Genomic DNA, 57,384 nt, shown 5'->3' with positions numbered 1-57,384 from the left:
GCGAACCCGATCTGAAATGAGTATCGATGTTCTTCCCCGAAGCTATTCCCGTATTGGCGGCGAACACGGAATCGTATGTCTGGGACAGGTACGCTCCATGGCGAAGCACGGCAGACGGAGGGGAGACAGTCGTCCGAGATTCAAACTATCGTTCGGAGGTTCGGCGCGTTCATGCTCTCTGTCGGGATACTCGGGTTCGTCGGTCCTGCAGTCTGGGGTAATGATGACGACGGCCTCGTGAACCTCGAACCCGGGCTGTTTCTTGGCGAGTTCGCCATCAACGGACGCCATTCAGTGTTACACATACTGGTTGGTTGGCTCGGCTTGCGAGCTAGCCGGGACCCCGAGGCTGCTCGCCAGTACATGGGGTTCGGCACGCTCTTTTTCGGCGCATTTGCTGCTATCGGCTGGGAAGAGTTTGGATTTGAGCGCGGTGTTCACATGATCGGCGGGTTCGCTCTGGATGTCTGGTCGAACGTGGCCCATACAGTGTTCTCAGTGTTCTGCGTTCTCACTGCGATCAAGGCCGACTCGGAGCAATAATCACCACACGACGCGAAACGAGGGTACCTGAACTACTCTAACACTCTCAGTACGGCGCTGTTTTTTCGTCGCCTCAGTAGGAGCGGAGGCGACACTCAGTGAGTAACTCGTCAGAGCAGCTCACGGTATCGAGCGGTCTGTCACCAGAACAGCGTCTCGAACCAGCGAATACGCAACTCATCAACGCCGGCATCGTGACGATCAACGACATGGAAACGCTGCGAGCCTGCGTCGCCTACGAGAACGCCCACCAGCAGCGAGTCCAAATCCTTCGGCGTCTCGAACACCGAGCCAGCGATATCCGCTCACAGGAGGACTAAGCCGACGCTTGTGGGCAGTTTTTCGGGGCCTCCATTGGGTGGAGGCTCAATATAGATGAGCGTTCGACCAGAGATCGAGATTCAACAGCAGACCGCGTTCGGCGAGGGTGGCCAGCTCGAAGTCACCGAGACGAATGTCGAAACCTCGCTTGAGGACTTCGGTGCGGACGTGGATCATCGCGACCGTGATTCGCGGCTCGACCGGCCGGAGGCGAGTGAGTTCGGTGTCGACGATCGTCCATAGGTAGAACAATCATCCGAGGGTGACCAGTCGACCCTCTTCGCCGATACTGACGAGGATCAGCAGACGCTTGCCGGCGACAACGCGGCCGACCGCTGTCTCTTCGAGGAGAACCAACAGTCAGTTCGTTTGACTGGCTGTGTTGGTTAATCATTGGTGAGGAGCGCAATATCGACTCGTGAAACCAGTCAATACACGAATCAAGCGACTGCGGGCCTCCCGAACGCGGAGATACTAGTATACATGCCACGAATCAAAAATTGGACGCGTGAGAGCTGTACCCCGAAGCTAGCGTATCGGGATACAGAGACCAACGCGCACGCGGTGCTTCACCGGGCGCCAAACTCATACGTTCACACATGGCGAGCCGCGATTCTCGTCGACGGCTATCCGGTGTGGTCACGTGGATTCATGACGAAGAAAGCAAAATCGCTTCGCGGCGAACTCCGAAAGCGCCCCCAGCCTGACCTACCCTGTCCAGAGTGTCCAAACGACGACGTCGTCGTCGACCAGAAGAGTGCCGACGGAGCGAAGGTACAATGGTGGTTCAAATGTCGGGATTGCGGTTACGAAAGCCGCTCAGCAATCATCTACGGCCCTGAGATCTAACCGTCCCAATAAGAGAAGCAATGGATCTAGACACTCAACACTGTTTTCTATTTTCAAGAACAAACGAGCGGTTCTTCAGATAATTTCGTATCTGTATAACATCATCCACCCAACTTTATCGCCATGTAGAGTGTAAAGTGATTATCGCGGAAGAAATGACAGTTAAGAACTTTCAGAGCACATTGATTCCAGGATTGATAAGACCTCTATGGTTGGATATATAATACAGTTGGGCATTAAGAATAATCGATGTTGATAGTATTGCTATAGATGGATCTAACAACTACATCAGCGATCCTCCTCACAGCTAGCGTCCTCGGGGTTACCCATGGAATCGAACCAGATCATGCAGCGGGGATTGCCTCGCTAACGAGTGAAGCCGAGAGCTCGAAGCTCTCAGCAATCGTCGGAATGTGCTTCGCTGTTGGCCATGTATTCCTCGTCATCCTCTGGATTATCATTGCATATTTCCTGCTCGGACAGACGACATTCCCACCCGTGATCGAATCAGTTGGATCGATCGTCCTTGGGTTGGTCTTAATCCTCTTAAGTGGGGTATTAGGCGTCGTTGGGATCCGAACGTTCATTCATAAACATGAACACAGCCATTCGGACGATGGCAACAATCACGCTCACTTTCATCTGCATCTGCCTATTTCGAGCAAGCAGCACAGATCGTCTTCACTTCCTTCACACACACATGAACATACGATTGCGGAGTATCTGGAAGTCAGTATTGTCGGCGCATTGTTTACCTTATCACCACCGCTCAGCATGATCGCGTTTATCTCCATTATCGTCACGGATACCAATCAAGAAATAGTGGCACTGGCGGTGCTCGCATACGCAGCCGCGATTACGGTTACAATGGCTCTCATCGGCGCAGGCACAGGCGCGTTTTTCGCGCTTGCTAAGGGAAAGAGTGACCGAATACACGCGATTTCACAGATCGTGTCGGCCGTGATAGTCTTTGCCTTTGGGTTCTATTTCCTCAGCCAAGCGATTTCCCTCTAGGAATGCTCCCATGAGTAGAATAACCAAAGGAGAGGCGGCTATTCATCGATGAATTTATCTTCTCAGCCGAGCCGATCTACTGGCACCGTGAACTGATAGGTTTCGCCATGATCCAAGTATGCAACTTGCTCTTCGAGGCCCGCCTCAGCAACTACCTCCTTGAAGTCGGAGAGCGGTGAGTGGAAGACCTCGTAGTCATTGTAATGGACTGGGATTGAGGTGTCTGCATCGAACAGTTCAACAGCTTCAACACCTTGTTCTGCATCCATCGTCAAGAGGACGCCAAGGATTTCGGTTCCCCCCAGATGCAGCAGTGCGAGATCGATCTCCGGATAGCGTTCTGGAATCTCCTTCAGTTTATCGTACATGAGGGTGTCTCCCGTAATATAGAACTGGAGGGCAGTATTGTCCCCTTCAGGCTTGAATTCCAGCATGCTTCCCATGACGGGTGGCATTGCCTTTTCGACAACAGGCGGGCCATGTCTACCGGGCATCGACGTAATATCAAGCTCGGAAGTACCCTTAGAAATGGTTATCGTGTCCCACGTATCCAGCGGATACGTCTCGTGAAAGTCTTTGTCCGCAATTTTCTCAACGGCATGGGGCGTTGTTATGATTGGGAGATCTTTATCGAGCTTCTCTTGGACAAGATGATCGAAATGATCGCCATGGTAGTGCGAGAGGAGGACGAAGTCTACCTCCGGAGGTATCTCTTCGATATCAATCGCTGGGTTGGTCTGGCGCTCTGCGGTGATGCCGTACCCGAGATGGACGTGATCCCCCGCGTGGAGAAAGTTTGGATCCGTCAGAATCGTGAATCCTGCGTAGCGGATGATCACCGTGGCAGTGCCAACGAAGAAAATCGAGCCGTTCTCGACATCTATAGCGTCTTCGTCGGGCGGGGTTAGTTCAAGCTGGGCTGATTGATTCATGCTAGCCTATTACGCGCGGAAGTTCAGTAAAGCTACTGCCTACCCACAAGGGCATAGTTCGGCAATATGGACCGGAACTAGTGAGCGATGGCCAAAGTCAAATACCTCGAAATTTCAGGAATTACTTTAAATTAATGGTCACGACCAAGCATTCGCTTCGTATACTTCTTGCCGAGGACGTTCCGAGACGGGAGTATGACGCGACAAGTATAGTTCCCTCTACACAATCGACAGTAAGTCGACTATCCGAGAGATCCACCTCCTGAAAGATACAACAATGCTTAGTATCGCATTTATGTTAGTTTCTCGAGCGTGGGCAGAGGAACCCACTGACGAGGTGGAGTAATCGACGATTCCCAATTTGTCTTATAAATTGAGACTTGCTCTCTGACCGGCGTTCCGACATGCATCACGAGTACATTGTGATGGTCGAAAGATTTTGACTGAAGTAACCAACAGGGGACGTTTCACTATTATCATTGGTTATGCTACTTATGACCGGTGATTTTTTCTCGCCCCGAGAGGGGTGCGGGCGCGACCGAACGTGCCCTGAGAGGTAATTAGAATGGACGATACAACCCAGACGATAGCGTACCGGCTGATGATCACCGTCGACGGCACTGAGCTCCCCAACGACAAGGATGTGCGCCATACACTCCTCGATGATCTCAGCGCAGCGGTCCGAGGTCGGCTCGTGGAGCATCACGGCGTCCAGGTAGACCAGGACAACATCACGGTCGGAACGGGCTACCGCTACGCGCAGGTCCCAGCGGAGTGTCCACTCTGTAGCGAGGAACTCGACCTCCTGAGCGTCCACCTAGACACTGAGAATGGTGCCTACGCGAGTACAATGTGTTCCAGCGTCCACTGCGAGTGGATCGGTGACGCTGTCTATCGAATCGTCGACCTTGAGGGCGGCGAGATCAATGCCGTCGAGAGCAGTGTCCTGACCGACGATATCACGCCAAATTATTCTCCCTACTGAAGTGGAATTCATGGACGACATGCCCTCGTTTACGCGTATCGAGCCGCTCTGCCCCCGCAACGACTGCGATTCCAACTTGGCATCGGCAAACCCGTCTACGCAGGTGAATACACCGATATCGCCTACGCTGATGTCTGGTGTTCTAATGAGAAGTGTTCGTTCGCTGCCTGCGCGCAATTCGCGCTCGTCGATCTTCTTCACAAGGATGCAGACTCAGAGGCAGTCTCGTCCACGCAGGACAGATCGAACCAATAGAAGCGCGATACCAAGGGTGAATCACCAGCGTATCGAACGGGCAGCGATGATTTGCAGGTGAAAGTCGACCAGTTCGAGGAGCGTGAGAACGTACTTCGGGAACGGTTGCAGAACACAATGAGCTGACGTGGGTATCCACCTCTCAACTTCCAACTTGGGACTTTTCTGAGACTCCAGCGCTCCGATAGACAGCATAGCTCAATTTTCCGTCGTTGCCCACTCGAGGAGTGGATCCAGTCTCATTCGAACCTCATCCCCCTCATCAGTCAGCGCATATTCCACACGCGGGGGAATTTCATTGTACTGCGTCCGCGAAACGAGCCCTGCCTCCTCGAACTCATCGAGCCGCTTCGAGATCGTAGACGTACTCGCACTCGAGAGATGGTCCTCGATCTCCGCGAACCGGAGCGAGTCGTGAGCGCCGATGATGCTGACCAGTTGCATCGCGTACTTCCGACTGAGTGTGCTAATGACGCCAGTCAGTGGACAGTAGCACGTTCCGTCTACGTCGCACGTTGGCGGGGATGATGTTGTGTCTGTCATAGCTTTGCGGCCTCCAACCTACTCCATAGCTTCGGACTCTGGAGTATAATTACTTCGTGTTCCTATCTTCGGATACGATGGAAGACGCCCATTCGTATGACCTCGTGATTCTCGGCGGTGGTGCAGCGTCGTTCGCCGCGATTACCGAAGCGAGCCGCCAGGAGTTGTCGACGGCGATGGTGAATACGGGCCTGCCGATCGGCGGCACTTGCGTGAACATCGGCTGTGTCCCTAGCAAGCACCTACTGGCGGTTAGCGAGAGCGCTTTCGCGTCCCGGGACAACCCGTTCGACGCCGTCCAGTGCAGTGACGACGAACCAGCTGTTGACTGGGCGACTGCACTAGACGGGACCGACACCCTCGTTGAGCGATTCCGGCAGACGAACTACGTGGATGTCGCCGACCACTTCGAGACCGACATCTACGAGGGCTATGGTCAGTTGGTCGACAGCGAGGGACGAGGTCCCTCGGGCAACCGGACACAGTCCGGTGACGACGCGACCATCGACGTCGTCGACGGCCCCGACGAAGGGGCACGCATCACCGGGGAGAAAGCGCTTGTCGCAACCGGGAGTTTACCGTGGGAACCACCCACCGACGGCCTCGACGACATCGATTACTACACGAGCGAAACCATCCTCGAGGAGCGTGACCTCCCCGAGAGCATCGTGATCATCGGCGGCGGCTACATCTCGCTTGAGTGGGGCCAGATCCTCCACCGTGTCGGCGTCGACGTGACCATCCTCCAGCGCTCCGAGCGCGTCCTCTCGGGGATGGAAAGCCAGCTCGGCCGTGAGATGCAGCGCGCCTTCGAAGAAGAGGGAATTGAGGTGATCATCAGCAACGACTTCCAGCGCGTCCGCGCGCCAGCAACTGACGGCGGCGTCGACGCGCTACAGACTGGCGTGGCCGTCGAGACAGCCGTCGACGGCCACGAGCTAACGGTCACCGCGGATGCGCTGTTCGTCGCGACTGGCGTCCAGCCGAACAGCGAGAGGATCGGTTTGGAGAGGGTCGGGGTCAAAACAAACGACGATGGGACCATCCACGTCGACGAGCACTTCCAGACGACGAACCCAGACGTGTACGCCGCCGGCGACGTGATCGGCGAACCCGAACTGGAAACCGTCGCCGCCAAAGAAGGCAACCACGCCGTCAAGAACGCCTTCGGCAGCGCGGAGCTACGCTCCTCGGGCCGTTCAAGCGGGCGGAGCCCGCGAGAAGACAACGAGAGCGTCAGCATCGACTACGATACGGTTCCAGCAGTCGTGTTCACTGACCCCGAGGTCGCCGCTGTCGGGACGACCGAACTGGAGTACATGGACAAGCACGGAACCTGTTCGTGTCGGACCATCCAGATGGAAGACGTTCCCCGAGCGAAAGCAGTCAAGAACACAGACGGGCTCGTCCAGGTCGTCAAACACCACGAGACCGACGAGATCGTCGGCGTCCACATGGTCGGTCCTCGGGCTGCCGACATGATCATGGAAGCGACGCTGGCGGTGAAATTCGGGCTGACCGTCGACGATATCATCGACACCGTCCACCCGTTCCCGACGTTCAGCGAAGCGTTCAAACACGCCTGTCAGGCGTTCCGGCGCGACACATCGACGATGAGCTGCTGCGTCGAATAGAATCACCACCTCACTAGCATTATCCAACTTATGACCGAATTCGTGAACACAATGATTTCCGCATTACGTCCCAACCAAGAACGAACGGCCGACGACTACACCACTCAGAACGGGGGCCCGACCGATGAATAACGGGTACGACTACGACCTGCTCGTCCTCGGTGGCGGGATGGCTGGCCTCCCAGTCGCGATGAAATGTGCGTATTCAGGGATGGAGACAGCACTCGTCGAGGAAGATCTCCTCGGCGGGACGTGTCTCAATCGTGGGTGTATCCCGACGAAGACGATGATCCGGAGTGCGGAAGTCGCGAACCTCGCTCGCCGGAGCGAAGAGTTCGGTATCGATATCGACGGCGCCATCGAGGCAGACATGGAAGCGATTGTCGAACGGAAGGATGACATCGTCGAGAGCATCCGCGAGGGGGCCTACGAGAACGTCGAGAGCAACGAGAATATCGACTTCATCGAAGGCCACGGCGTCTTCGCGTCGCAACACGAACTCCAGGTCGCCGACCGAACCCTCTCCGCTGAAAACATCGTCATCAACACGGGCGCCCGACCGACGAGACCGCCAATTGAGGGTCTTGAGGACGTCGATGTTCACGACAGCACTGATCTACTGGAGCTTGACGCGGTTCCCGAATCGCTGGCCGTCGTTGGTGGTGGCTACGTTGGCTGTGAGTACGCCCAGATGTACAGCCGGTTCGGTGTGGATGTCACCATCTTCCAGCGTAGCGACCGCCTCCTTCCCAAGGAGGATTCAGAGGTGAGCGACGTCATCGAGACCGCCTTCGAAGACGAAGGAATCACAGTACAGACCGATGCACCTGTTACGACACTTACGGAGACCGACGACGGCACCCGTGTCGACGCAGATGCCGACGGCGCCGTCTCCGTCACCGTCTCGGACATTGCCCTCGCCGCGGGCCGTACACCGAATACGGACGGCCTTCGGCTCGAAGATATCAGCGTGTCGCTGGACGGCCGCGGGTTCGTCGAAACCGATGACAGCTTCAGAACCACTGCTGATGGCGTCTACGCCATCGGCGACGTGAGTGGGCCACCGATGTTCACCCACTCCGCTCGCGACGACGCAGACCTGCTGTATCGCCACCTCGCGAAAGACGAAGAGATCAGTACCGAGGGCCGAACCGTCCCGTGGGCAGTGTTCACCGACCCGCAAGTCGGCCACGTCGGGCTCACCGAACAAGAAGCTCGAGACGAAGGGTACGAGGTGGGCATCGGCCACCAGGACTTCGCTGACCAGGGCAAGCCGAAGGCACTCGGCGAAACCGAAGGCTTCGTCAAACTCGTCACGGACGCCGACACCGACGAACTACTCGGCGCGCACGTCGTCGGCGAACAAGGTGCCGAAATCGCCCACGAACTCGTCCTCGCCATCGAACTCGGCGCGACCGCCGAACAAATCGCGAACACGATGCACATCCACCCCACACTCCCTGAGAGCATCAACTCCGCCGCCGGTGGCGTTCATAAACCCTCCTGAGAGACTAGATCTACCCATCTATGGGTAGTATGGTACCCGGGAAGGTCATGTGGCTGATCGGAGTAACATCGTTTTCACCCGACCGACTCCGTCAAAATCACGGAGCCGATACACGAGTTCCCGTACCCGCGCAGCATCGCCGTGACAAAAGACCGTCTCCAAACACCAGTCGCCCTGGTGGGTGTGGCTCATCGTCTCGATCACGTCCTGGAACTGATGCTGGGCAGAATGAAGGTCATGAATCACCTCGTGATGCTGGTAATCGAAGGCCAGAACGGCGACGACCTCGCCCGAGACCTCTTCGAGTTGTGAATGCCCTTCGATATATTCCTGCATCGCTTCACGAATCGCCCGCGAGCGAGAGTCTAGTCCCTCAGCTTGCCACGTCTCGTCGAACTCGTCGAGAATGTCCTCAGACACGTTCAAGCTCGTTCGCATACTCCCCAGTTGGTTCCCTGCTGTCTTGAGCCCTCGATTATTACGGAATTCCCGTTTCACTCTTAACAATCGCTATACAGCACGGCGATAGAGGAAAAGGTGAATGCTACATGGCGAGGCGTTTCCACTATTGGTCGGCGCGATTGCGCTCGGGTTCGTGCACGGCATCGAACCCGGACACGGATGGCCAGTCGCTGCGAGCTATGCGCTCGATCAATCCAACAAGTGGCTCTACGGGTTCGCCGCCAGCTCCCTCATCGGTATCGGACACCTCATCAGCAGTCTGGCGATGGTCGGCGTGTTCTTCTACGCGAAATCGTACTTCCAGTTGACCCAGGTAAACGAGCCGATCTCCATCCTCGGCGGATTCTACATTGGCGGACCGGTAAGTATCGTCGCGGGTGTCTTACTCATCGGACTCGGGATTCGAGAGTACGCACACGGACACTCCCACAACCACCACGAACACGATGACACTCACTCGGTCCACCACGACCACGCCACGTCTCCGACGCATGAGCAGTCTTCGGACGGACTCGTTACACGGGTGAAAAAACGGCTTGGCGGAATCGGTGGGCATTCGCACGAGCACGGGACTGTGGCAAGCGATGAAGCCGACCGCGGACTGTTCGGGATTGCCTGGTTTGCATTCGTTCTTGGGTTTGCCCACGAGGAGGAGTTTGAAATTATCGGTCTCTGTGCCGGTTCGATGTACTGTCTCGAACTGATGGCCGCGTATGCGCTGACGGTCATCGTCGGTATCGTGGGGTTGACGATGCTGCTCATCGCCGGCTATCAGGAATACGAGGAAGAGGTCAAGCAGTATACACCGTATCTGCCGCTGTTCTCAGCGACCGTCCTCGTCGTCATGGGACTCGGATTCATCGTCGGCTTGTTCTAAGTCAGGACGTAGCGCCTCCAGCGTTTCACCCTCTGTTAGGTCGATGAGCGCGCAGTTCAGCAATTCCCGGATGACGAACTCCTCGTAGTGCTGTGTTGCACAGTACTCGCACGGCTTCATCTCCCGTGCAACCGCTTCGATGTCGTCGCCGTGCTCTTCATAGAGCGTCTCTATGAGGTTCGTTAGCTCCGCTGTCGCTGTTTCCTGCGCCCCAGCGAGCGTCTCCTCAGCGTCCCCTGGGAGGTCATAGGAGAAAATGCGGGTGTTCGATTTGTAGTATTTTCGCGTGCCACCGCCAGCTTCCTCCAGTCGCGCTATTTCGACCATCCCCGCATCCTTCAGGACGTTTACGTGATGGCGCACCGTCGTCTCGGCCTTCTCCTCGCCGCGACGGTCCAGCTCGTCGTGAATCTCCTCGATGGTCATCTCCTTTTCAGTGAGCATATCGATGATCTTTGCTCGTACGTTGTTCTCCAGCGCTTTCGCCTTCTCCGGATCCGTAGTCACAACCTCACGGATCGGCACGTCAGATTCGAGCAGAGCCATTTTCTTGAGGATGTATAGATGCACGACGTCAGTAAGAGTAACGCCATTCATCCAGCAATAGTGTAACGTATGGGTTACCGCTATAATGTTCGTCGTAACGGTTTTCAGCGTCACGCAGTAACCTACTACCACGATGGGAACGACACAGAAACAATTCAACGTCGGGGGGATGTCCTGCTCGTTCTGCGCCGAGAGTATCAAGAAGGCATACAGCCGAACCGACGGCGTCGAAGATGTCGACGTCAGCCTCGCCCACGAAGAGGTGCTCGTCCACTACGATGACGAGACGCTGAGCGAGGTTGAACTGAAGGATACGCTCCGCGACCTCGGGTACACGATCCGCGACCCGGACAAAGAGAAGCGATTCGAGGAACAACAGGCAGAGCTCACCAACGGGAAACGTCGACTCCTGCTCGCCGGCGGCGCATCCATCGGTACCGCCGGATTGATGCTATGGATGATCTTTGTGATGGGACGGTTCGAATCGACATCGCTCGCGATGGATCTCGTGACCCTCGGCCTCGCACTCGGCACGATGCTCGGCCCTGGCCGTTACATCCTCGAGAAGGCGTACAACAGCCTTCGAAGGTGCATTTTCAACCAGCACGTCCTGCTGGAGGCCGGTGCGTTCGCTGGCCTCTTTGGGGGCTTTCTCGGCCTGTTCGTCTTCCCCAAGTTCCCGACCGTCCACTTCTTCGCCGTCTCCGTCTTCATCACCACCTATCATATCCTCTCAGAATACACCAGCCTTCTCGTCCGAACGCGGGCATCACAGGCAGTACAGAGTCTGCTTGACCTTCGACCAGACACCGCCCATCGCGTCACCGAGAGCGAGGCGCGAAGCGCCTCGGAACAGTCGAGCGGGGAGCAAGGCGATCCGCGCGACGACGGTGCTGTCAAAGAAGTCGCTATCGACGACCTCGAAGTCGGTGACCGCGTCCGCGTCAAACCCGGCGAGACAATCCCCATCGACGGCGCGGTCGTCGATGGGGAATCGACCGTCGACGAGTCGGTTGCGACTGGCGAGTCCATCCCCGAAGAGAAACAGTTGGGTGATGAGGTGATCGGCGGGAGCATCAACGAGACCGGGACGCTCCTGGTGGAAGTAACCGCCACCGGCGAGGATGCGTTCCTGAATCAGGTGGCCCGCGAAATCGAGCAAGCCCGTGCGATGAAGCCGGGTATTATCCAGCTCGCCGACCGCGTCCTCAAGTACTTCGTCCCCGGCGTGCTGACGATCGCCGTCCTCTCGTTCCTGTTCTGGGTGACCATTCCGACAGTCGTTCCCGGAACATTCCTCGGCACCGGCCTACAGGTGCAAACCGGAGCCTTCGCCGCGCTCGCGGTCCTCGTCCTTGGGTATCCGTGTGCGCTCGGCATGGCGACACCGCTGGCCCTGATTCGCGGCGGCGGCAAGGCCGCGAACCTGGGCATCCTGATGCGCAGCGGCGATGCCTTCCAGATCTTCCCTGACGTCGACCACGTCGTCCTCGATAAAACCGGGACGATCACGGTCGGAACGCCGGCGGTCTCCGAGGTTGTTGCGCTTGAGCAGACCGAGGAAAACGTGGTCGCGACGGCGGCAAGCGCGGAGGCGTTCAGCGAACATCCCCTCGCCGACGCCATCCTCGAGGACGCCGACGACCGGAGCATCGAGTACATCGATCCCGAGTCGTTCGAGTCGGTGACCGGCAAGGGCGTGACGGCGACAGTCGACGGGGATGATGTGCGGGTCGGCAAACCAGACTGGCTTACGACAGAGGGCATTGATCTCTCAGCGGCCACCGACGAGATTGAGCGCCTCCAGCATCGGGGCCTCACTGTATCGGGCATCGCTCGTAATGGTACTCTCGTCGGCCTCGTCGGAATCGGTGACGAGATCAAGGCCGACGCCGCAGCGACAATCGAGCGGATGATCGATGCGGGGATTACCCCAGTAATGATCACCGGAGACAACGAGCGCACCGCCGAGACGGTCGCGGCTGAGGTAGGCATCGGCCAGGTAATGGCCGACGTCCTGCCGGACGAGAAGCGTGACGAGATCGGCCGTCTCCAGGATGAAGGGCATCGTGTAGCGATGGTTGGTGACGGGATCAACGACGCGCCTGCCCTCACGCAAGCCGATATTGGGATCGCCATCGGTGCAGGCACCGACATCGCTATCGAGAGCGCAGATATTGTCCTGATGGGCGACCGCCTCGGCGGTGTGATGGATGCCTACGAAATCGGGACGGAAAGCTACCGGAAGACGCGTCAGAACCTGCTAGCGGCGTTCACGTTCAACGGGGTCGGCGTCGCCGCTGCGACGACCGGACTGGTCCATCCGGTGTTCGCGATGATCGCGATGGTACTGTCAGTAACGGCCGTCCTCGCCAACAGTTTCGGTGGCCAACTACTCGCCGGCGAGGGCGTCAACACCGACTTCACCGTTGATGGGGAAAACACAGCAATCGGACAGGAGGATGAGGCAACCGTCTAGGCCGTGACGTTGTAGCCAGCATCTCGAATCGCTGTAGTGAGGTCGTCGTCTGCGGTGTCCTCGTCGACAACGAACTCTACAGAATCTCCCTCGTGGTCGGCCTCGACGCGAGTGACACCCTCGACAGTTTTGAGCGCGTTCTCGACGTTCTGCTCACAGCCGTCGCAGGACATCCCGGTGACCGCAATCGTTTTTCGCTCCATATCTGGGTGCTACACGCTCCGGCGGCAAGACCATTACGGTAGCAATGATACCGGTGCAATACAGTTAGAGAAGGGGGGGCCGAGAAACAGGTTCTCATCGTGGTAGGCAGCTGGATTACAAGAAGACCAGAAGAAAGCGCCCACGTTAACCAACATAATCATTGTCTCGTCGGGTCTTGGTCTTTGTATCCTGAACAGACGCTGCTAGATTCATCGATTTGTACTGGTCCGTCGATTTTCTGTTGGAACTGGTTCCAGACGATCGGGAAGCCTCGCTGAACCGCGGCTTCGACCTCTCGAATGGCGTAGTAGACGGTCTTGTACGCTCGATCGAGCAGTGTCGCAATTTTCTAGATACTCAACAGCGTGTCGGCATAGAGGATGAACGCGAGAAGCACCTCACCACTGGAAAGGTGCTTCTCGTGAAACGGTGTTCCATAAGTGTAAACCGGCTTGAACCCGCAGCTTCGGCAGATAACACGATTCGATGACAGCCATGTTTGGATGCTTGGATCATCGCATTCTGGACACGGAGCCTGCTCCCAGAATTTCTTGAGTCGCCGCTCGATGATCAAATCGAGCGGCTTCGTCTGCAGTTCAATCACTCCAAGATCAACGAGCTGTTGCAGCATCTTCCCGAATGCTGGCTGAGACACATTCTCTTGAGATCAGCCATCACAGTGTAACTGTGGGGCGTTCCGCAACTCTACATAACACTACTTCTGCGGTTGATCACCAGTCAGTCAACCCCCTCACCATGGCAGCGCCGAGATCTCTCGCTTTCTCTCGTGTCAGTCCTTCGTGTTCTGCAATCTGTGTAGCCATCTCGTAGACAAGTTCTCGGGCAACTTCGGGAAATGAAGGGAGCCGAGCGGCCGCGCCTCGCGCGGCCCGCTCGGATGTAATGAACGCATGTGTAAGTAAGACAATCGTCACATGGTGATGCCATCCTTTCCACGTACGGCCTTCGAATTGATCCAATCCCAGTACCTGCTTGGCGTCTTCGTGGAATCGTTCGATCGCCCACCGGAGGTGGGCGTATCTCACTAACTCCTCTAAACTCCACTCATCTACACCCCAGCACAGCCACGCCCGCAATTTGTCTTCGCCATCTTCCAACAGAAGCCATCCGGTTTCGTCCGAGACACGCCGCTTTGCCACGCTCTTTACAACACGAACACGTGTTCGAAAGAACCGCCCGGAAAGCGGTTCTTTCGTTCCTTCTGCCCACGATACCTCACTCCAGTGTTCGTCATCAAGGTCAGCACTGATCTCTACTGGGGACTGAGGGATTACATTCTCAGAATATCGTGGCTCGGACGGGGGTCGGCCGCGGCCCGACCCCCGACCGGGCTCCTCGATCCGCGTTGATTCTGGAATAACGGGTAGATCTTTGGGGCTGACACCGAGGATGTAGGGTTCGTTCCATTCCCGGAGCTGAGTACGGAATGAGAGATACTTTCCATACCCCGAGTCGGCCCCCACGCAGGCGTGGGGGACCGACGCTTTCCGCGCCCGTGAGAGAAGATCAACTGCGATCTCCGGCTTTGTCCGAAAATCAACATCTTCAGGGACATCACACTGCTGTCGCCGGTCTCCAAACTCATCATCTTCAATCCACTTGCGGGGAAGATACAACTCGAATCCAAGCGGCCACGTGATTTGGTCGGCGTTCCGGGCCTCGCCCGGAACCGCCGCCACGAGGTCAACGCCGACCTGACAAGAAGCAATCTTCCCAATTGATCCGGCGTACTGACGCTTGACACCCACACTATGATGACCCTGTTTGAGGATGTCAACATCATCGGCGATCAGCATCGCCGCTGGCGATGTGATCGTCTCTGGGATCTGTTGATTGAGATACTCCTGAACAGATTCGTGTTCCCACGGACTTTCGCTAATGAACCGTCGAACACGGTGTTCATTGATCGCGAGCCGTTTGCCGATCCCTCGGAGAGTCTTGTGACTGCCCGGACGGATCAGGCCTCCAACATACGCTGGAGCGACATTCCACGTGTTTGCTGCCCGTGACCACGTTGACCCATCGGGGCGCGTCATGAACGCGCCCCGAAGGGGAGCAAGAAACCGTCGGATGGCGGTTTTTGGAGTTCGTATACCGAACGAGACACTGTTCATATAGATCTACAGGGCAGGAACAGAGATAGTACCGCCGCTGAACCGCAGAAGTAGTGATAAGAGCGACCCGAGTTAACCAACAGCACTAAGATTCTAGCACCAGTGTTGGTTAACACACCAGTGATCTATGTCCTATTCCCCACCGCAAGAAATCCCCGACGACGTAGTGGAGATGCTCGATGAGCAATCACCAGAGGTGCTCCAGCATATCGCCCAGTACGCGAGGGGCTCGCCGAACATCGCGAACGCGAAGTCCGACTGGCCGAACAGGACGAGGAAGAACAGATCGAGGAGCGACCGGAGGATCTCCCAAACAATGTCCCCTTGAAGGCTACAATCACGATAAAGGAGATCAACGACAACCGCTACTACTACTGGCAGTGGCGGGAAGACGATAGTGTCACGTCAAAATACAAAGGCCCAATCAATCCGGACAAATAGATTAGATAGCATCAAAATTCGGGATGTCGGTAGTTCAGGTAACACCCCCTCTGCGAAATGAAATCAGGAAGGCGTCAGTGCTTGGGCCGTAGCGCAGTCTCGTACCGTTTGATTTCGTTGGTCTTCTCAACCTGGTCGTAGATGTTGCGGAGTGTGTCCTGTGCTCGGAGCAGTTTGTGTTCCTTGAGGAACTGTCGACCGTCATCACTGATCCCGTAAAACTTGTACGGCAGATCGTTTTGCCGGCGATCCTTCGGCAAGAGCACTTCCTCGACGATGCCGGCGTCGACGAGCTGTTGGAGGTGCTGGCGAATCGTCGTCTGGCTCTTGCTGGGGTTGACGTAGTCGAGTTCCTTGAGCGTCGGTAATTCCGACGGATGCCCGAGGATATCCTGGAGGAGCGAGAACCGCGTCAACTGGGTGACGACGTTAAGCCGCGCCCGAATGGACTCTAGGCCGCTTGGCGTGTGGTCGGAGGTACTCATTACCTCGTTGTTCGGGTAGTGCGTGCAAAAGCGTTTCGCTTAAATACGAATTAGTTTGAAGCGATACGGTTAACAATGTGGTCGCTACATTGAAGCAGGGTGTGGGAGAACGCTCGGTCAGATGAGTGAGGATTCGGTCACTGTCGACGAATTCGCCGAGAAAGCTGACGAGTATCTTCACGAGGCCTCACTCACGCCAGAAGAGTACAAAGCCCTCAAATAGAGTATTGCGGAGCTCACGCCGATATTCTCAGCTGAGAGTTCGTACTTCGTTCTCGGCAGCTACGGGCGACCTGAAATCCGTCGTCTCCAGCTAGTAAAAGATCGCCTCAATCGGAGTCCCGGTGCATACGCGTTCCTAGTGATCGACATTCGGAGTGAGTGGACGAACACCTACCTCAAATCCCGGCTACTCGCGGACTACACGGATGTCATTGTGGGTGTCGCCGAACACTCTCAGGGCGGCTCCCTCGTCGAGCAAGGCTACTTCACGGCTCTCGAGGAGTATTTCGCGACGTCCCATGTGTTCAAACGCGAGTACGACACGTTGGATGCGGACACGTTCGACATGGGCATCGAGATCGACAACCCATATAGCGGAATGCAGACGGCAATCTTCGAGATGCTTGACGATGCTAACCGTCTCTGTCGGTGGACGACTGAGGACGATCTCGTCGAGTGTACCGAGGCTCTCGTGAGTGGTCTCAAGAATAACGATGTAGAGACGAATCGGTTACTCACACCCCACGTTTCCGTCGGTTCTTCAACAGGGCGGAGAATGTAGATCCGGATCCGAATACAGGAGCTGAAAAATTTAACTCCGATCTAGACGTCGAAGAGACGCGCCCCTATCGACTTGTTCAATGAAACCATCTGCATGCGAAGGGTCACCTCTATTGATTTGTTCAGAGAGAAGTTATCTGCAGAAGATGATTATTGAATCAATAGAGAAAATACCGAAATTGAAAAATAGAGCTAGCCCTACGCGTGACTGGCTGCATCTATTGCGACAGTATCTACAGAACTACACACCCACCCCTATCGATTTGTTCTGGCGAGAAAGGGTGGGGAGGGAAGGATCGATTACAGGAAATCCACGAGAATATGGCTTATCAGAATTGGGACCCTCGGTTACTCCAGTCTTTATTAGTTCGATTGCTACTGTATTCGACAGGGTACAGAGGTAGTGAACAAATCGATAGGGGTGAGAGTAGAGTAGTAAACCTGGGAGAGGAAGTGATAACAAACTGTACAAGACTACTCTTCGTACCTTGATTCCTCAGTCAGTGACTTTAATGTCCGTATAGAAGGAAATGGGGCGACAGAGCATAGTTAGAACAAATCGATAGAGGTGCGTTCTTCTAGCTAGCTAGTAACTAGAACTAGAAAGAAGAAAGAGAACAGTGGAAGCATCTCTTGATTCTACGTTAATTGTGAGATAGGTGCCACAACAACCCGTTCAAGGACCGAGCTCCCCTCCCCTTCCTTTGTAGTTGGAACAAATCGATAGGGGTGGGAGGGTGTGCTGTATTCCTTATGAAGCAGCCTAGACGAAGAGTTCCTAACAAATCGTCGGAGGTCAAGGAGGACAGCAGTGAAACTCTCTGATATCCTGTCTCTGAACGTCATACCGGTAGAAAAGAAATCGACAGGGGAATCTTTTAGTATCCTGATAGAGTGGGGTGGGGTATGCCCACGGATCCTGGTCCTGAGGAAACCCCCGAGTCCACGGGTTCTATTAAAGATCTCATCCTCGAGCAGGAGGAAGCTGCGAGTCTCATCAAGAACCGCTCTCTCCTCGAACCAAACGAGATAGTCGACGAGGAACGTATCGTCGGCCGTGATACCCAGCTCACCGATATCACCCAACATCTTCGTGTTGCAATTAGTAACGAGCGGCCGCCGAATCTCCTCCTCTATGGTCCGTCTGGGACCGGGAAATCTCTCATCATCAATGCCGTTTGTGAGAACATCGTCGACCTCTGCGAAAGCCGTGATATCCAGTTTGGCGTCATCCAGATGAACTGTCAGAACATCGGGACCCTCGGCGCAGCCGTCTACGAGCTTGCCCGAAAAGTGGCGAACGATATCGGAACGACTGTCGATGTCCCAGAGCACGGCGTCCCAAATAAGAAGAAATGGCGCGAACTCTACCGTCTCATCAACGAACACTATGATACAGTCGTATTCATCCTCGATGAACTCGATATGCTTGTCGGTCGCCGGGATAAGGATGAGCCAGCCTTCTCCCGTCTTCTCTATCAACTCTCTCGCGCCGGAAGCACCGACGAGATCACCGCCCAGATCTCCGTGACCGCCATCACTAACGATACGAAGATGATGGATAGCGTGGGAAGTCGTGCTCTCAGTTCGTTTACGCCTGAAGACGTTCACTTCAGCGACTACGACGCCAACCAACTCCGGGAGATTCTCCGGGCTCGAGAAGATGCCTTCCACGAGGATGCACTCAGCGAGGACGTCATCCCTCTCGCAGCAGCATTCGCCGCGCAAACCAATGGGGACGCACGGAAGGCGATCGACCTGATGCGAACAGCAGGATCGATCGCAGAAAAAACAGGTGCAGACGAAGTTCGTGAGGAGCACGTTCGAGAGGGCCAAGATAAGGTTGAGAAGAACCGCGTATTAGAGGTTACTCGTGGGATTAGCACGCAGAAAAAGCACTGTCTCTTCGCGACTGCGGCTGTTGCGTGTGAAACGGGCACTGGTGCAGCGAAAAGCCCGCACGGATACCGAGTGTATCAGTACCTGACAGGCACCCTCGATTCGGATCAGTACCACCAGGAGACATACGTGAATAAGATGAAAGAGCTCACGACGTATTCGCTGGTCGAGACAGAGCGGAAGAGCCAGGGGCCACACTCAGGTAGCTACCTCGAGTTCACGTTTGGCGAGAACCCGCAGACCATAATCGAGACGCTCCGGGAAGATTCGCGGCTGGACGACATCCACGACGACGAGCTCCGTACCGTCGTGAACGCACAGCTCAATCAGTAGCACCTCCCTCGAACAAACCGATAGGGGCAAGGGTGTTGTCGACGATTCAGTTTCGTCGCTGGAAAGAACAAGTCGATAGGGGTGGGTCCGCACAGACTAGTGGTCTCACACAACAAATCGATAGGGGTGGCCCTCTGGGAGTTCGTGTCACCAATACTATGGAGAATGCAGTGGAACCGCTAGCGACTTCTGAGGGCAAATCACTCGTTCTGGACAGCTGTGAATGCCGTCAGATATAGCTCGTGTCTCGGCGAGTTCCCGACAAATGTCCGTCCGATCCCATCCAAGCGGTGAGAGAATACTCTCGACAGCGCGAACGAGTTGCGTCTCGTAGTACGACGGATCGTACGTCTCGACCGCCTCGTGGGCGAGGTCGACGCGGTCCCGCGAAGATTTCTCGTCGTCGACGACCACGTACTCAATATCCTGACCGGGATGGACCGCGAGGTCCTGGTCGCGAACACGTTTTAGCGCCGCCACGTTCTGCGTGTTCTGTGTATATCCTTCGAGTGGTTCGGAGACGAGATTCCGTTCGACGAGTCGTTCCATCGCCACCTCACCGGCATGGTACTTCAAGATTGCACGTTCGAGACAGCCGAAGACCGCCTTTGGAGACTGGGTTGTGTCGAGGTGGTCGAGGCACTCCCGCTGGACATCTTCAATGAACTCGGGCGTGGACCGCTGCCGGGCTTCGATGCCGCGTATCTTGAACTCAGCCTCGCCCGCGACTTCCCGAAATACTTCGTCAACGCGCCGGCGTCGCTCTCGCGCTGGGGCAGGAACGCCACCCACTCGTACTCGGCTTCATATTCGAGACGGATCTCGACGGTCTCCGTAATCTCAGCGGCTAACGACTATCCGGGTCGGGCGTCACCTAGATCGAGTCGACGATCTCGTGGACGACGCGCAACCTACCTGCTGAGGGTGTCATAGAACGATCTGCATGACGTTCTTTTCACGCAATCTGGAGCGAACTATCCGTTCACTACACTTGCGAATTGATCGATATAACAAATTCTAGAGGGGTCGTGGTCCGTTATTCGATTGCCTCGAGAAACTCATTCAGTGTGTCGGTGATTTCGTCCACTGTTTCTCCTTTTTCTTCGGCCGAGAATCGGACGATGATCGTGTTCTTTTGATTCATATTGCGCGCCGAATCGACTTCGTGGACACCTTTCCAGATATCGGAGACCTCGACGAGACCGTATCGATCGTGCTGGTACGTCTCGTCCCGTTCAATTAGAAGATCGGCTTCGCCACTGGGTAGATCATCTGATCCGCTAGAATCGTTCACATAGTAAACTGGAGTTCGAGACAGATATGGCTACTGGGAGTATTTGGGAGACGTTCAGTCCGTGGTCTGTACTTACCGTTTGTCAGGTAGTCACAGTGAGGGTATGGGAACTTTTCTATGACACCCTGTACCTGCTTCCAACCGCTGTTTCGCAGTCAGCAGGATCTCCCGAGCAAACGCGTTGATTGCTTCGTGGCACTCGATTCGCCGAATTTCGCGTTACTAAATCCCTGATACCCAAAGCACGCGACGAGAATTCACTTCAGCGCGGCCGACCGCCCCTCGAGTTTGTCAAGACGGTCTTGGTCAAGATCGTCGCGCTGCTGTTCGCGATGAATGCCGGCCTTGATCTCATCGCGAGTGTCAACCAGCGGTTGGAGGACGTCGACGAGGTAACCCCGCCCGTCGCAAATCGAGTAGCTGAGGTCGGGAACGTCTGCGCGATCACTGTGACAGTCACACCGAATGACGTCGGGCGACACGTTCTGCGTGCAGATGATGTTCGGGTAGAGACTGGAGAAGTCGAGTTCGTAGACGTCCTCGTGTAGCCCTACTTCGGGCGCGAAGGTAAACCCACCACGGGTCGGCATCGTGGAGTGTTCCCATCGTCTTGTAGGACTCGTGACACCAGGAGTTCCACGGCGTCAGCACATTGCGTTCGTGTACTTCGCAAATCTGGATGGCAATGAGGACGTTCCCGATCGATGCCCACGCGAACTCCTGGGCTGACTTTTCGACCGCGAGACGAGGTCGAAAACTCCCTCAAGGTTCGTCTCACCGAAGAAGGACGTGTTCGACTCGTCGATGATAGCACGGCCCAGCACGTTGTAGCGGGCCGGAGAGTGTCCGACGCGACCGTAGCTCGAATACGTCGACTGACTCGCAAGTTGTTGGTAGTCGATGTCGGACCACCGACTCAGCATGAAGCCGTCGACGCCGGCGTCGCGAGCCATCCCGTAGAGCGTCGGCATGATCTCGCTCGTCGAGAGTATGACGATATCCGGGTCGAGGGTGTCGATCACGTCTTGGACCGCCGTGAGGAGATCCCGTGACGGTCTCGCCGTTCACGCCAAGTTCGGCGTAGGTGTCACTGTTCGTCTCGGTCACCGGGATACTGAGGCGGAGCGTCGACAGCTTGCTCGCCGGTGTTGGCTCAACATCATTCTCCATACAGTAACGGAACTCCCGCGAGAAGCCCACGTTGAAACAGGCGACACCGCCGATGGAATATCCCGAGAGCTGGCGTGTCTGGCTGGCGAGCGCCGTCACCCGGTCGACGTGTGTAACATCGATCGCAAGGACCCGCTCCAGGTCACGACGAAACCCAGAACGACGGTCGACGAACTCGGTCGCGACGACGTCCGGATGACGCTCATAGAACGCTTGGAATTCAGAGAGATCGACGTCAGTCTCTGGCGGGCGTGGTGCAACGTAGAGCCGCAGTGTGTAGTCCCGGCGCTCAGTGGCCACGGTGCCGTCGGTCGTCACCTCCCATTCGAGGACGTGGTCGTCGAGGAAGTCGATTTTGAACGGCATCGGTATCAGTCGTCAGCTGGCTGTGGCTTATCGTCCCTCTCATCGTACCGCTCACGTAGTGCGTTGAGTTCATCCTCGAGATCGTCGAGGCGCTCTTCGTGTGCATCGAGCCTGGTCTCCTGTTCGAAATCGATGCTGAGGAGGGCCGGAAGTAGCGGGTTCTGGTGGTTCAACAGCCCGCTGGCGTCGGCGTGTTCGCGAGCGTACGCGAACAGCTGGTCGAAGCGGGGTTGGTCGCGACGGTAGAGTGCTCGCCGGAAGTCCGCCCAGCGCTCCTCGATAGCCCGCAGTGCATCCCGATATGTCGAGTTCGTTCGTCCCATCGTTACCGCCCTCCGGCGCCAGTCGCTGTCCACGCATCGAGGAGGGGATTTGCAGTGAGCGACGTCGTCACGCCCTCAGCCATCACTCCTGTCCCGACGTCTGTAGTACTCGTCGTCGACGATGGCGGTGTCGGCAGGTTCGCCGTTGGTGATGGGTTCGAGAACGCTGGAGAGGTGGTTGACTTCCTAGTCGCGATGCTCGACTTCTCGGGGAATGACCCCGGCACGAAGGGCACGAGCATTGCATAACATGATGTTAGTAACGGAGGGGTTCTACGTCAGGCCATAAATACGTGACCGGGTCGTTTCCGGAAAGCAGATCCCAATAACTGGTCACCGGCTAAATATCGCATCTCTGGCGGAAATTCCGCTGAAACCCGAGTTAATTTCTTTCCGAAAACCAAGGGAGACATAAACTCTCCTAAATAGTAAAAACCCCCTTGGGTTTAAATACCCAAATTGCGATGTATCGCCTGTGACACCCAACGAAAACGATCCTGTCACCAACGTCCCGACCGTCGAGGTGCAAAGCCCTACAGGAAGCCTTGACGTGAATGCCCTTGTCAAATCAAACGGGGAAGACGATCCGTTTGCTGGTCTGTTCGAGGATACTACTGACGGCTCCAATACGACATCAGTTCCAACCGCAGACCAGCAAAATTCCGACGTCGTCGATCCCGGAAAAGATTTCCTCGCTGGGTATGCAGACTGGAAAGGTGGACAAGTTGATCATGATCCGCATGACGACTCACTTCGCTATCTCTGGCACGACGCCCCGGAACTCATTATCGCTGCCATCGTAGCAGGCTATTTCACGTACAAGGGCGCTCAGGGACTTGGCGGCCTGGTTTCATCTGGCTCCACGACAGATGAGACTGGCACATCGACACGGCCGCGTCTCCCTCTAGAAGATCGGCCGTACCGGGTGTTTGTGAGCCACTCGTGGAAATACTCCGAGCAGCGTGAACGCATCGAGAAGTTCCTTGATGATGAAAATCAACTGAACTGGCAGAACTTCAGCGTCCCAGAGGACGATCCGATGGAGTTCGAAGACACGAATGATCTTCGTCAGCAGCTCTACCAGCAGGTTGGGCAGACAAATGTGGTAGTCGTCGTCGCTGGGATGTACGTCTCGCACAGCGAGTGGATCGAGGAAGAGATTGAGATAGCTGACCATTTCGAGAAGCCCATCATCGGTGTGCGACCGAACGGGAACGAGCGGCTTCCGGCAGTGGTGACGGAGGCAGCGGATGAGATTGTCGGTTGGCGGCAGCAATCTATCGTGGATGCTATCGCGAAGCATGGGTGATACACCCTCGGACGAGCACGGCCCAACACAGGAGGATGACAGTACTCGATTCTCACCCAGACGTCCAGAGCGTGATGAGACGCTCATCGATCAGTACACGTACTACACGGAGAGCGTAATGGCGGTCTCCGAACGGCATCTACGTACAAACCGTTTCTACGTCTCACTACTCTCAGGATGGCGCAAAGCATCACTCGTCGAGGCCTTAGCGGAACATGCCTGAACCAGCTGACAAGTCTAAAGGCGAGAGTGAGTTGAATAATGCCGATTCTGGCGAGAATACTGAGGACAAAGACACGCCTGAAACGGAGCCGGAACACTCCGAAGAGATTCCTGATGGGGATCCAGCCGAACCGGCCGAGTCCGAAACCGTTGAGGATGGACCGTTAACGAACCTGAACGACGAGGAGACGGATCGATTGATGGATCAATACATCCACTATGGCGAAGTGGCAATCGAGACCGCGAATCAACGGGTTCAGATGAACCGGTTTTTCGGCTTGATTTTGACGTCGATACTGGCCGGGCTCTTCGCTCTTGCCCGCGGAAATTTGACGGCTACGAGTGCTGCTATCGTTGTGTTCGCCTCTGGATTTGGCAGTCTGATCTGCTACTTCTGGTACCAGAGTTTACAGTCCTATCGCCGGCTGAACAAGGCCCGATATGCTATTCTCAACCAAATAGAGTCTGCCCTCCCTGTCCGAATGTATCTCGATGAATGGCGATATCTCAAGCGGGAAAAACCCGACCCGGAAATCATTGATCCCCGACCTAATGAAGACCCAGACCACCGCTCGCATACGATTGTTGAACAGTGGTTCGTCCGTCTCCTTGCCGCTGGATACCTCACCGTCGGCGGGTACGCTGGCGGCTTCATTCTAACTCCTTTCATCACGGACGCAGGCTATTCTCTGCTGTCACCCACGACAGTCAGGCTAATAATCGGTGCAATCGTCATGGCTGGTTCGATAGTTATATTCTGGATCCGAAGCCGGTGACAACTACTATGTGACGATGGAGATCCGTGCAGACGCCGAAGATGACCAGTTTTTCTTCCCGGAGTCGGCTGGCTAAGTCCATACCCTTGTGCAGCGAGGACTCAGTGCAATGGAGGATGATGATAACTCGAAGTTTGAAGTTGTCACAAACGGGATATCCCTTGGGAAGAACCGACTGAGGACGAGTGAGGGAGCTAAAGTTCGTAGGAATCCGTGAATCTCACCCTCTTGATCTAAAGAGTCATCGATTAGTTCACGGAGATTCATACCCCCGTATGGTCGAAATTCCTGACTCACTTCGCTCCCTGTTTAGTGCCCCTCTTCTACAACGAAACGGGGCATACATCATCGAAGTCCCTTCGAATGAAATTGATCAGGAGGCTCTCACTGCCGACGAGACGTATCGCGTAGCAATCCTTGGAGCTCCATCCTCTGCTGAGTCAACGAATCAGCAGGATTCACAGGATACTCATTCTCGGCAAAACGCGAACCAAGCCCCGTCGGGACCACCCGTCGATGAAGGCGAGATTTGGGACGTGACGATCGAGACGGTCGGTGATCAAGGCGACGGCATTGCGAAAGTCGAACGCGGATACGTCGTGATCGTACCTGGCGCCCAGCCTGGTGACGAGCCGACTGTCGAAATCGAACAAGTCCAGGAGAACGTCGCGTTTGCCAGCATTGTCGATAGCGATCCGCGAGCGCTCTAACTCGGGTTCATCATTTTGAGAGCTATTCGAACAGGTAGTGAGGCCCAACGTCGGTGTCTGCCGGACTTAACATCCTTTGTACGAAACTTAGGTCTAGCTGGTCATATGTAGAGCGCTTTTGTGTTCCTATCTCGATAGAGATAACTAAGAGCGTATCATGTCGATGACGGAGTTCATGGATCCCACCGCTGCGAAAATCGTCTTGGCAGCACAGCGTGGGGATTCTATCAACCGAATTGCGGAGAAGGTCGATATCTCGTACTCGTAGATATACGACTGGATCGAGCGGTTGGCTGATGCAGAAATCATCTCAAATACTGATGATGGTATTCACATCGTCGATTACGAGATGCGCCGCCACTATAATGAAATGATGGGCGCACTGTACCGCTGCGACCGTATCTCGCAGGAGGACGCCTATATCATTCCTCACTTTGCAGGGATGGAGTTCGCGCACACGGAAATCGACGCGGCCTACGTCTGGACACACGGCGGCTATCAAATCGCGCGCAGCCATGACGATTATCCCGTGTTCATCGACGTTCACGATCAAGATGTCGACCGCTGGATCACGTTCTTCGAACAATACGGGATCGACACCACGATCGACGAACGCCCCGATGCCAGCAACGTCGAGGGAGATATCTATTACGTCTTGTTCCCCACCGCAGGCGGCATTGAAACAGAGTGGATCGACGGTAACCGGTCATCCCATTGGATGAGACGGTCGAGCAGATGATGGATAATCGGCCGGCCTACGAACCAGCGTTAGAGATCATTACCGAGGAGTACGACATGGATATCGACGCGAGCCACCACGACCGGATGACTGCGGACTGAAAAACGATTCACCCATGAGCCTCCCCGAACGCCAAACCGAACTGATTGATACGCATCGTGCAATACAGGATGCCGGCCTGCCATACGTGCTCGTCGTCGGATGGGCAGTATCTGCCTTCCAGGCGCGGTTCACCACCGATGTCGACATGGTTCTACCAGAGATATCACTCGATGAATACGACGCTCTTCTCACCAACGCCGGCTACATCAGGGAGTTCGATAATGACGTGGCGAACATCTACGAGGGGCGGATTGTCCGGTACGAGAAACCAGTCGGTGAGAACACCGTCGAGTTCGATGCGCTGGTCGGCGCGTTACGCTGCCGACAGACCGACGCCGAGTGGTCGTACCGCTACCTCGAAGAGCACAGTCTCGTCGAATCATTCGACGTAGCGAAACAAAAGCTACGAACCTTCTCAATATATTGTGGTTCTCTTCTTCTGGTTGTTACAAACCCGCATGTCCCTACGATCTCGGCTCATAGCATAATCTCGATATTTATACTCAAAGACAGAGGTATTGATAGACACCTGGTGGACTAATTGATTCGAGTGCTGTCCAGACTGCTGATCGTATTTCGGCACAACTGCCGAAGTAGCGGTTTGCTAAGGCGAGTTTGAGTCGTCGCCAGTATTCTTCGGTTGGGTTCAGATCCGGCGACCCAGTCGGGAAATAGACCAGCTCGATCGGTTCATCGGCGGCAAAGTCCTTCACCGCCTCAGCGGTGAAGTACGTCGCCTGGTCCAACAGTACAACCAGCTTTTCGCCGAACTCCGCTTGGAGATGCTCCAGAAAGCGGATCGTCACCTCACCGGTGAACGATCCGCCACACTCCAGCACCGACGTCTCCCCGTACTCAGTGACTGCTCCCAGCAGGTTCACTCCCTCGCGAGAGGCCGACACGCCCACGGTCGGCCTCTCGCCAACCGGATACCATGCCGCGTAGAGATCTGCTCCAACCGCTTTCCGCGTCTGGTCGATCGTGACGACCGTGGTGTCCTCGTCACGGCGGCCTACTTTTTTTCGACCGTCTCTTCGAACTCCTCACGTTCGCCTTCATCGGCAGAGGCCGGCTCCGGCCGGGGTCTCTTCGGCGAGACCCCGGCCTTGTGCATGAGTCGGCGAGTGTGACGGCGGGAGAAGGCGATGTCGAACACCTCACTGAGGTATTGCTGGGCGAGAGCTGTACTCCACGCTGGATCGTCGTATCCAACTTCTTCAGGGGGATCATGGAGTACAGCAGTGAACTCCTCGGACTGTTTGTCGCTGAGCTCGGAAGGACGTCCAGGACGAGATTTATCGTAGAGCGCGGCGTCGAAGCCGCGCTCTTCAAAGCGATTCAACCAGTTGTAGACAGTGTGACGGTCCCATCCGTATTTGTCTTCAATATCGGCCGGAGAGAGCCCTTCGAGATACTCGCGAGCAGCGGTGAGACGTTTGATCGCCTTCGGATCTGTCTCGTCCGCGAGTTGCTCGCGGACTCGACGTTTCGTGAGGTCGGGAATCTTGTTCCCTTCCTTGGCCATATCGGCGACTATTTCGCTGGCGTATCAAAACTTCCGGCCTACAGTATAGAACTTTTCACTGGCAGACCGAGTGGTTAGCCAAAACAGCTACTTGATCTGCTGCTTTTCCAGTCGGAACGCGATGGACCTCTATGCGCCAGCCAGAGTTGAGGCTGGTGTTCTCAATGCCTAGTGTACATCGTCGTATTTCCTAAAATTATTGATTGTATCATAAGTATATTTTATAGTTGTAAAAAATATGCCCGCTCCATTCCTGTTCCTTCTTTCTATTTGTTGAGTCAACGGCGGTTGGCCATCCAACTGAAAGGGGTCCAATTCGACCTATGTTACGAACAAATATATGAGTTAGCCGAGTCTAATCCAGTATTACAGATGCTGAGTGCTGTCATGGAGGATTATCTCAAATCCATCTACATTATCCAGGCCGAGAGTGATGGAAGGGTCAAAACAGCGGCTATTGCTTCACACCTAGACGTCAAGCCACCGACCGTCACGAGTATGGTGAAGAAACTGGCCGAGAAGGACCTGGCCAACCACGAGGCCTACAAGGGTGTAGAACTCACTCCAACGGGCAAATCCGTCGCCCTTGAGGTGATTCGCCATCACCGTCTGCTTGAGACCTATCTTACTGAAGAACTCGGCTACGATTGGAGCGAGGTGCACGACGAGGCTGACCAATTGGAACACCACGTGAGCGAGATGTTCATCGACAGAATCGACACACAACTTAACGAACCGCAGGTCGACCCCCACGGTGATCCAATTCCGAGCACTGATTCAGACACTGTCGAAGATCCACCGGGATCTGTTCTTACTGACTTCGATGAGAATGACGCAGTTGTTATTCAACAAGTACGCACGCAAGACACCGGAGTTCTTCGATACCTCGATGAACAGGGAATTAGACCAGGGATATCACTCACCATCGAAGAAGTCACGCCCATTGGGATGATCACCATCCATTCTGACTCTTCGGAGACGACTCTCTCTCTTCCAAACGATGTCGCCAGGTATATTCGCGCCCGTCCAAGCGGTGAAGTGTCTCCTCCATCATCTTGAACGACACCAGAATGGATTAGATTAGGCTAAATCTAATATTTCCATCGTCAGATATTTCATTAGTAATGTCTAAACCTCCGCCAGAGAAATGGCGCGGACTGAATCAGACAAAACTGAGAATTCAACCGGCCGCCCATCACTACGGGAACTCCTGTATTATCTTGGGCCGGGCTTTCTCATTAGCGTCGCGTATATGGATCCCGGGAACTGGGCCACGAACATCTCCGGCGGCGCGAAGTTCGGGACGGCCCTACTCTGGGTGATCGTCCTCGCGAGCCTGATGGCTATCGGCATCCAGATCATCGCTGCCAAACTCGGCATTGCGACGGGCAAGGGCGTCGCACAGCTCTGTCGAGAACGGTTGCCCAAACCTCTCGTCTGGCCGCTCTGGGCCGCCGCCGAACTCGCAATGATCGCCACTGATATGGCCGAGATCATCGGGGCTGCGATCGGATTCAGTCTCATCTTCCAGCTCCCGCTGGCGGCTGGGGCCATGCTCGCCGGCATCAGTTCATTCGCCTTGCTCGGCGTTCGGACTGCCTATCGGCGCGGATTTCGCTGGGTCGAGTTCATGATCATGGCACTCGTCGGGGTGATCTCGCTCGCGTTCGTCTTCGAGATGGTCCTTGCGCAACCGACCGCCGGCCAGATCGCTGCCGGGCTGACGCCGTCCATCCCGAATCAGACAGCGCTGTTCATTGCAATCGGGATTCTCGGTGCAACGGTCATGCCCCACAGCGTTTATCTCCACCCGAAACTTGTCCAGGATCGCCGCACACAGCTCGTCGAGGAGAACGGCGATTCGGTAAGTATTCATCGGCGCCACTTCCAGCTAGAAAGCATCGACACGACGCTCGCACTGTTTGGCGCGATGTTCGTGAATGTTGCCATGCTCGTCGTGGCCGCTGCATCGTTGCAGGGCACAGGTATTGAAACACTCACCGAGGCATACGTTACTCTTCAAACGGTCTTCGGGGCGAATTCGAGCCTCGCATTCGGCATCGCGCTCATTGCCGCCGGGCTGTCATCATCACTGGTCGCGACCATGGCTGGCCAAACTGTCATGGACGGCTTTCTTGATCTCAACGTGAACGTCTGGATCCGCCGCTCGGTGACCCTGGTCCCAAGTCTTGCAGTGGTACTCGCAGGGTTCGACCCGACGAGTGTCCTCGTCGCCTCACAGGTCGCGCTGAGCTTCGAACTCCCCTTCGTGCTCATCCCCCTGCTCTGGTTCACCTACCAGGAGGACATCATGGGGAGTTTCACGAACCGAACCAAGACAACCTATGCACTCGCGATCGTTATCGGCCTCATTGTCGTGTTGAACGTATGGCTTCTGTATTCGACGCTGTTCGGTGCTGGCACAGCAGCGTGATACACGCACCCGCACTAGCGATCAGGATACCTGATGACGTCGATGCACGCATCTCAACGCACTGTCTTTCGGACCATCGCACAGACGACCTACTCCGAGTGGCCCGTCTATGACTCGACACCGCTGTACGACCAGAGTTCGCTTAATGGACTCAAAGCAGATACCCAAACTGTTGCTGCCGCCTGGTTTAACCACGATGCCCACGAGTCGGTTGAGAAGTCCGTTTGTAATTACCCACTGTTGTACGTCGATTTCCGGCCTCACGACCGGTATTCCAGTGCAACGCGATATTAGATATCTCTGCTCTTCCGGGTGTTTTTGCTTAAAGAACTCTACAACTGGAACCACGAAATAGCCCTCGTCGAGTATCTCCAACAGCACACGTCACTGTGTCGGAAACTCGGGCTCGACTCTGTGCCCGATCAGTCGACTCTGTGGCGGAGCTGGCACCGCCGATTCACCGCTGATCTCAGAGATACCGTCGAAAAGGGCACGAGGACGATCCTGATCCAGGTAGATCAACAGGTGTTTCAATCCCGCGAGAACCGTTGAACACACTATCACGCTCCGAGACAGAGCAAGAGTCAACGATTGGCGAACAGACGGTACTTGATCGAGCCGAGGAGATTAGTGACCATGTCGGTCGAATTGCCTATCCTGCATTCTCGTTCGACCGTGGCGCCAGCTGTGAGATTCACGAGAACGCCTTCTGGGATTTGCAGACCTATCTTGGATTACGTGACGGTCTCGCTGCGAATGAGGGTGCACGGAGCTTCGTTCACGAGTCCCGACGCGAACGGACTCCACTCGGCCACACCCATCGGGAGCATATTCGAGATCTCTCGGTCGATGAAATCCGCGAGATGTACCAGGCGGCGATTCAGCGCTTGATCAACCGGACGTCGGAATCAGATGCATTCCACCGGGCAGGAATCGTCGAGATTGACACGACCGAAGCAGATCCGTTCACAAGTGACCGCACGGGTCACAAGGACGAGATCATCGGAACGAAGGAGAAGACCGACGAGTCCGCATACCAGTGGGCGACGATTCAGCTGGTCGGAAACGCCGTGCCGCTCATCCTTGACGCGAGGCCAGTTCGAAAAGGCGACAGCCGCTTGGAGATCGTCGAGGACTTGCTGGACTCGGCAGAGGACCTCGTTCATGTCGATAACGTGTGATGGATCGGGAGTTCGACAGTCAGCACATCCTGGAGGAGATTAGTCAGCGAGGACTCTCTTACGTCGTTCCCAAGCGGATGCACACCAGCGAGAAGGCGTAAGCGAAACGGTTGTTCGAGTAGGGGAGAGACCGTTACGAGAATGACCGTAAACTCCATCTCGGCAACGACGAGTGGCACGAGACCACGCTCATCTATCGGCGGAAAGAAGATTCTGAACACACCGACTATCGGCAGTACTCGGTGTTCATATCGAACCGGGGTGGTAGTTTCCTCGAGGAGTACGGGTACTGCTGGGAGATTGAGAGTGGCTACAAGAGCGTGAAACAGTTCATGGCCGCGACGACATCGAAGAACTTCGTGCTACGGTTCTTTTACTTCGCGTTTGCGTGCTTGCTGTATTCGGTCTGGCGAGCGGTTGATTTGCCCATGCAAGTTGACCTGACTGGTGAATACGATCAGTCACTGATGGTGACTGCAGATAACACGCTCACGCTGTTGAAGAAGCAGACTGGAATCGGTTGACGTCGGTCCCGTAACCGATCAGGAGCCGCGATGACCAGCTACAGCACTCTCTTGAAATTCGAGTGAACGTAGTTACGGTAGAATTTCGAATACGAACTCCCGATCGGGGACATCTTTGAGGCTGCCGCGACTGACTAACCCTTCGAAACCACGCATTCTGGCCTCTCTATAGCGGGTGCAGTCTCAATTCCCAGGGCCAGGGATTAATATAGTGTCACATAGTCCATTTCATGGTATTCTGCCGTCTCACGACCTATAACGTACGTATTTCACCGAACTAGGGGTATTTAGATATGCTTGTGATTATGTAAGTAATGCGGACAAAATAACCGATTATGTGTCATGTTCCCTCTCTCTAATTCAGTTGCCCCCAGAATTCGGTGAGAGTTAGACGTTGTGATGGATCCAGAGTTTTAGAGGGAACAGTTAGAAGCGTTCGTCGAAGATGTCCGCGAGTTCGCCCTGCACCAGGTCACGCATTGCATCAGTGCGGGCCTGTCGGCGGGTACGCTCGTCAAGATAGTTCCGCTCGGACACTGACGCGTCACGGCTTCCCTGCGCGGCTGCGACGGCCGCTGTTCCAGCCTCGATGTTCGGGCGCTGCTGGCGGTAGAGTCGATACCACGTGCGTCGTCCCATCTTCGGGAGCGGGTGGCCGCCGGCAATCTGGACGCCAGCACGCTCTCCGAGGTCGCGGAACCACCGCCGCGCTGTCTCCGTCGATATGGGGCTCCCGATCGACTGCCCGGGAAGAAGATAGCCCGTCCAGTCGTCATTGTCGCCGAGGACATCGATGCGGTCACGGATGGCGTCGACGCCGACTAGGAGTTCGACCGTATTCCGGGTACGGCGAGCGTTTTTTCGCTGCCCGGCCTCGAACTCAATGTAGGGGATGTCGCCGTCGTTGGGGTCGAACACCAGCTGGTTCACGTGGAGTTCACACGCCTCCACGGGCCGGAGTCCCCACCCGGCGAGCGCGAGCAGGAGGTAGCGCTCGTCGTCGTCGCCGGCGTCGAGCAGCGCCGCGAGGTCCTCACGGGCAAGGGCGGGATGGTCGTAGAGTGGATCTTCGTCCCACCCGAAGCGATTCAGGAGGTTCTCGGCGGGGTTGTAGATCCCGCGCCCCATCTCTTCGAGGAACGTATACCAGTTCTTCACTGCCGAGACGTACTTCTTTTTCGAGACAAGTGTGCCCAGCTCCTCGTCAAGGATACGGAACGTGTCCCGGACGCGCGCGATCTCGTCCGGCTTCGCAGTCTCGTCCAGCAGCGGCGTGAGGAGGTCACCCGTCTCGTTGACCTCATAGTAGGTGGTGACATAGGTTTTCAGTCTGGAGCGCCGGGGGCCGACCGTGGTCTCGGCCCGACCGCGGTCGCGCTCGAGTTCTTCGAGATAGTCTTCGAGTCCTCGAATAGTTGGTTCGTGGCAGATTCCCCATGCATCGTCCGTGTCGTCGGGATTCGGCGGGAGGCCGACGGCGTCGTAGAAGTCGCCGGGGGAGAGGCCGTGGTCGCGACGGAGGCGTTCGACGAACCCCGAGAAGTTGCGCTTGAGCCACGCGTACGTGGGAGTCTCACTATTGGGATCGGTGTTGTCGTCCGGATCGGCGCGGAGCGCGGGCGCGATTTCCTCGCGGTAGTACGTCTCGAAGTCGTCGAGGCCGTTGAAGCGGGCGTAGTTCGGCATCGTTAGTCGGACAAGGTGCAGAGGGCTTCCATATCGGAGACGAGTTGCTGGGTTCGCGAGTGGAGCGCATCGACGTTTTCGTCGATAGTTCCGTAGCCGTAGTCGGCCTGCTGGCGGAGTTCCCCAAGGTCGTTTAGGAAGCGGCCGTCCGTGCGCGATGCGTCGCCCTCAGTGACGATTTCGGACCCGAATAGGGTGAGAACGCCGCCATGAGTCGTGGGGTCGTGCCCTCGGTCGTAGAGGGCAGCTTGTGCAGCGTGGAAGCAGGCGTAGTACAGCCGGTTGATGACGACCGCGTCGGAGAGTTCCGCGTTCCGTGCTCCTTCGGCATCCGAGAGCGCCTGGCGTGCTTGTCGGAGTTGATCTTCGACCGCGGATTCACTGGGCGCCTCGTCGTTAGGCATACGAGCGTCCCTCGTTGAGGACGTTCCGAACGAACGGGTTCCCCTCTTGCCGGTGGCGCTCGAACGTCGGCTCGTCCAGAATGTGGAGTTCAACGAGCGGCCCATACTCGAGCATCACGTCGTACGCGATGTCGCGGAGGGAGTCGGCGATAGCGTCTCGGTCGGGACCGTCCGGGAGGACGATGAGGACGTCGACGTCGCTCGCGCGTCCGTGGGCTTCGCCGCGAACGGTCGAGCCGAAAACGTATAGCTCGACAATCTCGTCGCCGTGCTGGGACCGCGCGCGGTCGACGAACGCCGTCGCTGCATTGGAGTGGGCATCAGCCGGCAGCGTCTCGTGCGCGGTCTCGTTGCTCATATTCTTGGATACGTTCTTCGGCGTCATTTATATTTCCCCCGCTGGGTGGCGCTGGAGCGGCGAAGAAGGCCGTTCGCTGCGTCTGGTGGCGATTCTAAGGGCATGGGTTTCGGTGGATAGAGCAATACAGTTAGCTCTCTTAGTGTTTGTGGTGTACGGTTGTCTGGTCTGGACAACCAGACAACACAGAATCTTGGTTGAAACTCCCGAAATATGCATAAACTGTATATAGATATACGAAATTTCCTGTGCGACCGGCCAGAGGTTCGGAAGATAGTTTCCTACAAACCAATCGCTTGCTTATGACTTCCCTGGGAAAGAAGCGCGAAGCGCAGTATAGAGCAATCGTTTGTCTAGAAGCAAAAGACAGCAATTTACTCATTACAAGTGCAAACTTATCGGTTATTTCTGTTCACATTTCCATGCGTTTAAACCACCATCAAGGGCATTTGCGTCTCGGCCTTGATCTTGAGCAGCCGTGCTGTCTCTGTCGAGGCAACACCCGTGTCACAGACCGTGACGAGTTCTTCATCGTCTGGCAGGTCATCCAACTCAGCAATTGCGGTGCCGACATCTCCCGAAAGGAGAGCCTCTCGAATTGGGCGATTTGTACTCCTTCGATATAGTCCCCCTCATAGTCCTCTTCTGGCCGAATATCAACCACGCACACATCCTCTCCGTTCTCTAATTGTTCCCGAAGCGTTTCAGGGTCAATTGTCGTCATTAGTGGGTGTCATAGAACGATCCGCATGTCGTTCTTTTCACTCGATCTGAATCGAACTATTCATTCACTACACTTGCAGACGTACCTTTTTGCGCCTCGGGATTCCTCGCTTCGCTCGGAACCGCTCGGCGCAAAAATCTATGCTAAAAAGGCCGCTCGCTCCCGGTGGTCGCTCGCGGGTGCATTCCTTGCGATCCAACCGCAGCGGCAACTCCTTGCTCTGTACTGAACGGCAACTACGTATGCGAAGTGAGCGTTTAGAAAGTGGAGTCTGTGTGCGAGATTTTAACTCAATGACTATCGTACTCAAGTGAACATAAAAGTGGAAAATCATCGTAGGACTCCTCACCACAGGAAATCCCCCGAGGAACAGTTCTGATTATGTGTGCTATCCCGACCGTCAGATAGCATCCATTGCAGCGACAAACACACTGCCGAACAGCAACAGTGACCTGCTTTGTAGATTTGTCTGCACCGCGCTCGAGTGGACCGTCCTTGAACCACTCGTAATAGATATGTTTCTGTCGCTGGAACAGCGTCACCCTCCTGATTACTGCAGAAACTGCCGTGTTGAATAGCGATCTAATCGGTTGATATCGCGGGTTAGAAAGGTGAAGTCGAAGAAATCAACTCTGTCCATGGAAGTCGATCTCCTCGACTTCGTTGAGCAGTGTCGCCACCTAGCCAAACAAGCGTTGGGGAAGCACGCGGGCGAGCCCGCCAGCGGCGGGTTCGCCCGCTGGGTCCATGTCGTACTGCACTGTTTTCGGCTCGAAGAGGGCCATAGCTACCGCGAAACGCCGAATCGACTGGAGTACATGACTGAGATTCGTGATATACTCGGCCTAGATCGGGACGATCTGCCGGAGTACACGACGATCTACAAGTCGTTCGACCGGCTGAAAATGTGGGTATGGCGGGCGTTGCTGCGCGTTTCCGCGCAGCAACACCCGCAGTCTGGCCACGCAGCACTCGACAGCACGTTCTTCGACCGTCGTTCAGCCTCATCGTACTACCGCCAGCGGTCGGGAAGTACCGTTCAAACGCTGAAAGTGACGACATTAACCGACAGGGAGTCCCTTGCTATTCTTGACGTCCATATCTCGGCCCGGTGGAAACACGATACGAAGACCGGGCCGCAGGTCGTCCGCCGGAACGCGGACGACCTGCTGTCCGTCGCGGCGGACAAAGCGTTCCACAACTGGGTCACAAAATATGAGTTCTACGCGCTCGGTGTCGATCCACTCATTTTACAGCGTGGATCGAGACCGCTCACGGTAGGACATAACGCACTCATCCGGGCAAAAGGCTACTCTCAGCGCTGGATGGCTGAAACCTCATACTCAACAACGAAGCGCTCGCTCGGCGATGCCGTGCGAGCGCTTCGCTGGTATCGACAGTTCCGTGAGATCGTCTTGATGTTCGCCCTCATCAACATTGAACCGCTGTGTGAGTCGCTCTAACCATGACTCAGCATCTATTCAACACGGCAGATCATCCAGATTGGCTGTTCGACGGCGAGCGCGTCACGTGTGACGCGCATCGCCGTCTCTTCTGGCGCTTGTTTGCTCTTGGTGAATTCCGCGGCGATAGGGATCTTTTGTCCGGTCGAGACGATCGTACAGCCATAACCGTAGTAGTATTCTTCAGCGGTTGGATCGTAGCATTTCGACGCATCTTGATCGGCGGGCATCGTTCTCACGTCGGTCGAATCGATGCAGTAGGTTAGGTCGAGCAGGCCGCGGTAGGCGGCCTGCTCGACGAGATGGTCAAAGATCTCGTCAACGACGTGTCCAAGATCAGTGAGAAAGCGATCGACCGCGTCTCTCGACGGCGGTCGATCGAAGCCACAGCTGAGCCAGACGACCGTGTTTCGAAGCTCTCGTTCGACGGGACGAATTCCATAGATGTTGCGGTAGTAGCAATGAATGAAGCCACGCATCATCTCGGATGGTTTGTGGTCTCGTGTTCGCCCCGTCTTCGCCGGGGCGAACACGTCGAACTCTTCAAGAAACTCGAAGGAGAGATACTCAAACAACGCTAGCGTCTCTGTCTCCACGATATTGAAGAACGTCTCTACCGAAGGAGTATTTTGCAGGGGCGCTGAACACATCCACCTCAGCGTTCACCTTGCTCTCTGGTATGGTAACTGTTCTATGACACCCTCCGAAGTGGCTATAGTAAAGCGCCACTCGAACGACTTGAGGGGCGCAGCTCGCTGATCTATATCAAGGATAGAGTAGGGGATGGCGTGGTTGACGTGGCCCTGTGTCGCGGGCGGCCACAATGTCAGTTCTGAGCGGCTGGTCTACGAGCGTGATAAGTCGAGACATCCGCAGGGCTCGCGAATGTTCGCGACTGATCCGGCGTAACTGGCTGTCTAGCTGTACTGCGTTCATTAACTTTGGACATCAGTAGTATCGTCATTCGTCATCGGAATTGTATGGAGCTGTCCTCGAAGGTAATCGTGAGGGAGTACACGAGTACGAGGGAGGCTGTCCCCGGTGAAGGGGACTAAGATGGCGACAACTGCCCTTAGACGAGGGGCCGATCGCTGGATCATCCCGCTGGGACTTTTCACGACTACAGGGAATGGGACAAACGTATACCGAGGTGAATGCGCTTGTCCCTGGCTTGAACAGGCAATCGGATGGTTAGGTTCAGTGGTTCAATGCGAGCACTCACCGCCACTGGCGAGCGCCGAGTCGGTCACGGCATGATCTGCCCGTGAAGTCCCAGTCATCGGTTTTTCGGGCAGACCGTGTGATACTGTACCGAGGAATCGGATAACGCTTGGCCTGTCGAGTACAGGGACGGGCCGGCGACCTCGAAGGCGATTGCCCGGGAGTTCGACAGTCTGGGCGAGCTTCGAGGGAGCGAACGGACGCGACTGGAGAGCGTGTATGGAGTTGGGGACGAGACGGCTAGGGCTGTATTGGATAGGGTTCGGGACGGATAGCCGTCGTCAGAACAGCGCTGTCACTACCTGCATGATACGTTTTTCATCCTGGTTCTCGAAAGGACAAACGCAGTGAGAGTGACGGCTGCGTTTGCCCCCTGTATAGGTCGTAGACAGCCGAGGGTTCAGCCCAAGGGTCTCGGGGGATTGGTTGGCGCACGGTTCACTGCGTGATCTGCCTGGTGTGCCAGTAACGCGTCAATGGCAGATCAACATAATGTGGGACGGTAACAAGGAAAGTTATTGGGCCGTCCGATGCAGGGTTGTGAGGAGAAGGTGAGTGACACTATTCAGAGGCCGTGCCCGGGGACCGGGGCCGGTTGGAGGACGTGTATGGAGTTGGGGACGAGACGGCTGGGGCTGTGCTTGAGCGGGTTCGAGAATGATACGTAATAAAGACTATTTGGCAGGGTTGAGTTATCCCGTGAATTAGCTAAAGTACGAGTATGGACAATCGCGATACCCCCGAAGAAACATCGAATTGGTCGGTGATTGGGTTAAGAACAGTCTCGAATCACCAGAGGACAAGGTGGCGTTCATGTTTGTGACCGTGTTGATGTTCATCGTCCTCAACTTCGGGCTGTAAGGCTCGTAGGTCGAGTTGGTCAATCCCGACAGTAACCCTTCAACGTAGCAATAGCGTTTCGGTACGTCAAAATATTTATATTTACCGGGCAGACGAATGAATATGGCGAATGAAATCGGTTACGACTCAATATGATTGAACAGCGTCGAGAATGGGAAGAGAAGTATCTGTGATATTCTATTTGCTCTGATGAAAAGGTCTCATTTTGATATGTAACGACTGATCACTAGAGATACGGATATATCCCCTACCAGCCGAGACACTTATACCTTCACACTAATATGATTGGTTATGGAACGCTGCCCTTCACCCACAAATGAGGCGCAAATATTACTAATTGAAGACAATCCGGGGGATGTACGTCTTCTCGAAGAGGCCTTCAGTGACGGCCAGATCAACAACCAGCTCCATACCATGACCGATGGCCAAGCCGCACTGGACTTTATTCACCGTCAAGACAAATATGAGGACGCCCCTCGTCCGGATATCGTCCTATTAGACCTCAACTTACCGCGCGTGGATGGGGAAGATGTCTTGCACGAAATCAAACATCATCCCGAACTGGACGACGTTCCCGTCATCGTTCTGTCTGGAATGGACGAAGACCTCATCAAATCGCGCGACCTCGACCACGATGCGGATGAAGATGCAGTCATGGAAAAGCCAGTTGATCCGAACGAGTTTCTTGACGTGATACGGGAATTCGACGATTTCAAGCTGTCCGTCATTCGTATCAGTCGGTAAGTCGTTGGCCTGTACTTACCCCGAGTTTCACGAGTTCTTCTAGAGAAACCATGCTATTATTTACTGTTACCCGAACAAGCCGAGATCCGTGAGTCGCGCTTCAACGGCCTCCGTTGTCTGTGTGATATCCTCGATTCTTTTTGCTCCAGTGATCACGGCTTTTCCACTCCCGAAGAGCAACGCAACAGCCGACGGTTCCTCGAGTCGATACACCAGACCAGGGAATTGTTCCGGTTCGTACTCGACACTTTCGAGGCCAAGCCCGATTGCGATTGCGTTGAGGTTAAGCTGATGTCCGAAGTCAACACTGCCGACGATGTTTTGAATCTCAATCGTAGCTGATTCCGTGACTGCGATTCCGAGCTCTCGCAGCGCAGCGAAAACGATGGTCAGCGACTCATGAACAGCTTCTCCACTATTGGCCCCGGTAGAGACAATTTTCCCCGACCGGAAAATGAGGGCAGTGGCGTTCGGATCTTGAGTCCGATACACGAGTCCAGGGAATTGCTCGGGGTCGTATTTCACACTATCTAGATCCTCTCCTAACTGTTCGAGATTGAGTTCCTGGTCGATCCCCGTCGACGCAACCACGTTCTCAATCTCAATCGTCTCCGTGGACTCGGTCATGGTACAACGTACTTTCTAATGGACTAATATCAAACCAGTACTTTCAGCTCATAACGAAGCTCAGACTCTTACTGTAGTACGTTCCCAAGACGTCGACGCGTGCGTCCATCTGGAGCAGACAGATGAAGTCCTTGCCACGCTCTTTGAGTGAGCAGAACCGCTCGTAATCGAGGTAGCCGCGGTCGAACGCGTGAATTGGCGAGTCGAGGTCTGCAAAGACCTCAACATCGCTCTGAAGATGATCGAACTGTGTTAGCTCCCACATTACGCCTGGCGTGACCGTGACGCCAAGCGGGTGCTTGGTGTCGCCGTCAACACGTGCAGCTAGATTGAGGTGAAGGCCATTCTCACCCGGCTAAATCACACGTAGAATCTCAATTTCATGGCTCTCGCTTGGGATATTGATCAATCAAGTGAGCGGAAGATTCGTAGCATCAGTCGCCACAACGGCTCACTCTAGCCAGTCGAGGCGTTTGCGTTGGACACCGCGTTGATGGTAGAGTTGCGATGAATGAAGCAGCTCGAAGAAGAGACGAACGACCGCACGGTAGTCGCGGTTGTTCGTCAATCGAGAGAAGGTAGAACCAGCCATGAACGCCACCTGATCGTGGGTATCAGTTTTCTCAGCGAGCTTGTCAAGCGAATCGGATGGGTCGACTCCCTCGAAGATGGCAACTTTGAGGTGGTTATCAAAGTCGTGTTTGGCGGTATAGTGCCGATTTCGAAGTCGTCGGCGATGGACTCATGTCGACTGCGCCGAGCAGCGAGTAAAAGGTAGCCCCGACGGTTGGCGGGGAGGTGCTTTCGATCGGACGTTCGATTTGTGTTTTCATCACTCCGGTCTGACGGACCCACGTCGGATTTAATACCCGAAATGGGACAGATCGAAAAGTGGTTTCACACCCTCAAAATGCGTGTCGACCGCTTCCATAACTCATGGGTGGGCAGTCGGGCGAGCGTCCGCGAGTGGCTTGAACAGTTCGTATATTACTACAATCAGCAAAAATCGTATTAAGCTCTCGACGAAAAACACCAGTCGAGGAAGTGCAAAACTAGACAGTGTCTTAGAGAGTTAAATATTCGGGATTACCAATTAATGGCAGTCAGATCCATTCAAGATACCATTGGTACATTTGAGTAATACCCTCTAATTGTGTTTCGATAGTGTTGTTAGCTAGTTTTTCAACTTCAGTGGATCCACATTCTTTCATGACTTCCTTTGACATCTGAATTGCCCCATGGTGATGGTAAGGGAAAACCTCCAAAAACCGCAAATCAAACTCTTCACCCTCCAATGATTCTAGGTATGCAAGTTCATTTGGCTTTGGTTCTCCTGGGATCGCCGTGACTAGTACTCGAATATCGTCAAGGTTAATGTCTAGCGCCTCTCCGGGATCAATTCCAGCGTCTGAGAGAATGTCTTTTATTCTCTGTATTCCTTCAGTTTGCTTTTGTATAGACATTTCTAGGAATTCGTGTAATTCCTGATGCTCGACCCGCTCAAGGGCCATTTCACCCATTTGAATAGCACTTCGATGATGATATGCCAATAATTGCAGATAAGAAACATCTGCCAAATTCAGATCTTGAGTGTCCTTAGCTCCAGTACTCTCCTCCCCAGCGCTAACAGGCGTTGCTCCAGATAGTCCTAGGGCAAGCCCACTAGAAGTGAGCATACCTGTCTTCAGAACCGATCTGCGGAACAGGTTATCATCTACTGTTTCATACTGATCTTCATTTTGTGTCATGGATTCCAGCCATATATTTGATAGCATGGGTTATTAGTAGCGAGCCTGCTTTTTCAACCATTGTTTAGGTTACTAGCGCTAGTTATGGTTATTTATGTATATGTCACGAGGATTATCAAATATGCCATAATCATAATTTAATAGATAGGAGATAATTGAGTTAACCAGTCAAGATTCTCATAGGTCTACTCAGCGATAGAAATGACTTGAATTTAGAAGAATCTTAGGAGAATATGCTAACGGCGCCGCCCGTCAGAGTGTTCGCCGTCCGCCTCCATCAGACCGATTGTTCACTTCGAGAAACAACAACGATTCTATAGTAGTCATTGAAACGATTTACACGCTGATTGCATCGCTTTCATGCGACCAGATGTGTATTTATTTCTAGAAAGTAGTACAGCGTAATTAGGTGCAGAACGCTCACATAGCGCGGTGCAACGAAGTCACATGCGGAGTCTTGGCGTGCATCCGGATACGCCCGACCGCGTGATTGCCGGCGTTGAGGTCGGCGGTGTCCATGTGAGCGAGGATTAAGGCGAGATGTGGACCGAGCGTCGCAACGGCGTTCACGATGACATCCATCACGTGTTCATCCTTGAGGCGAGACAAGTACGTCGCCTCGTGTGCCGACGGGCTCTACCGAACGTGCGATGCCGGGCAATCGTGGACGCGTTTCGACACCAAATTTAATCATCGGTACTCCCGCGAGGCTTACGCAGTTGATGGGCGATTGTATGCAGCGGCGGCACGAAGTTCGCCAGGGACGTAGAGCGGAGAGGATGGTGCTGATGCGATACTGGTGGAGTCGACGGATTCCGGCGAAACGATTGAGACCGTCTCCTATCCCGGAGGACTAGCTGAGGTTGTTCTCGCGTGGACTGTCGTCGACGGGCGTGTGCTGGCGGGGACGAACGATGGCCGACTCATCAGCTGTGACGGGGACGGAACGTGGATCAAGGCAGGAACAGTGGCAGCAGGGATTCGATCGCTTGCGGTCTGCTGAGCTCCTCTTGCTTAGTTGTCTCAGAACACGCTTCTTGAACGGACCGAGCACGCGTAGTGATGAGACAAATTAGACGGAGTAACTTTCCGCTATAAGGCTATGCGAGCACCACGTCGAGCGTGAGCATGAGCGCCGCGCCGATCATCAGCCCGAGTGTTGCGACTCGTTCGTAGCCGCGTGAGTGCGTTGCAGGGATGATTTCGTCGCCGATGACGTAGAGCATCCCGCCAGCAGCGAACCCCATCGCGTACGGCAGTAGTGGAGCAGCAACTGTGACGGCCCACGCGCCGAAGAGCGCGAGTGGGATCTCGACGAGGCCAGCGCGAATGCCTGCGACCGCCGCGTACCAGCGACGGCCGAGACCAGCGTTAATTGCCGCGACCGAGACTGCGAGTCCTTCCGGGATGTTCTGAATCCCGATCGCGAGCATGAGCGCGATACCCCCTGAAACATCACCGCTCCCGAAGCCGACCCCGACCGCGAGTCCTTCCGGCATATTATGCAGCGTGATGGCAACCGTAAACAGCAGGACGGACATCACACGGGCGTTCACTGAACCGGATTCAGTGGTTGTCGATCCAGCGAAGTGGGCGTGCCCGTGACTATCCCCCCCGCCGTCAGTCTGCGTTTCTGAATCGGGGACAAGTCGACTACTGATCACGGGACCGATGTATTGGATCCACCGTTCACCGCGATCGAGGACTGCGACGCCCAGGAAGAATCCGACGAGTACGGGAACGACACCTGCAAGCGCGACGCCGCCGAGTTGGAGCGCGCGGTATCCTGGTTCGGACGCGAACTCAATGCCGGGGAGAAGCAAGCTCGTAAAACTCGCTGAGAGCATGACCCCGGCAGCGAATCCAAGCGCGGCGTCAAGCCGTTTTTCGGTCGGGTTTCGCCAGATGAGGACGACCGATGCGCCGACGAAGTTGAAAAATGCAATGACAAGCCCACCAGCGAGCCCCTGAACCACTGGGTCTGTTCCGACCAGCTCAACAAACAGCTCTTCAATCGTCATTCAGTATCCTCCAATGATTCTGAATAGCTACGGTATAACGGTGAGTGTGTTAGTACGGTCAGATGGCCTCCACCAGTGCAGCTACGTCTAGTTCGTATCAAGTGCAGCAGATATGCTGTGTTCCACATACTGGATTTAGACTAGCCTAGTACTTATGTTTGGCTAGTAGAAAAGAGCGCTGAACTAGTAGCGTGGTCCTCTGTGTTCTCCGTCATATCATAGCTGATTTAATTGGGCACGCTCAGCTGAAAGATCGGCTAATATCGACATTACTCTCAGTGAGATCAAAACCGAATGAGCGCGAGTACACTGAGATCCGTTCTACATTATATACTATATTAGTAATATCCAATTTATATATTTTTTAGTACGTATATATTATATATACATTACTATTATAAATATAATTATGAGATAGATTATTCAATAGACTACCTCGCTCTTCATTATTATATGAAAAAATATTGATGGTATTAACCCAAGTTGCGTATTCTGGCCTCTGTTTTATGCCATGACCTCACATTGTCTACACTCGATGGCACTAACTCAAATTGACCACGTGAGCGAGAATAAGGAGATGGCAGAGTGTATTGATAACTGTTTTGAAGCTGCTCAAGCGTGCGAGTGGTGTGCTGACGAATGCGCTGGCCAAGGCGAGGAGATGGCCGAGTGTCTACGACTCTGTCGGGACGTGGCCGATCTCACCACCTTGCATGCTGTCCCGTTTCGACGTGATAAGGTTACCGAGCAAGCAACAACGCAAGAGACTATGGTCTGTCAGATCGCAAAGCAGTTCAAAGGGATGAAGACGTAATCTACCAGCCGCAATCGTCCAGACTCAGCCTCAATAGCCTGGTAATCACCTGTCTGGAGAGTGCCGCCGCTCCTGCGGCGGCGCTCTCACGGCGTTATCAGATGATTCACCCGTACACGGGAAGCGACTTGTTCCAGCGTGTACGAATGAGACGGACTGCTTCCGGCACGCCACCCCGAAGTGGGTGGCAGTGCCGGAACCACTCGACCAGCACGTAACCAATCAGCGTACAGAACAACTCGAACAACACGCCGTTTACCGATTGTGAATGGAAGTTCTCGATGTTCGTATACTGCTTTAGCTCACGAAACAGAATCTCGATTAACGTCCGAAGCGTGTAGATGTTCATCACGTCCACAGGATCGTACTTCTCCGGAGATAGCGTCGTTAGATACGCTATCTCCTCTCCGTCCACGTCTTCAAATACGATCCGCCGAAACGTTTCGCTGGTCTCGGCCAGTTCAATCAAGTCGTCGCGTACGTGTCGTGTCCCTGCTTCGTCAGTGATGTCAATGTCCTGGATTCGCTCCAGGACATCGACCCGAGAATCTGACTGCAACAAACACACGAAGTCCTCTTCACGCTCTTTCAGCGCACAGAAACGGTCATAGTCGAGATAGCCACGGTCGAACACGCGAATTGGCGAGTCGAGGTCTGCGAAGACCTCGACATCGCCTTGGAGATGGTCGAACTGAGTTGGTTCGCGTGTTTCGCCCGCTGTGACAGACACGCCAAGAGGCTGCTTGGCGTGTCCGTCCACACGTGCAGCGAAGTTGAATTTGAGGCCACGGTCACCTGGCTTAATCTCATCAATGGCTTCGCTGTCATGCAGTTCACTTGGAACAGCGACCGACCTGGTGAGAGCGAGATTTGTTCCGTCGAGAGCGACAACTGCTCGATCGAGCCATTCGAGCCGCTTGCGCTGAACACTGCGTTGGTGATACAGCTGGGGCGAATGGAGTAGCTCGAAGAAGAGACGAACGACCGCGCGGTAGTCGCGGTCGTTCGTTCGCCGGGAGAACGTTGATGCAGCCATTTCCTCGAGCTGATCATGTGTGGCTGTTTTCTCTGCAAGTTCAGCGAGCGAGTCAGACGGATTGATGCCCTCGAAGACGCCGACCTTGAGATGGTTCTCAAAGTCGTGCTTGTTCGTGTAGGTGCCGATATCGAACTTCTCGGCGATGAACTCGCTGTCGACTTCGTCGAGCAGCGAGTAAAATTCGCTTGCAGTCGTGGCTGACTGACAACTCCCTCCGCTGAGATTCTGGTCAGAAGAACGCTGTGTCAGGGTATGAACCGTTTCGGTCATCAGGCCGAACATGACGGCCTGACATCGGATTTAAATACTCGAAACGGGACAGCTTGCATGCACGTTTCATGGCCCGAAATTCGAATTACAGCGCAGAACTTGCCGAAGCCTGTGCCGGTGCGTGCGAGGAATGCGCCGAAGAATGTGAGCGCCATGACGCAGAACACTGTCAGGTGTGTGCGGACGCGCTACGGGACTGTGCTGAAAGCTGTCGAAATATGATGAGCGCCTAAACCGCTAATCACCTGCGGTCATCTATTTCTGCAACCCCCTGTCATATTTAACATAGAAATGGAAGAAATACTACCTATGAGTAGCTCATAATCTAGTCTTTCATACAGTCCTAAGGATGGATCCTACCAATCCATTATATTGAAAGCAGACATGTGATCATAGCTGAGGACAAAAGAAGGAGTAAGGGGACCGCTTTAGATGGATTTTGACAGCAATAATAGCCATCAGTTGATTACTAATTTATATAATATGGGGAAATAATGAATGTGATTTATCTTGTCCTTGGTATTGTCCTTCTTATTAGTGTTACTGGAGATCTCCTATGGACGACGCTCTGGATTGCGGAAGGCGCAGGTCCAATTACATCACTGGTGATGGAGGGGACGTGGCGACTTCTACGTAGAATTGGAAAAAGAAATTCCCGACTACTTAGTCTCTCAGGACCGTTAATTCTCGCTCTTGGTCTCATAGTATGGATTATACTTCTTTGGAGCGCATGGACCCTTATTTTTGCTAGTTCTGAGAGTGCCCTCATTGATACTCTTAATCGGGGACCGATCTCTTGGTATGACCGGATCTATTTCACTGGGTACACGATATTTACGTTAGGAATTGGTGATTTCGCTCCACGAAAGGGGGTGTGGCAGATGTTGACGGTAATTATGACAGCCAGTGGACTACTCTTCGTCACATTGGCCATTACATATATGCTTTCAGTTCTTGATGCTGTCACACAAAAACGTTCGTTTGCCAGCAATGTAAGGGGACTCGGTACAACAAGTGAAGAGATCATCCAAACTAGCTGGGATGGAGAAAAATTTCGAGGACTTGAACTACCGCTAAATACGCTTACAACACAGCTCAATACCCTTACGACGAACCATAAGGCATACCCTGTTCTTCATTATTTTCATAGCCAACAGGATAATAAGGCACCGGTAATCAGTATTATTATATTTGACGAAATGTTAACCATTCTCCAGTTTGGGGTCCCAGAACAAGATCAACCTGACAAAATCATCGTTAAGAGTGCACGTACAGGCGTCCAAAATTACCTTGAAACACTTCAACATACCTTTGTTGAACCTGCTGCACATACTCCTTCTACACGTAATCTAGATATCCTCCGCGAGAAAGGTATCCCAACTGTGTCTGATAATGAATTCGCCTCATCTTTTGATAAGTTGAGCAAACGTCGACGAGTGTTACTTGGTCTCGCGAACTCCGATGCACGGCAGTGGCCCTCCCAAGACGAGAAGTAACTAGGGGTATCTTCCTCGACTATACCTGATAACTCCGCTATGAGATGGAGCGACGCCATATAAATTGATTTCCTTAAAAATTAGACTGAACTTGCTCTTGTTCTATCGATGAACTAGGATAACCGTGAAGGCGCATCCGCGAGTTCCAAATGGCAAACGTATACAACGAGTTCGCGGAACTCACCCGAAGGGATGATCTTGAAACCCGACTTCGGCAGCAAGTACTGGTGCACTCGGTGGCTCTTGCTACGGGTTAGTATACCTATCTATAAAAATGATGTTCTAATATATATATATAAACAAGGTATACATATAGGGTATATAGTTCTATCACGGAATTCCACTCTCCTCGTCTATCCTTGAGGTGGACCTATAGAGTTGCCCACAGAGGTATTGCTCGCCGTGTTGTGTTAGCTTATATTTTCCTCGTTCTACCCTCTTGGCGAGCCCATGTGCCTCTAATTCGGTTAGACGACGGTTGACCTCCTTCTGACTGAAACCGATGTTGAATGCGATAATCGAGGGCGTTAGAACCAAATTGGTGTTGTAGAATACATTGAGAATTTCGTCGTCCATTGGTGTCATCCACTCGGCCGGATGGCGGACTTGAGACGGTTCACTCAGTAGTACCTGTGACCACTCTGCAGACCGGAGATCATTTGTTACGGGATTGTAGAGACCGAGGATCACCAACAGTGCAGCGATCCCATGGACAAAGTGGACCAGAGATGGCGCCATCAATTCAGTGATCGGTCCCCCGACCACTGCGAGAACTAACCCACCTACGGTGGTGAGGACGAATTGACGGTATGCCGTTACCGATGTCTCAAGATAGAGAAAGTAGCAGAGTTCAATGGCGACTATGATCCCGATCACTAGATTATACCAGACGAAGGAAACTACTCCATCCATGGCTCTTCACCTGTCATTTGATTATTCTGGAGTTGGTGATGACGTAATATGAGTAGGCCAATAAAAATTGCAATAATTGTGTTTACTGCACTTCGGAGTACATGAGGGACTAGTGGCTCTACTTCAGTGGTGAATAGCATCACGTGATAGACCGTTAGTATAATCATCCCAAACGAAAGGAGGGCAATCGCCGTCCCGAAGGGGGACCTCCGGAAGATACCCCATGAGAGGAGCGCGAATATCCCAGCACCCGCACTCGCAACGATTATGAAGGGGATGCTAAGGAGATGAACGATGGAATGAGGCATACTGTGACCTCCATGTCTTCTACACATCAAGCTCTAGCCTGCTATTTAACCGTCATACGAATCCTTCAAGGCTAATATGATGGTGTTATATTATTACTATTATATATCGTATTCAGTTGGAAAATAATAGTTGGGCTAGATGATATAGACGGGAGGTAATAGACTATTACCAGGACCTCACCAATTATGCATACTGCAGTTCCCACGTAGAGTTTCGTCCCTCACTATTTCGCCTATTTGTCATGGGGTATGGATAACAAAATGGGTCTACACTGTCTACTCGACTGCAATGGCACTAACCGAGATTGACCACGTGAGCGAGAATGAGGAGATGCAAGAGTGTATCGACAGCTGCCTAGAGTGTGCTCAGGCCTGTGAATGGTGCGCTGATGAGTGTGCTGGCCAAGGCGAGGAGATGGCCGAGTGCCTCCGACTTTGTCGGGACGTCGCAGACTTAGTCACTCTGCATGCGCGATTCATGGCTCGCGACTCTGGTTACCGAACAGATATTGCTGCCATCACTGCTGATGCGTGTGAGGAGTGTGCAGACGAGTGTGAGCAGCACGATGATGAGCACTGTCAGGTCTGTGCAGATGTCCTTCGAAAGTGCGCAGAGACCTGTCGAAACATGGCCTCAGCCTGAGGTTCTCGTTCACCACGATTTGTAGTTACACGCGCTAACTGCTCCTGATCAAGTCGAACACGAGCACTGGAGTATGAACATGCTGACGAAACTCACCGCCGGCGGAAACGGTGTGCTTGGCTGTTGGCTGATCGCGGCCCCGTTCGTTTTCGGCGCGCCGGCGGTAGGTCGCTGGAATGACGTCCTTGTCGGAACCGCGATCGCCCTCGTTGCTGGCTATAACTATGCTAGAGCCAACAGACGACGACCTGTTAGCGCGAACGGCGCGGGGTTCGTAACGATTCTCGGACTCTGGCTTGTCGTTGCGCCGTTTGTCCTTGGCCTCGAGGGTCTATCGTTGTGGAATGATGTCATCTGTGGGACCATCATGGCGAGTTTCGGAAGCTACAACGCATACGTCGCATCCGCTGCCGGCCGTGCCCCGCCCTTTCGTGTGACTGCCGAATAGGGAACATGGCTCGGCAACATTAACGAGTCAACCGACAATTGGCGAGCGATCTGTGCACGAAACGATAACAGGGATACCTGATCATGGAGTATAAACACCTCGAAGAATACGGCGCGATTGGTGACGGGAATACGGTCGCTTTAGTCGGTAGTGACGGCTCCATTGACTGGTGCCCGCTTCCACACGTCGAGTCACCGAGCGTCTTCGCTGCGTTGTTAGATGCCGACCGTGGCGGCCACTTCGCCATACAGCCGGCGCAGTCGTTCGAATCGGTCCAGCAGTATCGCAACCGGACTAACATCCTCGAGACAGCCTTCAAGACCGCTAGCGGTAGCGCGACGGTGACAGACTTCATGCCCATCTCCGGGGTAACTGGATCGGATGACCTACCACCCGCCGTCTATCGGAAACTGGACTGCAACAATGGCCCATTCGAATTTGAGATTACGTTTAAACCACGCTTTGACTATGCGCGAGACGTGCCCGCAATCGAGTCGACGGCTAACGGTATCATCGCGACTGGTACCGATGAACGAGCTTTCCTTTCAAGCGACATTTCGCTTGATCCAGTGACCGACGGACACGGTGTGTTCACCACGGTGACGCTCGAGGCTGATGAGACGCACTGGCTGATCCTTGGATACGGCAAGGAAATCTCCCTCAAGCCGTCGCGCCACCAGGCGACGCTCGAGGAGACTGTTGACTACTGGCAGGCGTGGGCCCCCGACTGTGACGAAATAGATTCTCCTATCGGTGGCCAATGGCACGACCTGGCCGTACGGTCATTGCTGGTCCTCAAACTCTTGATTCACCGGGAGACGGGTGCGGTGTGTGCAGCCCCGACTACCTCGCTACCGGAAGACCTCGGCGGTGTACGCAACTGGGACTACCGGTTTAACTGGATTCGTGACGCGGCCTTTACCGTTCGAGCCCTGTCCGAACTAGGCCACCTCGAGGAGGCCACCTCATATTTCCAGCTTTGTCTCGACCACTGCCAGAACCACGACCCTGCAGCACTCCCACCGGTCTATGGTCTCCATGGTGGTGGTGATTTCGAAGAATTCGTTCTCGACCATCTTGAGGGATACCGGGGATCTTCCCCTGTTCGTATCGGTAATGCAGCCCGGGAACAGCACCAACTCGATGTTTATGGTGAGCTAATCCTCGCGATTTACGAGAGTATTCGATACGGTGGGTCAATAACAGCCGACGACTGGGAAGTTATGTGCGATCTCATCGACTACGTTTGTGAAGGCTGGGACGAGGCCGACGCCAGTATCTGGGAGGCCCGGGACGACCCCCAGCAGTACGTCTATTCGAAAGTGATGTGCTGGGTGGCGCTAGACCGCGGGATTAAGCTCGCAGAGGCTGCTGGCGACCATGTGTCGGCCCCGCTCGAGCGCTGGAGGACGTGCTGTGAAGACGTTCGAGAGGCGACCCTCGAGCAGGGGTTCAGCGACTCTGCAAACAGTTTCGTGCAGTCGTTCAGCGACGATGAGGCGCTCGATGCGGCCAATTTACTTATTCCCGTCGTTGGTTTTCTTCCTCCCGACGATCCGCGCGTTCAGGGAACTATTGATGCGACGATCAACCGACTGGTGACTGACGATGGACTGGTTCAGCGGTATGAGGGCGACGATGGACTCCCAGGCGAGGCAAGTCCGTTCATCGTCTGCTCGTTCTGGCTCGTCACAGCTCTCACGCTCGCGGGACGGACCGATGAGGCAATCAACCATCTTGAGTCCGTCCTCGAGTATACTAGTCCACTTGGCCTACTAGCTGAGGCCGTTGATCCCGACACTGGCGAACAGCTTGGTAACTTCCCACAGGCGTACAGCCACATCGGACTTATCAACAGTGTACTCTATCTCGCCGACGCAGACGGATCGGACAGCAAGCTAGCACCGCTCGGGCGTGACGAGTCAATCGAGCAAAACGGCCTGAACAAGGGGATCGTTCGTCAGTCGAACGACAACAAGCAACGAGGTACCCAATGACCGACAACGAGAGACAAGATGACCCGAACAGAGAACAGGATGCCATGACTACCGACGCGCGTGAGCGGCATTCGAGAGCTGGAGATGGCGAACAGCATGACGGCAGTAGTGATAGTCAGGCCGAAAATGCTGACGATGGGCAGGATGGTGACGATGACGGATCAATGCGGCCGGGCGAGATGATGCTCACCCATCCTACGAAGGAAGTGTGGCCACAGTATGCTATTGTTTCACTAGGATTCTGGTTAATTGCGAGTACGCCAACGCTGGGCTACGAGAGCGGATTAATGCGGTGGAACAGCATTATCAGTGGATTCTTCCTCATTACACTGGCTGGCCTTACGATTTATCGAGAGAGTGGCTATGCTAACTACGCTAATGGCTTCGTCGGCCTTTGGCTGTTGTTCTCGCCAATTGCGTTCTGGGCGCCGACCGCGACTGCCTACGCCAATAACTCCCTCGTCGGAATTATGGTGATCACGTTCTCGATTCTTATCGTAATGCGCTCAGAGATGGAGGGGCCACCTGTCCCGCCGGGGTGGTCATACAATCCATCGACGGGCGCACAGCGTGCACCACTGATTGTACTCGGTGTGTTTGGCTTCTTTGCCTCGTGGTACATGGCCGCCTACCAGCTCGGGTACATCGACGCGGCCTGGGACCCGCTGTACGGTTCGGGTACTGAACAGATCCTCACATCAAATGTCTCTAAGGCTTTTCCCGTTTCCGACGCTGGCCTCGGTGCAGTGGCCTACGCGGTCGAGGCTCTTATGGGGTTTATGGGTGACCGGCGGCGCTGGCGAACGATGCCTTGGATGGTCACCTTCTTCGGCGTTGTCGTGATCCCACTTGGATTTATCCAAGTACTATTAGTTATCTCCCAGCCAATCTTAGTCGGGACATGGTGTACTCTCTGTTTGCTGTCTGCATTTGGCATGTTGTGGATGATCTCACTGACGGTCGATGAGGTCGTCGCAATGGGCCAGTATCTCGTCCGGCGGATGCGCCAGGGCGACACCCTCTGGACCGCCTTTTGGATGGGTGGAACGATCTCCGAAGATGAATCTGGCGTCGACGAGACGTCGACGCGGCCGATCGGCGACTCGCCGGTCAGTGAGCCGTTCTGGGGCGTCTCGATCCCGTGGACGCTGCTCGCCGCGATGGTAATTGGCGTCTGGCTTATGCTTTCACCGACCCTCTTCGGGACGACAGGACTCATGGCTGACAGTAGCCACCTCGTCGGCTCATTAGTGGTCTCGTTCACCGTGATTGCGACTGGTGAACCCGCTAGAGCAGTCAGGTTCCTCAACATTCCACTTGCGATGTGGATTATTGTCGCTCCATGGCTGTTCGATGGTGTCCCAATGATTGCCGCAATCAACGCCGTCGTCGCTGGCATACTTGTGATACTTCTCAGCGTCCCACGTGGACCGATTGCGGACCGCTACAGTGGCTGGGAGCGCTATGCCACCCTCGAGACGATCAATCGACTAAACCCCCTCAGTAGTTAGTCATGTCTAGACACACTGACTCAGAAGTCGTCGTCGTCACGGGCGCATCGGCCGGTGTTGGGCGATCCACTGCTCGCGCATTCGGCGAGCGCGGTGCAAAAGTTGGTCTCCTTGCTCGGAGCGAGGATGGCCTTGAAGGTGCACGCAAGGACGTTCAACAGGCCGGTGGTGAGGCAATTGTCATCTCAACAGATGTCGCTAATCCTGACGAAGTTGAGGCTGCGGCCGAAACCGTCGAGAACGAGTTTGGGCCGATTGACATCTGGATAAACAATGCGATGGTGTCGGTGTTCTCGCCGGCGGCGGAGATGACTGCCGACGACTATCGCCGTGTTACCGAGGTTACGTATTTGGGATATGTCTATGGCACACAGGCCGCACTCAAGCAGATGCGCCCCCGTGATGCGGGAACGATCGTACAGGTCGGCTCGGCACTCGCATATCGCGGCATACCGCTACAGTCGGCCTACTGCGGCGCGAAACACGCGATACAGGGCTTTACTGAATCTGTACGGACGGAACTGTTCCACGACGACTCCAACGTACAGCTATCGATGGTGCAGATGCCTGCGATGAACACTCCGCAGTTCGAGTGGACAAAGAACCGGTTGCCACAGAAACCCCAACCAGTACCGCCAATCTACCAGCCTGACGTCGCTGCTCGAGCAATCTGCTGGACCGTTGACCATGACAAAGATGAGTTGTGGGTCGGCCGGTCGACAGTGAAAGCGATCCTCGGCAACCGACTGATTCCGCGACGGCTTGACAACTACCTCGCTAGTGGTGGCTACAACTCTCAGTTGACCGATGAGCCGGCCGATACCGACCGAGACCACAATCTCAACGAGCCAATGGCGGGCGATTACGGCGCACGCGGCCCATTCGACAAGCAGGCACGTGATCAGAGCTATCAGCTCTGGGCATCAATTCATCGGCGAACACTTACTATACTTGCTGTCCTCGTAGCGGCAATTGTGAGCCTAGTTCTCGGTCAGCGTGTTATCTTCTCTGACTAATATGAGTAGGTTGATCCCGCGGGTGGAGGTAGTGATATTTATAAAAGTAGCCAAATTTATGCTGGGGAAGGCTTGTTACCTGAGACGGTTACATACTGTCAGTGGCTGTCCTCGTGATCACTTTGTCCACTGTCACCGCCACTCTGGACCATCTCGTTTAGTTCGTGAATCTTCTCTTGTGCTTCATCGGGTAGGCTAGATTGAGGTTCTCCCATACCCGGTTGGTTATTGAGTTTTGGATCACCAACGACAATGCTCCCCAGCATTCCCGTATTCTCATGTGGGCTACAGTAGTAGTCATAGATACCCTCAGTTTCAAAGGTATGTTCAAATGTTTCACCCTCTTCAGTGATCTTTCCGCTATCCCATGCCTCAGAACCATCAGGAATCCGCTGAGGCTTGTCGTTCGCCGATGCATATGCGGTTGTGGTGTGGGACCCGCTCTTTAGGTTCCATGTGACTGACTCCCCGGGCTCAATTCGGACAACGTGAGGTTCAAAGTGTGTCCCAGAGTCGTTCGTCACCATTGTAACTTCGGCTCCACTAGTAGCCTCACCTTCTGCTTCGTGAGTATCTCCTTCGTCATTGTGGCTATTATTCCCCACATTACCATCACTAATATTATTGCCCTGATCATTGTCACTCCCTTGCTGGTCGCTCTCAGTTAGACAACCAGCGGTCCCGATAACGATCGCACCACTAATTGTACTCAGTACGGCCCGTCGAGATAGTCCGTCGGTCATCGTTGTCGCCAAGATGGCGGTATGCCTACTATCTTTTCCTTATCTAGAGTATAATCGCGTCATTCTGCTTATTAGAGTGGTTGAAACCCTTATTAGAAAAATAGGTTCAATACCCACAGCGGTTTGAGAACCATGGCGAAGAAGTCTTCTGACAGAATCTATGGCTAAGACTTATTGAAGAGTACTGGTTACTATCTAATCAGAATAGAGCGTATATTTGTCGCAGTAACTTTTCCCTTTCGGGGTGATCCAAGGCTATAGTGGAGGTTGGAACGGACCTAATAGCTGTTATGAACATAACCTCTGACCCACTGCCCTCGTATGCGTCGGATGTAATTTCAATGATCAGTTGTGTAAGTACGGAGTCATTTCCTGTAATCTAAACGGGTACAAGGACGGTATTGTTGACTCTGGCAAAGACAGCGTACTCCGAGATGATCGGAAGGCAAGGCCAGTCGCCACCGTCCAAAGGCCAGTGTCTAATACCGTCGGTTGATTTTGCTCGGTCATACTTGTAGCACCGCTGATCTCCTATGAGGATTGTAAGTAGTTCTGGTGCCCAATATATAATGTAATATAACACTATAATTAGATAAATATATAATATTTATTTTATAATAATCGAGACCGTAACCGCCCATTCGATTCTTTACTAGTGCCATCAGGATATATCGGTGTTGCCGTTGTAAATTAAACAATGGCGTCACCACCGAATATCATCCTCGTACATTGCCATGACCTCGGGCAGTACCTAGGCTGTTACGATGTCAACATTACAACACCGAATGTTGATCGATTGGCTGAAGAGGGAGCAAGATTTACGAATCACTTCACGGCCGCACCGCAGTGTTCCCCAAGTCGTGGTAGCCTCTTTACTGGACTCTATCCGCATCGGCATGGACTTCTAGGATTAGCCTACACCGAATGGGAACTTGACGTCGAACGTACGCTACCGTATCGGCTCTCCGAGCACGGCTATGAGACACATCTATTTGGACTTCAACACATCTCCGAAACACCGAATGACCTCGGCTACGATGAGACGCATACGGCAGGATCCCTTTCCCCGGACGTCTCTCCTGAAATCCATTCGATTAACCGTGCGAGGGATGTCGCAGATACGGTCGCGTCGTTCCTGAACGCGGACCTAAAGTCGCCGTTCTTTGCATCAGTCGGATTTTTCGAGGCACACCGCCTCGAGACGGAAGAAGACGAGGACGAGGGTGACGTACTCTATGGGTTTGGTGATCGGTATGATGGAGACGATCCAGATAGTATCGGAATCCCCTCGTTTCTCCCAGACAAGCCAGGTGTTCGCGAAGATCTGGCAGCAATACGTGGGATGGTGTACGCTATCGATGACGCTGTGGGGACGATCCTTGATGCCATTGAATCGGCTGGTCTTGACGATGAGACGCTTATGTTGTTTACCACGGAACATGGCATTGCTTTTCCGCGGACAAAGGGGACGTGCTACGATCCCGGTATCGAGGGTTGCTTACTAATGTGGTACCCGACACTGATTGACGCAGGTATGGCCCCAGAACATCTGGTGAGTAATGTTGATATTCTGCCAACCATTCTTGATCTCATAGCCGATGAAGTACCGGACCAGGTCGATGGCCAGAGTCTCATACCGATTTTCGATGCCGATATGACGTACTACCCTCGCGACGAAATCTTTGCTGAGATCACATGGCATGACCAGTATAACCCAGTTCGTACGGTCAGGACGGATCGATTCAAGTATATTAGACGCTTCTGGCACCTCCCACGAACCTTCCTACCAAACGATGTCTATGCGAGCCTCGCCGGGCGTGAGGTCCGCGGACGTTACGGCCGACCGTCGCGGGTGTACGAGGAACTCTATGACCTCAAATTAGACCGCTATGAACGAGAGAATGTGGCTGACGATGAGGCGTACGCTCAGGTTCGCACGGAACTGCTGTCGAAGCTTAGTACGTGGATGCACGAGACAGACGACCCCCTCCTTGATGGACCAGTAGTCCCACAAGACTACGACCGAATATTCAATGGTATCACGTAACGTCATGAGCTATGCGTAATAGCGTATTCCCACGAGTCAGTGTAGGAATCGTAGAGTCGCTTAATCATTCCAGTATTGGATATGAGTTTGGCCGCTGTCATCGGTTGACTCAGGACGTGTCTGATCACCGTTGTTGGCTGTCGGGTAATTTCGTCGATCGTTAGCCCGGCGAGCGCCTCTGTGATAGCCGCCAATAACTCTGGATCTTCGTGTTCCACCCATGCACCTCGCATTAGATGAGCGAGACGGTACTCTGACTTCATCAGTTTATACAGCTCTCGTGGATACGAAGACTCATTCCCAACTGCGATGAGCTCAGTGAGGAGATAGGCTGATCTAATTCCCTGACAGATTCCCTCACCCTGATATCGATTGGCGATT

General features: G+C 54.3%; 48 protein-coding genes and 14 pseudogenes (1 of these 62 cut by a window edge). 35 read left to right on the top strand and 27 right to left on the bottom strand.

Features of this window, described 5'->3' with window-relative positions; all coding sequences use genetic code 11:
• Positions 1 to 171 precede the first annotated feature (171 nt).
• From HYG81_RS44735 to HYG81_RS44715, 5 genes and pseudogenes are all read left to right on the top strand, one after another.
• Positions 172 to 543, top strand: a complete 372-nt coding sequence (locus tag HYG81_RS44735; RefSeq protein WP_233289950.1) for a DUF4383 domain-containing protein — start codon at positions 172 to 174, stop codon at positions 541 to 543.
• 98 nt (positions 544 to 641) lie between these two features.
• On the top strand, positions 642 to 863 hold the full coding sequence (locus HYG81_RS44730; RefSeq protein ID WP_226778703.1) for a DUF8129 domain-containing protein: 222 nt from the start codon (positions 642 to 644) through the stop codon (positions 861 to 863).
• Positions 864 to 918: 55 nt separating this feature from the next.
• A pseudogene (locus HYG81_RS44725) lies at positions 919 to 1,254 on the top strand (hypothetical protein).
• Between the two features lie 93 nt (positions 1,255 to 1,347).
• On the top strand, positions 1,348 to 1,713 hold the full coding sequence (locus tag HYG81_RS44720) for a DUF7568 family protein (RefSeq protein WP_226778702.1): 366 nt from the start codon (positions 1,348 to 1,350) through the stop codon (positions 1,711 to 1,713).
• Between the two features lie 270 nt (positions 1,714 to 1,983).
• Positions 1,984 to 2,727 carry a hypothetical protein gene (locus HYG81_RS44715; RefSeq protein WP_226778701.1) on the top strand — a complete coding sequence of 248 codons (744 nt, stop codon included), beginning with the start codon at positions 1,984 to 1,986 and terminating at the stop codon, positions 2,725 to 2,727.
• A gap of 62 nt (positions 2,728 to 2,789) precedes the next feature.
• Here HYG81_RS44715 and HYG81_RS44710 read toward each other — a convergent pair whose 3' ends face one another.
• A complete protein-coding gene (locus HYG81_RS44710; protein ID WP_226778873.1) occupies positions 2,790 to 3,659 on the bottom strand; it encodes an MBL fold metallo-hydrolase in 870 nt (289 codons plus the stop codon).
• Positions 3,660 to 4,224: 565 nt separating this feature from the next.
• Between HYG81_RS44710 and HYG81_RS44705 the strand changes: the two genes are divergently transcribed.
• A complete protein-coding gene (locus HYG81_RS44705) occupies positions 4,225 to 4,644 on the top strand; it encodes a hypothetical protein (protein ID WP_226778872.1) in 420 nt (139 codons plus the stop codon).
• 453 nt (positions 4,645 to 5,097) lie between these two features.
• Here HYG81_RS44705 and HYG81_RS44700 read toward each other — a convergent pair whose 3' ends face one another.
• On the bottom strand, positions 5,098 to 5,442 hold the full coding sequence (locus HYG81_RS44700) for a winged helix-turn-helix transcriptional regulator (RefSeq protein WP_226778871.1): 345 nt from the start codon (positions 5,440 to 5,442) through the stop codon (positions 5,098 to 5,100).
• 77 nt (positions 5,443 to 5,519) lie between these two features.
• Here HYG81_RS44700 and merA point away from each other — a divergent pair, with 77 nt between their 5' ends.
• Both merA and lpdA read left to right on the top strand, forming a co-directional pair.
• On the top strand, positions 5,520 to 7,076 hold the full coding sequence (gene merA, locus HYG81_RS44695) for a mercury(II) reductase (RefSeq protein ID WP_226778870.1): 1,557 nt from the start codon (positions 5,520 to 5,522) through the stop codon (positions 7,074 to 7,076).
• 124 nt (positions 7,077 to 7,200) lie between these two features.
• The gene (lpdA, locus tag HYG81_RS44690) at positions 7,201 to 8,583 is read left to right on the top strand and encodes a dihydrolipoyl dehydrogenase (protein ID WP_226778869.1); all 1,383 of its coding nucleotides are present in this window, start codon (positions 7,201 to 7,203) and stop codon (positions 8,581 to 8,583) included.
• A gap of 45 nt (positions 8,584 to 8,628) precedes the next feature.
• On the opposite strand, the gene HYG81_RS44685 is transcribed toward lpdA, so the two are convergent.
• Entirely contained in the window at positions 8,629 to 9,021 is a 393-nt protein-coding gene (locus tag HYG81_RS44685; protein WP_226778868.1) for a CopG family ribbon-helix-helix protein, read from the bottom strand.
• Positions 9,022 to 9,124: 103 nt separating this feature from the next.
• Between HYG81_RS44685 and HYG81_RS44680 the strand changes: the two genes are divergently transcribed.
• Complete coding sequence (locus HYG81_RS44680) at positions 9,125 to 9,922, top strand: hypothetical protein (protein WP_226778867.1); 798 nt, start codon at positions 9,125 to 9,127, stop codon at positions 9,920 to 9,922.
• Here the strand turns inward: HYG81_RS44680 and HYG81_RS44675 are convergent.
• Positions 9,869 to 10,468, bottom strand: coding sequence for an ArsR/SmtB family transcription factor (locus HYG81_RS44675; RefSeq protein ID WP_226778876.1), 600 nt, complete (start codon positions 10,466 to 10,468; stop codon positions 9,869 to 9,871). The genes HYG81_RS44680 and HYG81_RS44675 overlap by 54 nt on opposite strands.
• Before the next feature lie 133 nt (positions 10,469 to 10,601).
• On the opposite strand from HYG81_RS44675, the gene HYG81_RS44670 reads away from it, so the two are divergent.
• A complete protein-coding gene (locus tag HYG81_RS44670) occupies positions 10,602 to 12,947 on the top strand; it encodes a heavy metal translocating P-type ATPase (RefSeq protein WP_226778866.1) in 2,346 nt (781 codons plus the stop codon).
• Here the strand turns inward: HYG81_RS44670 and HYG81_RS44665 are convergent.
• From HYG81_RS44665 to HYG81_RS44655, 3 genes and pseudogenes are all read right to left on the bottom strand, one after another.
• Positions 12,944 to 13,150, bottom strand: coding sequence for a heavy-metal-associated domain-containing protein (locus HYG81_RS44665; RefSeq protein ID WP_226778865.1), 207 nt, complete (start codon positions 13,148 to 13,150; stop codon positions 12,944 to 12,946). The genes HYG81_RS44670 and HYG81_RS44665 overlap by 4 nt on opposite strands.
• A gap of 164 nt (positions 13,151 to 13,314) precedes the next feature.
• A pseudogene (locus tag HYG81_RS44660) lies at positions 13,315 to 13,782 on the bottom strand (transposase); the annotation flags it as partial.
• A gap of 100 nt (positions 13,783 to 13,882) precedes the next feature.
• Positions 13,883 to 15,208 carry an IS701 family transposase gene (locus tag HYG81_RS44655; protein ID WP_226778875.1) on the bottom strand — a complete coding sequence of 442 codons (1,326 nt, stop codon included), beginning with the start codon at positions 15,206 to 15,208 and terminating at the stop codon, positions 13,883 to 13,885.
• Between the two features lie 205 nt (positions 15,209 to 15,413).
• Here HYG81_RS44655 and HYG81_RS44650 point away from each other — a divergent pair.
• A pseudogene (locus HYG81_RS44650) lies at positions 15,414 to 15,727 on the top strand (DUF6788 family protein).
• 74 nt (positions 15,728 to 15,801) lie between these two features.
• Here HYG81_RS44650 and HYG81_RS44645 read toward each other — a convergent pair.
• Positions 15,802 to 16,212 (bottom strand): helix-turn-helix domain-containing protein, encoded by a 411-nt coding sequence (locus HYG81_RS44645; protein ID WP_226778864.1) that lies wholly within the window; start codon positions 16,210 to 16,212, stop codon positions 15,802 to 15,804.
• A 121-nt stretch (positions 16,213 to 16,333) separates the two neighbouring features.
• Here HYG81_RS44645 and HYG81_RS44640 point away from each other — a divergent pair.
• Positions 16,334 to 16,906: pseudogene (locus HYG81_RS44640) on the top strand (DUF8170 family protein); the annotation flags it as partial.
• Positions 16,907 to 17,901: 995 nt separating this feature from the next.
• Positions 17,902 to 19,227 (top strand): orc1/cdc6 family replication initiation protein, encoded by a 1,326-nt coding sequence (locus HYG81_RS44635; protein ID WP_226778863.1) that lies wholly within the window; start codon positions 17,902 to 17,904, stop codon positions 19,225 to 19,227.
• 200 nt (positions 19,228 to 19,427) lie between these two features.
• Here HYG81_RS44635 and HYG81_RS44630 read toward each other — a convergent pair.
• The 5 genes and pseudogenes from HYG81_RS44630 to HYG81_RS44610 all read right to left on the bottom strand — a co-directional run.
• A pseudogene (locus HYG81_RS44630) lies at positions 19,428 to 20,146 on the bottom strand (DNA polymerase domain-containing protein); the annotation flags it as partial.
• Positions 20,147 to 20,263: 117 nt separating this feature from the next.
• The gene (locus tag HYG81_RS44625; RefSeq protein WP_226778862.1) at positions 20,264 to 20,521 is read right to left on the bottom strand and encodes a hypothetical protein; all 258 of its coding nucleotides are present in this window, start codon (positions 20,519 to 20,521) and stop codon (positions 20,264 to 20,266) included.
• Between the two features lie 129 nt (positions 20,522 to 20,650).
• A pseudogene (locus HYG81_RS44620) lies at positions 20,651 to 22,057 on the bottom strand (type B DNA-directed DNA polymerase); the annotation flags it as partial.
• A gap of 5 nt (positions 22,058 to 22,062) precedes the next feature.
• Complete coding sequence (locus tag HYG81_RS44615) at positions 22,063 to 22,380, bottom strand: DUF8156 family protein (RefSeq protein ID WP_226778861.1); 318 nt, start codon at positions 22,378 to 22,380, stop codon at positions 22,063 to 22,065.
• Positions 22,381 to 22,497: 117 nt separating this feature from the next.
• A pseudogene (locus HYG81_RS44610) lies at positions 22,498 to 22,632 on the bottom strand (AAA family ATPase); the annotation flags it as partial.
• A gap of 223 nt (positions 22,633 to 22,855) precedes the next feature.
• Between HYG81_RS44610 and HYG81_RS44605 the strand changes: the two are divergent.
• The 5 genes and pseudogenes from HYG81_RS44605 to HYG81_RS44585 all read left to right on the top strand — a co-directional run bounded on the left by HYG81_RS44605 (position 22,856) and on the right by HYG81_RS44585 (position 26,779).
• Complete coding sequence (locus HYG81_RS44605) at positions 22,856 to 23,689, top strand: TIR domain-containing protein (RefSeq protein WP_226778860.1); 834 nt, start codon at positions 22,856 to 22,858, stop codon at positions 23,687 to 23,689.
• 215 nt (positions 23,690 to 23,904) lie between these two features.
• Positions 23,905 to 24,687 (top strand): RipA family octameric membrane protein, encoded by a 783-nt coding sequence (locus HYG81_RS44600; protein ID WP_226778859.1) that lies wholly within the window; start codon positions 23,905 to 23,907, stop codon positions 24,685 to 24,687.
• 275 nt (positions 24,688 to 24,962) lie between these two features.
• Entirely contained in the window at positions 24,963 to 25,397 is a 435-nt protein-coding gene (locus HYG81_RS44595) for a TRAM domain-containing protein (protein WP_226778858.1), read from the top strand.
• A 268-nt stretch (positions 25,398 to 25,665) separates the two neighbouring features.
• Positions 25,666 to 26,237, top strand: a pseudogene (locus HYG81_RS44590) (helix-turn-helix domain-containing protein).
• 14 nt (positions 26,238 to 26,251) lie between these two features.
• Positions 26,252 to 26,779: a hypothetical protein gene (locus HYG81_RS44585; protein ID WP_226778857.1), complete on the top strand. Its 528-nt coding sequence runs from the start codon at positions 26,252 to 26,254 to the stop codon at positions 26,777 to 26,779.
• On the opposite strand, the gene HYG81_RS44580 is transcribed toward HYG81_RS44585, so the two are convergent.
• Positions 26,742 to 27,763 (bottom strand): IS630 family transposase gene (locus tag HYG81_RS44580; protein ID WP_226778856.1). Its coding sequence is split into 2 segments (ribosomal slippage): positions 26,742 to 27,269 and positions 27,272 to 27,763, totalling 1,020 coding nucleotides; the frame shifts between segments, so codons are not numbered across the junction. The genes HYG81_RS44585 and HYG81_RS44580 overlap by 38 nt on opposite strands.
• Positions 27,764 to 28,150: 387 nt before the next feature.
• Here HYG81_RS44580 and HYG81_RS44575 point away from each other — a divergent pair.
• From HYG81_RS44575 to HYG81_RS44565, 3 genes and pseudogenes are all read left to right on the top strand, one after another.
• Complete coding sequence (locus HYG81_RS44575) at positions 28,151 to 28,822, top strand: metal-dependent transcriptional regulator (RefSeq protein ID WP_233289955.1); 672 nt, start codon at positions 28,151 to 28,153, stop codon at positions 28,820 to 28,822.
• A gap of 88 nt (positions 28,823 to 28,910) precedes the next feature.
• Positions 28,911 to 30,197 (top strand): Nramp family divalent metal transporter, encoded by a 1,287-nt coding sequence (locus HYG81_RS44570; RefSeq protein WP_226778854.1) that lies wholly within the window; start codon positions 28,911 to 28,913, stop codon positions 30,195 to 30,197.
• A 33-nt stretch (positions 30,198 to 30,230) separates the two neighbouring features.
• Positions 30,231 to 31,902: pseudogene (locus HYG81_RS44565) on the top strand (transposase).
• Between the two features lie 426 nt (positions 31,903 to 32,328).
• Here HYG81_RS44565 and HYG81_RS44560 read toward each other — a convergent pair.
• Genes HYG81_RS44560 through HYG81_RS44550 form a run of 3 tightly spaced genes read right to left on the bottom strand, consistent with a single transcriptional unit; the run spans position 32,329 to position 34,350 of the window.
• A complete protein-coding gene (locus HYG81_RS44560; protein WP_226778853.1) occupies positions 32,329 to 33,588 on the bottom strand; it encodes a tyrosine-type recombinase/integrase in 1,260 nt (419 codons plus the stop codon).
• 2 nt (positions 33,589 to 33,590) lie between these two features.
• Complete coding sequence (locus HYG81_RS44555) at positions 33,591 to 33,992, bottom strand: HEPN domain-containing protein (protein WP_226778852.1); 402 nt, start codon at positions 33,990 to 33,992, stop codon at positions 33,591 to 33,593.
• Positions 33,985 to 34,350: a nucleotidyltransferase domain-containing protein gene (locus HYG81_RS44550; RefSeq protein WP_226778851.1), complete on the bottom strand. Its 366-nt coding sequence runs from the start codon at positions 34,348 to 34,350 to the stop codon at positions 33,985 to 33,987. Before HYG81_RS44550 ends, HYG81_RS44555 begins: the two co-directional genes overlap by 8 nt.
• Before the next feature lie 1,362 nt (positions 34,351 to 35,712).
• On the opposite strand from HYG81_RS44550, the gene HYG81_RS44545 reads away from it, so the two are divergent.
• Positions 35,713 to 36,537, top strand: a complete 825-nt coding sequence (locus tag HYG81_RS44545; RefSeq protein WP_226778850.1) for an IS5 family transposase — start codon at positions 35,713 to 35,715, stop codon at positions 36,535 to 36,537.
• Between the two features lie 29 nt (positions 36,538 to 36,566).
• Here HYG81_RS44545 and HYG81_RS44540 read toward each other — a convergent pair.
• Positions 36,567 to 37,187 (bottom strand): annotated as a pseudogene (locus tag HYG81_RS44540) (transposase); the annotation flags it as partial.
• Positions 37,188 to 37,901: 714 nt separating this feature from the next.
• Between HYG81_RS44540 and HYG81_RS44535 the strand changes: the two are divergent.
• A pseudogene (locus HYG81_RS44535) lies at positions 37,902 to 38,033 on the top strand (helix-hairpin-helix domain-containing protein); the annotation flags it as partial.
• 877 nt (positions 38,034 to 38,910) lie between these two features.
• A complete protein-coding gene (locus HYG81_RS44530; RefSeq protein ID WP_226778849.1) occupies positions 38,911 to 39,363 on the top strand; it encodes a response regulator in 453 nt (150 codons plus the stop codon).
• A gap of 66 nt (positions 39,364 to 39,429) precedes the next feature.
• Here HYG81_RS44530 and HYG81_RS44525 read toward each other — a convergent pair whose 3' ends face one another.
• Entirely contained in the window at positions 39,430 to 39,990 is a 561-nt protein-coding gene (locus HYG81_RS44525; protein WP_226778848.1) for a TATA-box-binding protein, read from the bottom strand.
• 43 nt (positions 39,991 to 40,033) lie between these two features.
• Positions 40,034 to 40,255, bottom strand: coding sequence for a hypothetical protein (locus HYG81_RS46035; protein WP_425607595.1), 222 nt, complete (start codon positions 40,253 to 40,255; stop codon positions 40,034 to 40,036).
• Positions 40,256 to 40,873: 618 nt separating this feature from the next.
• Between HYG81_RS46035 and HYG81_RS44515 the strand changes: the two are divergent.
• Positions 40,874 to 41,046: pseudogene (locus HYG81_RS44515) on the top strand (IS6 family transposase); the annotation flags it as partial.
• Positions 41,047 to 41,093: 47 nt separating this feature from the next.
• Here the strand turns inward: HYG81_RS44515 and HYG81_RS44510 are convergent.
• Entirely contained in the window at positions 41,094 to 41,738 is a 645-nt protein-coding gene (locus HYG81_RS44510; protein WP_226778847.1) for a DUF305 domain-containing protein, read from the bottom strand.
• A 179-nt stretch (positions 41,739 to 41,917) separates the two neighbouring features.
• Here HYG81_RS44510 and HYG81_RS44505 point away from each other — a divergent pair.
• A pseudogene (locus HYG81_RS44505) lies at positions 41,918 to 42,055 on the top strand (IS6 family transposase); the annotation flags it as partial.
• A 103-nt stretch (positions 42,056 to 42,158) separates the two neighbouring features.
• On the opposite strand, the gene HYG81_RS44500 reads toward HYG81_RS44505, so the two are convergent.
• Together HYG81_RS44500 and HYG81_RS44495 are read right to left on the bottom strand one after the other, a co-directional pair.
• Positions 42,159 to 42,320 (bottom strand): hypothetical protein, encoded by a 162-nt coding sequence (locus HYG81_RS44500; protein ID WP_226778846.1) that lies wholly within the window; start codon positions 42,318 to 42,320, stop codon positions 42,159 to 42,161.
• Between the two features lie 518 nt (positions 42,321 to 42,838).
• Positions 42,839 to 43,759 (bottom strand): ZIP family metal transporter, encoded by a 921-nt coding sequence (locus tag HYG81_RS44495; RefSeq protein WP_226778845.1) that lies wholly within the window; start codon positions 43,757 to 43,759, stop codon positions 42,839 to 42,841.
• Between the two features lie 535 nt (positions 43,760 to 44,294).
• Here HYG81_RS44495 and HYG81_RS44490 point away from each other — a divergent pair.
• A complete protein-coding gene (locus HYG81_RS44490) occupies positions 44,295 to 44,573 on the top strand; it encodes a four-helix bundle copper-binding protein (protein WP_486641991.1) in 279 nt (92 codons plus the stop codon).
• A 106-nt stretch (positions 44,574 to 44,679) separates the two neighbouring features.
• Here the strand turns inward: HYG81_RS44490 and HYG81_RS44485 are convergent, their stop codons facing one another.
• Positions 44,680 to 45,882: an IS4 family transposase gene (locus tag HYG81_RS44485; RefSeq protein WP_226778844.1), complete on the bottom strand. Its 1,203-nt coding sequence runs from the start codon at positions 45,880 to 45,882 to the stop codon at positions 44,680 to 44,682.
• Between the two features lie 50 nt (positions 45,883 to 45,932).
• On the opposite strand from HYG81_RS44485, the pseudogene HYG81_RS44480 reads away from it, so the two are divergent.
• Both HYG81_RS44480 and HYG81_RS44475 read left to right on the top strand, forming a co-directional pair.
• Positions 45,933 to 46,115: pseudogene (locus HYG81_RS44480) on the top strand (four-helix bundle copper-binding protein); the annotation flags it as partial.
• A gap of 261 nt (positions 46,116 to 46,376) precedes the next feature.
• Entirely contained in the window at positions 46,377 to 47,378 is a 1,002-nt protein-coding gene (locus tag HYG81_RS44475; RefSeq protein ID WP_226778843.1) for a potassium channel family protein, read from the top strand.
• 330 nt (positions 47,379 to 47,708) lie between these two features.
• Here the strand turns inward: HYG81_RS44475 and HYG81_RS44470 are convergent, their stop codons facing one another.
• A complete protein-coding gene (locus tag HYG81_RS44470; protein ID WP_226778842.1) occupies positions 47,709 to 48,290 on the bottom strand; it encodes an ArsR family transcriptional regulator in 582 nt (193 codons plus the stop codon).
• A 597-nt stretch (positions 48,291 to 48,887) separates the two neighbouring features.
• On the opposite strand from HYG81_RS44470, the gene HYG81_RS44465 reads away from it, so the two are divergent.
• From HYG81_RS44465 to HYG81_RS44445, 5 genes are all read left to right on the top strand, one after another.
• Positions 48,888 to 49,241, top strand: a complete 354-nt coding sequence (locus HYG81_RS44465; RefSeq protein ID WP_226778841.1) for a four-helix bundle copper-binding protein — start codon at positions 48,888 to 48,890, stop codon at positions 49,239 to 49,241.
• A gap of 73 nt (positions 49,242 to 49,314) precedes the next feature.
• Positions 49,315 to 49,689 (top strand): SPW repeat domain-containing protein, encoded by a 375-nt coding sequence (locus HYG81_RS46030; RefSeq protein WP_425607594.1) that lies wholly within the window; start codon positions 49,315 to 49,317, stop codon positions 49,687 to 49,689.
• A gap of 83 nt (positions 49,690 to 49,772) precedes the next feature.
• On the top strand, positions 49,773 to 51,686 hold the full coding sequence (locus tag HYG81_RS44455) for a glycoside hydrolase family 15 protein (RefSeq protein WP_226778839.1): 1,914 nt from the start codon (positions 49,773 to 49,775) through the stop codon (positions 51,684 to 51,686).
• On the top strand, positions 51,683 to 53,197 hold the full coding sequence (locus HYG81_RS44450) for a vitamin K epoxide reductase family protein (RefSeq protein ID WP_226778838.1): 1,515 nt from the start codon (positions 51,683 to 51,685) through the stop codon (positions 53,195 to 53,197). The genes HYG81_RS44455 and HYG81_RS44450 overlap by 4 nt, the downstream gene beginning before the upstream one ends.
• A 2-nt stretch (positions 53,198 to 53,199) precedes the next feature.
• On the top strand, positions 53,200 to 54,213 hold the full coding sequence (locus HYG81_RS44445) for an SDR family oxidoreductase (protein WP_226778837.1): 1,014 nt from the start codon (positions 53,200 to 53,202) through the stop codon (positions 54,211 to 54,213).
• 98 nt (positions 54,214 to 54,311) lie between these two features.
• Here HYG81_RS44445 and HYG81_RS44440 read toward each other — a convergent pair whose 3' ends face one another.
• Complete coding sequence (locus HYG81_RS44440) at positions 54,312 to 54,956, bottom strand: plastocyanin/azurin family copper-binding protein (RefSeq protein ID WP_226778836.1); 645 nt, start codon at positions 54,954 to 54,956, stop codon at positions 54,312 to 54,314.
• A 697-nt stretch (positions 54,957 to 55,653) separates the two neighbouring features.
• Between HYG81_RS44440 and HYG81_RS44435 the strand changes: the two genes are divergently transcribed.
• Positions 55,654 to 57,003, top strand: coding sequence for a sulfatase family protein (locus tag HYG81_RS44435; RefSeq protein ID WP_226778835.1), 1,350 nt, complete (start codon positions 55,654 to 55,656; stop codon positions 57,001 to 57,003).
• A gap of 2 nt (positions 57,004 to 57,005) precedes the next feature.
• On the opposite strand, the gene HYG81_RS44430 is transcribed toward HYG81_RS44435, so the two are convergent.
• On the bottom strand, positions 57,006 to 57,384 hold the end of the coding sequence (locus HYG81_RS44430; protein ID WP_226778834.1) for an NAD(P)/FAD-dependent oxidoreductase. Its footprint extends 827 nt past the window's final position; only the last 379 of its 1,206 coding nucleotides appear in the window; its start codon lies off the right edge, out of view; it ends in the stop codon at positions 57,006 to 57,008.

The sequence above is a fragment of the Natrinema zhouii genome (genome assembly GCF_013456555.2).
Classification (GTDB): Archaea; Halobacteriota; Halobacteria; order Halobacteriales; family Natrialbaceae; genus Natrinema; species Natrinema zhouii.
The sequence above is the reverse complement of the archived record's forward strand: the minus strand, read 5'-3'. Positions and strand labels throughout refer to the sequence as shown.

What these genes read in the sequence shown, in the direction of transcription:
- HYG81_RS44600 (WP_226778859.1), top strand. Translation starts at nt 23,905, where the DNA reads ATGCCTGAACCAGCTGACAAGTCTAAAGGCGAGAGTGAGTTGAATAAT.
- HYG81_RS44440 (WP_226778836.1), bottom strand. Translation starts at nt 54,956, where the DNA reads ATGACCGACGGACTATCTCGACGGGCCGTACTGAGTACAATTAGTGGT.
- HYG81_RS44685 (WP_226778868.1), bottom strand. Translation starts at nt 9,021, where the DNA reads ATGCGAACGAGCTTGAACGTGTCTGAGGACATTCTCGACGAGTTCGAC.
- HYG81_RS44525 (WP_226778848.1), bottom strand. Translation starts at nt 39,990, where the DNA reads ATGACCGAGTCCACGGAGACGATTGAGATTGAGAACGTGGTTGCGTCG.
- HYG81_RS44710 (WP_226778873.1), bottom strand. Translation starts at nt 3,659, where the DNA reads ATGAATCAATCAGCCCAGCTTGAACTAACCCCGCCCGACGAAGACGCT.
- HYG81_RS44615 (WP_226778861.1), bottom strand. Translation starts at nt 22,380, where the DNA reads ATGGGACGAACGAACTCGACATATCGGGATGCACTGCGGGCTATCGAG.
- HYG81_RS44560 (WP_226778853.1), bottom strand. Translation starts at nt 33,588, where the DNA reads ATGCCGAACTACGCCCGCTTCAACGGCCTCGACGACTTCGAGACGTAC.
- HYG81_RS44545 (WP_226778850.1), top strand. Translation starts at nt 35,713, where the DNA reads ATGGAAGTCGATCTCCTCGACTTCGTTGAGCAGTGTCGCCACCTAGCC.
- HYG81_RS44495 (WP_226778845.1), bottom strand. Translation starts at nt 43,759, where the DNA reads ATGACGATTGAAGAGCTGTTTGTTGAGCTGGTCGGAACAGACCCAGTG.
- HYG81_RS44490 (WP_486641991.1), top strand. Translation starts at nt 44,295, where the DNA reads ATGGCACTAACTCAAATTGACCACGTGAGCGAGAATAAGGAGATGGCA.
- HYG81_RS44455 (WP_226778839.1), top strand. Translation starts at nt 49,773, where the DNA reads ATGGAGTATAAACACCTCGAAGAATACGGCGCGATTGGTGACGGGAAT.
- HYG81_RS46035 (WP_425607595.1), bottom strand. Translation starts at nt 40,255, where the DNA reads ATGTGGGAGCTAACACAGTTCGATCATCTTCAGAGCGATGTTGAGGTC.
- lpdA (WP_226778869.1), top strand. Translation starts at nt 7,201, where the DNA reads ATGAATAACGGGTACGACTACGACCTGCTCGTCCTCGGTGGCGGGATG.
- HYG81_RS44445 (WP_226778837.1), top strand. Translation starts at nt 53,200, where the DNA reads ATGTCTAGACACACTGACTCAGAAGTCGTCGTCGTCACGGGCGCATCG.
- HYG81_RS44530 (WP_226778849.1), top strand. Translation starts at nt 38,911, where the DNA reads ATGGAACGCTGCCCTTCACCCACAAATGAGGCGCAAATATTACTAATT.
- merA (WP_226778870.1), top strand. Translation starts at nt 5,520, where the DNA reads ATGGAAGACGCCCATTCGTATGACCTCGTGATTCTCGGCGGTGGTGCA.
- HYG81_RS44510 (WP_226778847.1), bottom strand. Translation starts at nt 41,738, where the DNA reads ATGACACAAAATGAAGATCAGTATGAAACAGTAGATGATAACCTGTTC.
- HYG81_RS46030 (WP_425607594.1), top strand. Translation starts at nt 49,315, where the DNA reads ATGAACATGCTGACGAAACTCACCGCCGGCGGAAACGGTGTGCTTGGC.
- HYG81_RS44595 (WP_226778858.1), top strand. Translation starts at nt 24,963, where the DNA reads ATGGTCGAAATTCCTGACTCACTTCGCTCCCTGTTTAGTGCCCCTCTT.
- HYG81_RS44450 (WP_226778838.1), top strand. Translation starts at nt 51,683, where the DNA reads ATGACCGACAACGAGAGACAAGATGACCCGAACAGAGAACAGGATGCC.
- HYG81_RS44555 (WP_226778852.1), bottom strand. Translation starts at nt 33,992, where the DNA reads ATGCCTAACGACGAGGCGCCCAGTGAATCCGCGGTCGAAGATCAACTC.
- HYG81_RS44670 (WP_226778866.1), top strand. Translation starts at nt 10,602, where the DNA reads ATGGGAACGACACAGAAACAATTCAACGTCGGGGGGATGTCCTGCTCG.
- HYG81_RS44570 (WP_226778854.1), top strand. Translation starts at nt 28,911, where the DNA reads ATGGCGCGGACTGAATCAGACAAAACTGAGAATTCAACCGGCCGCCCA.
- HYG81_RS44635 (WP_226778863.1), top strand. Translation starts at nt 17,902, where the DNA reads ATGCCCACGGATCCTGGTCCTGAGGAAACCCCCGAGTCCACGGGTTCT.
- HYG81_RS44700 (WP_226778871.1), bottom strand. Translation starts at nt 5,442, where the DNA reads ATGACAGACACAACATCATCCCCGCCAACGTGCGACGTAGACGGAACG.
- HYG81_RS44665 (WP_226778865.1), bottom strand. Translation starts at nt 13,150, where the DNA reads ATGGAGCGAAAAACGATTGCGGTCACCGGGATGTCCTGCGACGGCTGT.
- HYG81_RS44720 (WP_226778702.1), top strand. Translation starts at nt 1,348, where the DNA reads ATGCCACGAATCAAAAATTGGACGCGTGAGAGCTGTACCCCGAAGCTA.
- HYG81_RS44465 (WP_226778841.1), top strand. Translation starts at nt 48,888, where the DNA reads ATGGCACTAACCGAGATTGACCACGTGAGCGAGAATGAGGAGATGCAA.
- HYG81_RS44680 (WP_226778867.1), top strand. Translation starts at nt 9,125, where the DNA reads ATGCTACATGGCGAGGCGTTTCCACTATTGGTCGGCGCGATTGCGCTC.
- HYG81_RS44655 (WP_226778875.1), bottom strand. Translation starts at nt 15,208, where the DNA reads ATGACGCGCCCCGATGGGTCAACGTGGTCACGGGCAGCAAACACGTGG.
- HYG81_RS44435 (WP_226778835.1), top strand. Translation starts at nt 55,654, where the DNA reads ATGGCGTCACCACCGAATATCATCCTCGTACATTGCCATGACCTCGGG.
- HYG81_RS44485 (WP_226778844.1), bottom strand. Translation starts at nt 45,882, where the DNA reads ATGACCGAAACGGTTCATACCCTGACACAGCGTTCTTCTGACCAGAAT.
- HYG81_RS44735 (WP_233289950.1), top strand. Translation starts at nt 172, where the DNA reads ATGCTCTCTGTCGGGATACTCGGGTTCGTCGGTCCTGCAGTCTGGGGT.
- HYG81_RS44715 (WP_226778701.1), top strand. Translation starts at nt 1,984, where the DNA reads ATGGATCTAACAACTACATCAGCGATCCTCCTCACAGCTAGCGTCCTC.
- HYG81_RS44575 (WP_233289955.1), top strand. Translation starts at nt 28,151, where the DNA reads ATGGAGGATTATCTCAAATCCATCTACATTATCCAGGCCGAGAGTGAT.
- HYG81_RS44500 (WP_226778846.1), bottom strand. Translation starts at nt 42,320, where the DNA reads ATGGATGTCATCGTGAACGCCGTTGCGACGCTCGGTCCACATCTCGCC.
- HYG81_RS44705 (WP_226778872.1), top strand. Translation starts at nt 4,225, where the DNA reads ATGGACGATACAACCCAGACGATAGCGTACCGGCTGATGATCACCGTC.
- HYG81_RS44475 (WP_226778843.1), top strand. Translation starts at nt 46,377, where the DNA reads ATGAATGTGATTTATCTTGTCCTTGGTATTGTCCTTCTTATTAGTGTT.
- HYG81_RS44550 (WP_226778851.1), bottom strand. Translation starts at nt 34,350, where the DNA reads ATGAGCAACGAGACCGCGCACGAGACGCTGCCGGCTGATGCCCACTCC.
- HYG81_RS44585 (WP_226778857.1), top strand. Translation starts at nt 26,252, where the DNA reads ATGAGCCTCCCCGAACGCCAAACCGAACTGATTGATACGCATCGTGCA.
- HYG81_RS44675 (WP_226778876.1), bottom strand. Translation starts at nt 10,468, where the DNA reads ATGGCTCTGCTCGAATCTGACGTGCCGATCCGTGAGGTTGTGACTACG.
- HYG81_RS44645 (WP_226778864.1), bottom strand. Translation starts at nt 16,212, where the DNA reads ATGAGTACCTCCGACCACACGCCAAGCGGCCTAGAGTCCATTCGGGCG.
- HYG81_RS44470 (WP_226778842.1), bottom strand. Translation starts at nt 48,290, where the DNA reads ATGGATGGAGTAGTTTCCTTCGTCTGGTATAATCTAGTGATCGGGATC.